Here is a 57,671-nt window from a genome sequence, read left to right on the forward strand (position 1 = left end):
GCTCAAGCCGAACGATTCCATCGAAACGATCGTTTGGGTCTGCATGGACAAGCAGCATCCTTTCCTTTATGGTAACTTTTACTATCTGTGCTTCCGGCTTCCCGGCATAATTTCATTGTAAAAGAACCGCAATCATACGCACATAGCCTCGTTTTGATAAAGCATATCCTTAATTTCCTATATCCTGAGTCGAGAGCAAAGTCTGGCGCTGCGCAGCAATCGGGGGTCGCTCGGAAGGCAGCGAGGTACCGAATCGTCAACCGGTATCTTTGAAGCTTCGACCGTTTATTACATTTGCAATGGGACGAGCGAGGTGCTAAGCTTGTGTAGGAATAATGAGGAAAATAATCGCTTCGCCCATCAAATCACCGATCGAGCATCCGACACAGTTGACATCCCTGTTATCAACCGTCCAATCATTTGGAAACGAGGAGAACGAGATGAAACAATACCAAATCATGATCAACGGCATACCGTTCAGTTCAGCTCTTAATGAAATAGATGCATTCAGAATATATGAAGCCAACAAATATTGCGTCAAAAATATCGAGCTCATCGAGCTTTGTCCGGAAACGACGTCGCCCTCCCCGCCTCCTGCGAAAGCGGAGCCCATTCAAATCGCTTGTTCGGACAATGAAAAATGAGTATCTTCCTGCACACGTCCCGTGTCCAGGTGGGTTACGGAGTCCTTCAAAGGCAGACAGACCGTTTATAGCAGCAGTTTTCGTTCAAAAAAACAGGTCATCGAGGAGCATTCGCACCTCAATGACCTGTTTTTGCGCTATTGTTCTTCTGGATTCTCGTCTACTCGTATAAGCGAATTTCTACGAGCTCCGCACGCGGGCAGCCGTTCGTCGCCTCGACCACCAACCGGAATTTGGAAGCGGTGACTGCGGAATCGAAGCGGTGTACCCGCTTCCTCTTGTGATTGTCCTTATGTCTGCTAAGTACCGTCCAGGCATCTCCGACGAACGCTTCCAGACGGTAGTCGCGAATGAGCTCCGGAATCATCTCGAAGGAGGTGCGGTGATGGTGAAGATTGATCAGATCCTCGTTCACGTCGTCGTTAAACACGATATGCGCCTCACGGAATGCGACGTTACGGTCCCAAGCCAGTTCCACCCAAGCCTCTTCCCCCGCGGCAAGCGTCTCTGAAGCCCATAGATGCGGGCCGCCATACGGGCGCAAGTATCCGTCGGTTACATGGGAAGGAGCGAATGCATTCGTCTCCGGAAATGCCCGGAAACAGAACGGTTTGCGTACAAACTTTCTCATGCCCCACTGCACGACCGGCTGATCGTGCCGGTGATCTTCCAATGTTTTCACGGCACGAGCGGCGGCGCCGCGTTCGAAAGCGAGCACACCCGATTGCGGTGTGTGCGACATATGCAGCGACACCTGCGCGTTCGCTTTCACGATGACGAACGCATTTTGCGCTTGTTCCGGCTTCCATGCCAGCGGAACGGCCACCCACTGCCGCTCGCCTGCGCTCACATGAGCGGAGCCGCCGGCAACATAGGTGTGCGGGACATAATTTTCAGCGCGACCTGTGCTCCACAGCTCCACTTCCAATGTCGTCTCCGCTGCCGCATCGATCAGCAGTTCGATGCGGCTTAGTTCCGGATCGACGGGAAGCAGTATGCCGGCGTCGCTCTTCAGCGCATACGCCTCGGCCGGCTGTTCCACGGCAAGCCGCGTCAACGCGCCGGATGCGCTGACGGATGCGGCGCGAGCCAAATCAGCGTCGTCCCGATTCGCGATACCAAGCACCGACGCATCCTGGCGCAGCAGCGTTTGCAGCAGCTCCGATAGATGCTCCCGATATACGCCGCGCGGCGTCGTGCCGTGTTTCACCGCCAGCGCCGCGCCTGTGCCAGCCGCTTCTCCGATGACGGCGCACGTCGCCATGACGCGGGTCGTTCCGAACGCGACATGCGTCGCGCTGATGTTGCGGCCGGCGAACAGCAGGTTCGAGACGTTCACCGAGTACAGGCTGCGGAACGGGATATGATAGCTTCCGTCCATATGCATATGTTTGGAGCCGCTTTCCGTGGAGTACATGCCTTGCGGCGGATGAAGGTCGATCGACCAGCCGCCGAACGCCACGCGGTCCTCGAACTCGCGCTGCGCGATAATATCGTTCTGATGGAGCACGTAATCTCCGATAAAACGGCGAAATTCCCGTTTGCCGGGAAGCGAGCCTACCCATTCGAGCGTCATGTTGTCCGCATCGAAGTTCCCAGAATTTTTAATATAATCCCATATCCCGTAAATGACGGACCACAGTTCGTCGCGGATCCGCTCGTTCTCGTGCACCGTATCGAGCTCGCCGCCCCATTCGATCCACCAATAATGGCAGCCGGAGTCGCCGCTGCGGATGACGCGCTTCATCGGAATCGACGTTTGCGTAATGTCCTTGGCGAAGCTCGGCGGCACATACTTGACCGGACGCCCGGCATCTTTGCTGTAAAACAGAATCGTACTGCCGAGCGTAATGTCGTCCGCCACTTCCGGCGCCCATTCCTCGTTATACTCGTGACGCGCTTCCCTTCCTATCCGGTACTTCGCTCCGGCCAAAAAGCCGACCAGCCCGTCTCCGGTACAATCGAGGAACATCTCGCTCACAAAGCGGATTCGGCGTTCCGATCCCATCATCCAGCCCGTTACCGATACGATCCGGCGATCCGACTCGCCGCCTTCCGCTTCCACTTCGTGCACATCCGTATTCAAGAATAGTTGGATGTTGCTTTCCGCTCTAACGGTTTCCAGGACGACCGTATCCCAGAAATAAGGATTCCCGTCCGGATTGCGGAACTGATTTTCCACGAACATTTCGCCCATGATGCCCGTTTCGCGCGCATACCTGTGCGTGCCGTGTGCGGTAGCTCCACATACCCATACCCGCACTTCGCTGCTCGAATTTCCGCCAAGCACGGGACGGTTTTGCACCAATGCCACCGTGCGTCCGAGACGGGCGGCGGCTACCGCCGCATTGACGCCGGCAAGACCTCCGCCGATGATCGTAATGTCTGTTTGTACCGTTTCGAATCTCATGCTTTCCTCACCCCTGAATAATGTGCATGTCTGATGATCGTCATCTTATGACTCACAATAATTTCATTATAATGAAACGCTTTCCGTGTTGACATGCACAGAATTTGTCGGAGTATATACGTATTTTCCAAACGGGAACGAATGTTCCAGCCCAAGCTGCCTGTAAATCCGCCGCATCTCATTGGGAATCGCGGGTAACTTTTTACAGCGGATCGAGCTGAACCGCCGCCTGCTTGCCGCTAACCTGGATGCCGTTTTTTTTACGGCCGGACGCATGCAAATCTTTGACGAGCGTTTCGAGCAGCGCTTTCGCCCGCTCGCCTTCTTTGCCTTGGATGCGCACAACGAGCAGCACTGCATCGCCGCCGCTTAATATGCGCTCCGCCTGCTGTTTTTTTGTATCGTAATCGTGGTCTTCGATATGAGGCGTCAGCCGAATTTCTTTCAGCTTCGGCTCTTTCTCTCGCTTCCGGGACTGCTGCGCTTCCTGCCTCGCTTCCCCAGCGCGAATAAGCCGGCATGGAGGCGGACTGCTCATCAGCGTAGTGCATACGAGGTCGACCTTGTGCTTTTTCGCCAGACTCAGCGCTTCTTTCGTCGGCATGATGCCGAGATCCTCGCCGTTCAGCCCGGTCAGCCAGACTTCGGACACTTTAATATTTTCATTCGTAATCATTGTCGATGCACCTGGACTTTCGTTATAATGATTCATAGTATCGCCTGGAAGGAGATTTTTCAAATGAACCGCAAAGAGCTCGATGAGCAAATTATACGCAACTACCAGCGGGACGAGCATATAATGATTCTCGTATTCGCGCAGTGGTGCGTCAACCACGGCCTCGATCCGGTACAGTTGTACAACCGCGCCTATCCGCAGCAGACGGACAACGAAGCGCTGCTGCATGCGATCGAGCTGACCGTTCCGAAAGAAGAAGCCGGCGAAGTGCACGACGATACAGTGCTTGGCGTGCTGTCGCTGTTCGGCAACGACGAGCTGGCTTTTATCGTCACGGAAGAAATCGCCAGGCGCCGCAAAACGTAATCGCTCGGCCACGCTTATGACGTGCAATCCCCTTCATCCCTTCTTTGGCGGGGGATTGTGCGCTTTCGGCCGTTGGCTTAGACAACTATCCTTTTCTTTCCCATCTGCCTACATATTTCCATATCCATCCTGCATCTGTCCATATATTTCAATTGCAATTCCCGTCATAATATAATGTAAGCGCTTAACCTAGCGGTTTATGTTGCTTTTTCCGCGTTTTTCTGTCTATCCGTTTGACTTTTGAGGAGGTGAGGAAGAACTTGTTTCGCACAGCGCGATTAAGGGGATTATTTCAAAGAAATACGATCTAAGGAGTCGGGATCCATGAAAAAACTTTCATTATTAACCGTGTTCACGCTTATCTCGGTCGCAGCAGCCGGGTGCGGCAGTCAGCAACCCTCCCCGCAGACAGCCAAAGAAGCCGAAGCTCCGAAACAACCGGTAACGTTAAAAATGTATACGAACCAGTCGATGACGAAGGAAGACTTGGATAAACTGATCAACGAACCGCTTCAAAAAAAATATCCTTACATTACCGTAGAGATCATTCCGACATCCAACAACAATTTGACGCAACAAGTCGCTTCCGGCGAACAGCTCGATCTGATTACGATTTATAACGGTCACATTCCTACCTTCAAAGAATTGAACATCTTCCAGGATATTACCCCGCTGACGCAGAAGCATAAATTCGATCTGGGACGATTCGATCCGAAATCGCTGGATACGTTGAGGGCGATTGCCGATAAAGGCGAGCTCTACGGTCTGCCGTATAACCTACAACTGAATGCGTTGTATTACAATAAAGATATTTTCGACCGGTTCGGGGTGGAATACCCGAAGGACGGAATGACGTGGGACGATGCCATCGAATTGGCGAAAAAATTGACCCGTCAGGTGGACGGGGTTCAATATCGGGGATTGGACCCGGAAGGCATTATTCGGCTCATGTATCCGCTCTCCTTAAACATCGTCGATGCCAAGACGAATAAGCCGATGGTGAACAGCGAGCCTTATAAAAAGCTGTATGAAATGGGCAATCGCATTTATTCCATTCCCGGCAATAAACCTCCGAAAGGCGCCAACGCGAACAATGCCTTCATGAAAGATAAGCAGGTCGCCATGTACGCCGTCATCAACCTGTTCGACAAACTCGCCCAAGTGCCGGAATTCAATTGGGATATTGCACAATACCCAAGCTACAAGGAAAATCCGAACGTCTACGGCATGTATGATCTTCACGTCATGACGATCAGCAAAACGAGCAAGTATCAGGATGAAGCCATGAAGGTGCTGGAAGTTTTATTTTCGGACGAAGTCCAGTCGCTCAGCGCCCGATCAACCGGGCGAGTTTCCCCGCTCAAGGATCCGAAATTCAAAAATGAATTCGGCGCGGATATGCCGATTCTGAAAGGCAAAAACGTCAAAAGCATATTTAAAAGCTCGCCCGCAAGCGCTCCGCCTTTCTCCATCTACTACACCAAAGCCAGAGACATCTTCAGCGGCAAATTCACGGAATACTTGGACGGTAAAAAAGACGTGAACACCGCGCTTCGCGAAGCGGAAGAACAGATTACGCAGTATATCAGGGAAAATGCGAAGTAAGAAAAGCTATTGATCGAAGCATTTTCGATGATGATACATTCGTGTAACTCCATCAAATAAGCTCGCCGTACCCGCAAAATGTCGGGCGCAGCGAGCTTATTGCTTGTTACTTCTTCACTTTTTGGTACAGCTCGTTGATTTCCTTCACGTAGTCGTCGCCACCGCTCTTCTTCCAGAGCTCCACCGCCGCCTTGAAGCCGGCTTCATCGATTTGGCCGACGATAAATTTCGTTCGCGCATCGCTGATGATCGTATCGAGCTGGGCGCCTTTTTGCGAATACACACTGGATACGAGCGGCTCAGCCGGATTCGCAACGACGATCGCCTCGTTTGCTTTAATCACCTCATCCGCTTTTTTCCGCAGCGGTGTCGGCTTGACGGCCAGGCTGCGCGTCTCCGGTATGAAGGCGACGAACTGGTTTAACCCTTCCACTTCGCCTTCCAGCAATGCCGCATCTTTGCTCGGCTCGATGCCGCCCTCGACTTTCTTGTAATGCTTTCCTTCGAGCCCGCGTTCGGCTAGCGTCTGCGCTTCGGCATCGTTCATTTTGTCGAGGAACGCCAGCACTTTGCGCAGCTCCTGCTCATTCTTCACGCCGGTTTTGGAGATGGAAAGCATGCCCGCGTAGCCCGAGGTCGGCAAGTTCTTTTGCCCTTTGGGCCCGCTCACCGTGCCGATCAAATCCATGATCTGCTTGTTCGGGTCATCCTTGCCGTCTTTTTGCAGCGCCGCATGAATTTTATCTTCCAACCGCGCGCCATTGTCCAGCACGTCTACGATCACGCCGGCATGCCCGTTAATGACGGGATCGTTCCATTTGGCCGTATCCATGACGGCAAAGTCGGGATTGATCAGCTTCTCGTCGTACAGCTTTTTGAAGAAGCGAAGCGCATCCATATATTCCGTCGTCAGATGAACGGGCACCAGCTTGCCGGAAGCGTCCTGCCCCCATTTATTCGGAGCGCCGAACCACGTTTGCATAATGTCGAACGGGCCGGTAAATTTGGAGATGACCATGCCGTACGTATCGTTTTTGCCGTTTCGATCCGGATCTTTATCCCGGAACGCTTTTAGCATATTGTAGAACTCGTCAATCGTCTTCGGCGGCTGCAGCCCTACGTTGTCGAGCCAATCTTTGCGGTACACGATCCCGTTGCGCCCAAGCGGTCGCGAGCGATAAATGCCGTAGATTTTGCCGTCGATGGAGATGTTGTTCTGCACGATCGGATTCGCTTTGCTCAAGTTCGGATAATCCTTCATGTAAGGGCCAAGCTCCCAGAATGCGCCGGAACGGGCCGCGTTAATGAATGAAGGCGATTTATCCTGAACGACCATGACGGCCGGCAGCTTGCCGGAAGCGAGTACGATGTTGAATTTATCGGGATACGAATTGTTCGGCACCCATTCGAAATGCAGATTGGTGTTCGTATATTTCTCGATTTCCAGCGCCACCGGACTGTCGTCCTTGACCGTGGTCGCCTTGAATGCCGGCAGCATGATGCTGATATCCGCCGGTCCTTGCGCTTTTCCGCCTCCGTCTCCGCCGGAGCCTGGCTGGCCCCCGTTTCCCCCCGTGGAACAACCGACTACGGCCGTCATCGATATCGATGTCAGCATGAGCGCCGACGCCCATTTGCGCTTCGCAAACGCTTTCTTTTTCACGTAAGAAGCCTCCCTGTTATATTGATTATATAAATGCTTATTATGCTGCTGTCCGTTACCCCTTGATCGAACCGATCATTACGCCTTTGGCAAAATGCTTCTGCAAAAACGGATACACGAGTAAAATCGGGATGGTACCGACGACGATGACGGCCATCTTGACCGTTTGCTCGGGGGGCTTGACGAAGTTCGGGTCGAGCTGGGACAAATCGCCCGCGCTTTGCGATAGCATGACGATTTGACGAAGCAATACTTGCAGCGGCCATTTGGCTGCATCGTTCATATACAGCAGCGCCGAAAAGAAGTTGTTCCAATGTCCTACCGCATAAAACAACGCAAACGTCGCGAGCACCGGCTTGGATAACGGCAGCACGATTTTCCATAAGATCCCGATCTCGCTGCAGCCGTCGATTTTGGCCGATTCCTCCAGCCCCGGAGGCAGCTCTTGAAAAAAGTTTTTCACCACAATCAGATTGAAGGCGCTGATCGCTCCGGGTAAAATAAGCGCCCAGTACGAATCGAGCAAGTTTAACCCTTTTACGACGAGATACGTCGGGATCAGTCCTCCGGAGAACAGCATGGAAAATACGATTAAATTGAGCACCGTATTCCGCCCCATCATCTCGCGGCGCGCGAGCGGGTACGCCATGGAGACGGTGAATGCCAAATTGACCAGCGTACCGACGATCGTTACGCCGATGGATACGCCGATGCTGCGAAATAAGGTAGAGGACGATAAGATGTATTCGTACCCTGTTAAGGAAAACGACTGCGGGATGATAAAAAATGCGCGCTGGGTCAGCTCGGCATCCGTAGCAAAGGAGCCGGCGACCACATACAAAAAAGGCAGCACGGTAAGACAGGCAAATACGGCAAGCAGCGTGTAGTTGCATACGTCGAAGATCGTTCCGCCGACGCTCCGGTACGATTTGCCCACAGCTCTGTTCCCTCCCTCGTCATGATTAATAGATTCCGGACTGGCCGAATTTTTTGGCGATATAGTTGCTGGAGAATACGAGAATGACGCCGACGATCGATTTGAACAAACCGACAGCCGTACTGTAGCTGAAGGCGCCTTGCGTAATGCCCATGATATACACGTACGTATCGAAAACATCGGCTTTTTCGCGATTGAGCGCGTTCGTCATCAAGTAAATTTGCTCGAAGCCGTTCTCAAGCACGTCGCCCATACGCAGGATCAGCAAAATAATGATCGTGCTTCGGATGGATGGCAGCGTAATGTGCCATATTTGCCGCCAACGGTTCGCACCGTCCATGACGGCCGCTTCATACTGTTCCGCATCCACGCCTGCCAGCGCCGCCAAGAAGATGATCGTGCCCCAGCCGCACTCCTTCCATATCGTCTGAAGAATGATGAGCGGCCTGAACCAGTCGGGGTCGGCCAAGAAATTGATTTTTTGCCCGGTGTATTGAAACAGCAGTTCGTTCACGATGCCGCCTTCGGTTGTCAGCAACACGTAGCTGATGCTGGCCACTATGACGATCGAAATAAAGTGCGGCACGTATATGAGCGTCTGAATGGTTCGCTTGTAGATCGAGATGCGAACCTCATTGAGCATCAATGCGAGCACGATTGGCGCGGGAAAGAAGAACAACAAGTTGTACAGCGACAGCAGCAGCGTGTTGCGCAGCAGCCGGAAAAAATCGGGGTTTTGAAAAAAGTTGTGAAAGTGCTCGAGTCCCACCCATTCGCTTTTCCAAAATCCGGTGAACGGCTGATAATTTTTGAAGGCGAGCAGCACGCCCCACATCGGGACATATTTGAAAAGCAAAAAGTACAGCAAGCCGGGCAGGAGCAGGACGTACAGCCATTTATCGCGTTTCAGACGCCTCAGCACTCTGCTTTCCGATGCCAGAGCTATCGATTGTCCGGATGGTTTCGTTTCCCCGCGATCTGTCGGTGTCGTTACCGGACCCACGGTCCCCCACCTCCATTTTTTATCATTGCGTTGCGAACGGACCGGTCGACTCGGAGCCGCAGATCTATTGTGCAGCAATCACGGTTTGATTGGTATCGTACATTTTTGATTCGTCGGCTATTGACGAAGCTTCTCTTCTATTGCAGCCTTTGCACTTTATTGAACGCCTGCGGCGAAAGCGGCGTTTTGCCTTATACGTTGCGCACGCGCTCCCGGTATTGCGTAGGTGTGACGCCTTCGAATTTTTTGAACAATCGGTTGAAATAGCTGTGCTGGTATCCGACTCGCTCCGCGATGTCGTTAATTTTGTGCTCCGTGTCGCGAAGCAGCGTCTTCGCTTTTCCAATCCGCAAATCAGTCAAGTAATCGATGAAATTTTGGCCCGTCACTCTCTTGAACGAACGGCTTAAGACGAATACATTGGCTCCGCAAACTTCCGCGCACTCGTCAAGCGACAGATCTCTCATATAATGCGCATCCATATATTGCATCGCCAGCTCGACCATTTTCCGCAGCTTGTCGTCGGAGCGGTGTTCCATCTCCTCCATGAACGGGCGGATGACCCGCGCCATAAACCAACGAAGGATTTGCTCCGATTCGCGCAGCCCGGACAGTTGACCGTACCGGTCGGCTGGCGACAACAGCTCGTTCGGATTCAATCCCGAATGCAGCATTTCGCGCTCCAATACGCAGAGCAAATTCATGACGCCTTGCCGCACATCCAGATCGGTTGCCCCTTCTTGCGCCAACGATTCGAGAAAAGCATGCACTTGCCGCTCCGCTTCCTCCGGCTGACCCGTGCGCATCGCCTGGATCAGCTCTCTTTCCGAGTCGAACGGATAAGCGATCCCCTGCTTCTTCTGCGGTTCTCCGACCAGCTCCGCGTCGATGATTTGGTTGTCCGCATCCCATTTGCGGTAGTTAAGCGCCAGCCGCGCCTGGTTGAACGCGACCGGAATGTCCCGTATATTCTCGCAGCCGCCTCCGATGGAAACGGTCGCTTGCAGCTTCAATATGCGGTTCAGCGTCAGGATGAGATTTTGCGCCCATGCATGGATGCCGCTTCTGTCATCGCCACATTCCTGTGGTTCAAGCTCCAGCACGATACCGACCGTCAAATCGTGAAAATTGATTACCTGGCATTCGCCAAACCGCTCCTCCGCCATTTCGTGCGCGATATTCGCGGCGGCGAAGCTGACTAGCCCCTCATCGTCCAGCGAATAACGGCCCGTACGGCTCGCCTGCGTCATCCCGAGACGGATGAACAGCACCGTGTATCGGCATTGTTCCGCTTTCCAGCCGTGCTGCCGCATTCTTTCTCGCAACTCTTCCTCCGTGTAGGAAGACAAGTATCCTTGAATGAGCTGCAGCAAAAATACTTGCCGCACTTGAGGCAGTTGGCTCTCCAGCTTGCTCTGCATCGCCATGCTTTGGCGGGTGAGCTGCAGCCACTGCTCTTCGATCAGTTGAAACTCGTCATGCGACCGAACCGCTTGCGGCAGCTTCCCGTACCCGAACCGGTTCAGCAGCCGGGCCATCGGCGAATAGATGCGCCTGGAAGCGAACCAGGCGAGCATGAGCGCCAGCAGCAGCCCTGCGCCGCTAACCTGCATTACGAGCTTGGATAAAAACACGACCGGTCTCGTTATCGCATCGATCGGTGCGGCGGACACATAGAGCCAGTTCGAGCCGATCCGCTCGAGCTGGCCGAAAGTGACGGAATATTTGTTATCCTTCCATTTCCATAGAAATGACGAGACATCCCCTTTGTGGCGCATCACTTCCGTTCGCAGCGACAGCCGCTGAGCCGACGATTCCTCCGCCGATCCGGTTAAAGCGGTCGAAGCGAGGATCGTGCCGTCTTCATGCAGCAGCAGTGCCTCACCCTCATCATAAGGTGTGAGCGTTTTCAAAACATTCCGCAGATCAGCGGGACTGAGGCGAGCGCTCAATATGCCATAAGGCTCCAGCGTTCCGCCGGGCATTTTCTGGACAAGAACCAGATCGGATGGCTCCCCCTCCGACTTGGACGGCAGCTGCGTCCAATAAATCGGCGCGCCTTGCTTCAGCAGCGACTGCACTTGCCGCAGTTCGGCGGAATTCGCAGGGAACGTATCGAACTGCGGGAAAAAACGGACCGGCATGGCGCCGCCGGTGATGTCGAGTTCGAGCTTCGTCTTGAGGGCCATCGATCCTTCCAGCACCATGAGCGTCTTCGTAATGTCCCGGGCCACGTCGAACCGGCGGAAAAAGTCGGTTTCCAGCAGACGGTAGTCAAACAGCGGTTCGTAGGACAGGTGGGACATCGTCAGCTCCAGATGGGCGAACTGCCCTCCCATCGTTTCCGCGCGCTTCGCGATCTGGTTCTTATGAAGCTGCACCAATTCATCCTCGACGCGCCCGCCGGCAAACCAGTACATGAGCACACCCGTAATGAGACCGGGAATCGAAGTGATGAGCAGAATGAGTACGAGGCTTTTTTTGTAAAAGATGCCTTTGCCCTTGTGAGCTCCTGGCTTCCATAACGAACGCAGAAGTCGGAATGTACCGAACATGGAATTTCGCCTCCCAAAGCGATCTCTAATAAAACAAAGACCCCGTATGCTTGTACGGAGTGTTGGATTCGTTCAACATATACGCCTTACACAAGTTCCCCGCCGGGATACAGTGTGGAGCTGTAAAGTCGTTTCGTTTGCGGCAGCGGTTTGCCGGAAGAAGCGGCGGTCAAGTCGTATGCGGAACTGCCGAATATGGCAGCCGTTTCGTTGCCGTAGATGACGACCTGCTCCCGGTCGGTTCCGAACAAATCCCCGTGGGCGACATACCCGTCTTCGGGGAATGTAACGACGGCATTCATATAGCCGTCGTACAACGCGGGGAACAACCCGCCGCCTCGCCGATAAGCCAAAATGTAGTCCAGTGAACCGGCATCCCAGCCGCGGATCGTCTCGATAATCGTCAGCCAGCCGTCGGTCGTGCGGTCTTCCTTCCATACAAGCCGCCCCTGATGATCAAGCAGGAACAACGCATCCTTTCCTTTGCGGGTTCCTCCCGCATCCCCGCGGACGATCCGGTCAAGGCCGGCGATTTGCAGCCCCGGAAGATCGCTGCGGAAGCGGCCTAGCGCCACGTGCTGCGACTCGATGGAGCCGTCGTAGCGCCACAGCTCCCGTCCGTGTCGGTCGTACATCACCGTCACGCTGCCGCCGATGACAAGCTCCGGGGCGCCGTCGCCATTCACGTCGCCGACCCATATGCAGTCGGCATGGTCGTCCAGATCGCTGCAGCTCCACAGCTTTCGGCCTTGATGATCAAGCAGGTCGTATCCGGCCATCACTTCATCCCGGCCGTCGCCGTCCAAATCGTACACCCAAGGATAATGGCCTACATTGCCTTCATGCTTCCACAACAGACGAAAGCTGTTATCAAGCGCCCACATGCGGCGATAACGGTCTTTCAAAAGCAAATCCGTCGGCCGGCCGCTGCCGCTTAAATTCGCAATCACAATACAATCATGCGCCTCCGGATCGGGGAGTTCGCACTCGGATTTCGCTTTGCCCGTCGCCCCGTCCAAAACGCACAAGCGACCGTTCATGACGCACAAAACTTCAAGTGCGCCGTCGCCGTCCCAATCATAGATTTGCGCCGGATAATCCGAACCCGGTCCGCCCGCATCGGGATGCGGCTTCCCGGTCTGCCACAGCATCGCGCCATCCAGACGGTATGCCGTTACACACTGCACCTGATGCGGAATGTAACGTACATCCTTCCTATTGTCGGGCTGCACCATCACAATCTCCATACGGCCGTCGCCGTTGATATCGCCCAGCAGCATTTTACAGCGCGGTCCGGCCGAACGAATGTCCACTTTTCCTATAAGCACAGACTCCAATGCCCCTACGATCATAACCGCTCTCCTCCTTCACATAACAGCCGCCTACAATGCGGCTCACAAACGGTATTGCGAATTTTACGTCAATATATTAACGTAGAAGAAAAGCTTCTGAACGAAGCCTTCCGATGAAGATACATTCGTGTTTAAATGAAGCTTTCTTGTGAACAGAAGTTTCATTTGCGCGCTCGCGCTTTAAAAGGATTAAATTTTCTATACTCTTAAGATAACAAGACCTAACGCTGTAAAACTCCATAATTTCCTTAAAGCATAAGTCTTTTCGGCTTCGACCCGCAATCAAAAAATATGAACCGATATGAATAATTGAAACCGGGGTACATACGATGAAAAAATTCATATTGCCTCTGCTTCAAAGCGAGGTCCATCTTCCGTTTTATGTATACTGCGTCGGGGGAACGGCGGATCAGCCGCCGATTCGCCGTCTAAGCGGCTACCCATATTACATTTGGCTTCATACCATCACGGGCAAAGGAAAGCTTTACCTCGAAGATTCGGAACACACGTTACGTGAAAATACCGGCGTCCTCATTTATCCGGAAACGGCCCATGAATACTATAGTTTGGAATCTCCCTGGGAAACGCACTGGGTCGCTTTTCAAGGGTACGGGGTTGCTCCATTGCTTAAGCAAATCGGACTCGAACGCTCCTCCGTCTACCATCTCAGCAACATGCAGCTGCTCGATCGGCGATTGAACGATATTTATATGTCGTCCAAAGTGAGCGGTCCCGACAGCGGAACGAAAAGCTCCGGGAAACTGTACAACTTCCTGATCGATCTGAAAAACGCGCTGTATCCCGACCGCGCCCGTTCCCAAGCTACCGCCCACAGCCGGCTGCAGCCCGTCTTCGCCCATATGGAAGCGAATTACCGGGACGATCTGTCACTCGATCGGCTGGCCGCGATGATCGGCGCATCGCCTCAATATTTATGCCGCATCTTCAAGCAAACGGTGCAAATGAGCCCGGTCATTTATTTAACCCGCCTACGATTGCAAAAAGCAAAGGAGCTGCTTGTCGAAAACGATCAAATCACGGTCGGTGAAACGGCGGCCAAAGTAGGATTTCACGATACGAGCTATTTTTGCTCCGTGTTCAAGCAGTATGAAGGTATGACGCCGCTTGAATTCCGCAAATCGTATATGCAAGGCTATGCGCATGACCATAGCAAATAACCCGGCAGCCGAGCTGCCGGGTTATTTGCCAATTGCCGTATATATTTTGCGGCTCTTTATCGGAGGCAGGGTGTGGTGCTTTCCCCGTTACCGATGGCCGATCCTACCAGTGAAACTGAAGATAGGTTTTCTTCCAGTCACGATGCGCTGCCGCTTCGTCCATGGCCGCTACGAAATCTTTCACCTCGTGAATTTGCTTGTAGTGATCCGGCAGCAACCGTCCGAGCGTTTGCTGGCACTGCGGGTCCCGCATCGCTTTCAGCACCGGATGGTAATCCACCGAGTAGCTTCGGCTGCTACCGATCAGCGTGATTCCCTTTTCCAGCACATCCCGCGTATTAATCGGCACGCGCTCCTCGGTAACGCCCATCAGGATCAAGCTGCCGCCGCGGTTCATAATATCGATTGCCTGATTAATCGCGCTTTCGCTGAATTTTCCGCCGGTACATTCGACGGCCACATCGAAGCCTTCAATTGATGAAAAGTCGAAGTCCTGCACGAGATGGCGCGTTGCAAACTGGAACTCGTTCAGCTTCTCCGGAATCGCGCCGAACACATGAAGCCGGTCTGCGCCCAGACCGAATACGTGATGCAGCATCGCAGCGGATAAGTATCCTACCGGTCCGTCTCCGAATACGACTACGCGCGCTTCGCCATCGCTCAGCCGGTCTTGAATGCGGCTCAGCGCCTGATGCGAAACGGAGCACAGCTCGGACAGCACGGCGATCTCGTCCGGTACGTCGTCTGGAACCGGAATCGCGCACGACACGGGAACGACGAGTCGATCTTGCGCGAGACCGTCGAAGCCGCTGGACAAAAATCTTCCGTTCGTGCAGTAATTGGCACCCGCCACGCCACGGCAGTAAGGGCAGCATTCGTCCGGCGACGTTCCGTTTATCAAGTAGCCGGGAATGTTCGGAACGATGACGACGCGCGTTCCTTCCTTCAAGCTCGTATTGTTGCTATCGACGACATGGCCGATCCCTTCATGTATAAGCGCCATCGGCAATTTGCGCGCAAGCGCTTCCGGACGCCGGTTGCCCATGTAGTAACGCATATCGGCGTGACAAATGCTGGCCAAAGCGGGCTTCACGACAACGAAGTCTTTTGGAATCGGATGCTCAAGCACCGTTTCCACTACTTCGCCGGGCTTCGTAAGACGAAAAGCTCTGGATTTCGTTGACAATGCATTGTTCGTAATCATGAATAAGTCCACTTCCTTCAGTATGAATTCGTTGCTGCAATAAACTATTCATACGATGCTCATTTGTGTATGTATATAGTTTATTTGTGCGCGATTTAATTCATATTATAAACAATACTTGGGGTGTGTCAAGCAATTTTTACTATAAATAAGCATCCGTAAACACTTATCGCGCATGAACGCAAAAAAACAGCCTCTTGCTTGCGCAAGAGGCTGTCGGTTGGCCTGCTCAATCTCTGACGGCGAACCTTTATTTATTTTCTTGAATGTATTTATTCGCTTTTTCGTCCGCCGTTCTAAGTACCGTATTGACGTCCGTTTTGTCGTAAGCCATACTTTTCGCGGCATCGCTCAGGAACGGATACAGCTTCACGTCATACTTTGTCGCTTTCGGCAGACCCGCAGGTTTTACTTTGAAAATGCCTTGCAGGTTTTTGCCTTCGTACAGTTTCGTGTCCACCGCGACGTCTTTCTTGAGGGCAGGATCTTTCAGAACGGTCATCCGCGTTCCTCTGTTCATTGCTTTTTGCGCTTCTTCGCTTACGATGGTTTTGATTGCAGCATACGCCGCCTTCTTGTTCTTGCTCGTCGGCGTGACCATTGCCAGGTGGAAGTCGATTTCCCGGCCGATACCCGGTTTATCGTCAAATGATGGGAACGAAACGACATCCCAATTGAAGCCTTTGCCTGGTTCCTGGAGCTGTGGCAAACGCGCCGTCGTCGCCGCTAACCAGTAAGGGAACATCGCGGTTTTTTGATCTTTAAGGAAATAATCGATACCGTATGAATACTTTTTCTGAGGTTCTACGCTGCCGGGAATCGCATAGTTTTGCTCATAAAGGCCAAGCACTTTCTTAAATCCGTCCGTTTGCAGAACCGATTTCTCCTGCTTGTCGTCGACCACGCCCAGACCGTAAGGTCTGATCAAAATGCTTGGGCTTTGAAGATCAAGCCCTACATATTGGGTTCCCCCGTCCATTCTCGTCACTTTGCGCGACAAATCGATCACTTGGTTCCAAGTCATGCCGTCTTTCGGGTGCGGAACCGCAAATTTGTCGAAAATGTCCTTATTATACAACATGAGTCCATAGTTCATTGCGTAAGGAATACCGAACGTTTCCCCTTTATCGCTAAAGGTTTTCATCGTATTGACGGTTTCCGGCTCGAATTTACTCATGTCGATCTTTTCTTGCTTGATAAATTCGTTCAGATCGGAGCCCAGTCCCAGTTGCAGCAGGTCAAGCAAATAATAGTTGCTCGTCAAGATGACATCCGGCACTTCGCCGGCGGCAATTAACGCGTCCAGCTTCCCTGTGACGAGCTGGGGCGTAATATTCGGATATTTCGCCTGGATCGGTTTCGTGATCAGCGCTTCCAAATCCGGGCCCGCCAAAACCCCTGCGTTGTGGGAGTAAAACGTCAGCGTTACCGGCTCGTTATTGTATGCGTTTGGATTGGGCGCGTCCGGTTTGTTTCCTCCGCTTGCAGCTTCCTTAGCGCCGCCGGCGCAGCCGGTCAGGGCTAACGCTCCGAGCATGGACATGCTGAGCAGCAGTGGTATCGCTTTCTTTCTCTTCATTTCATAACCCCTCCGTTTTGGTAAAACGATTTATCCTTTGTTTCATTAGGACCGCTGCAAAGCTTGCCACGATTGCACGCTTTTCACAAATTTGCCCGGTTCGTCCGTAGCATACCAACGAATGCCCAAATCAAGCAGCCCGTGCATGGATGGCTCGTCGATCTGGAAAGGCAGCACTTCCAGGTCAATTCCGGCGGCTGCCGACTCCGCAAGCGCATATTTCAAAAACTCAGGTTCGATATCGTAATGCCAGCCCGGCTGCGGCTGCTGCGATTTCAAATGCAATTGCACCTGATCCAGTCCTTGAAAACCGGATTCCCGCACTTGATTGAACGTCGCTTTAATCTTGTCCGCGGAACCGCCGACCCACAGCATGCTTTTTACGCCTTTGGCGATCGTTTTCATGCGTGCGCAATTTTCCTGCTTGTTATGGGTGAAAATAACCTGCTCGTTAACGCCGTATTGATCGATAAGTCGTCCAAGCTGTTCCAGATCGACGTTTTTCAAATCAAGATACACGAGCCGCTCCGGCTTGCCTTGCATCTCGATGAACATCTCTTCGACGGAAGGGATTCGCTCCCCTGCAAACTTCTCGTCGAATTTGACTCCGGCGTCCCACGCGCGCGTTTCTTCAAACGTAAATTGAGCGATCGACATGTCCTTTACTTCGTCCGGCGCCGTTGTTGTCCTGGCTGGCGTATCGTCGTGCAGGCAAACAATGATACCGTCCTTCGTCGTCCGGATGTCTGCTTCCGGAATTCCCCCCAAGCCCCAAGCATACCGATTGGCAACCATCGTATTATCCGGAGCTTCATACGCTCCTCCCCCGCGATGTGCTTGCCAATACACTTGAAATGCGCTCATTTCCCCTGGCTCCCTTTATTTTCATATGTAAATCTTCCAGAATCGTGCGCGAACTTGTATGTTTGCGCGCGTTTGTTTACATATTACAAACTATTCCTTTTGACTGTCAAGTATATATTTTGTAAAGTATCACTTGACTGAGCGGCATTATTAAAATAGTCTAACATTATGTGTAATAACGGTGAAATAAACACAAGCGCGCAAATGAAAACATATTTTCGTGGTATAATGAAAGTATAGACGAGTTGAAGGGGGATTGTGATGCTAGCAGCAGAAAGGAAATTGCGAATCGTAGAACTAGTCAAACAAAAACATGTAGCTACCGTCAGTGCCCTCGCGAAAGAATTTCACGTACATGAGGCAACCATCCGGCGGGACTTGGCCGAAATCGAGCAGGAAGGCTTGCTGCGCAGGACGCACGGCGGCGTTATCGTCGACAAGGGTGCGAACATCGAGCCGTCGTTTACCGAGCGCGTCAGCGATCAGTTGGATCAGAAGATGCGGATCGGCAAGAAGGCCGCTTCGCTCATCGAGGATGGCGATCATGTCATTCTGGATTCGGGAACGACAACGATGCATATCGCGCAAAACCTCGTGAACCGTTCAAATATTACCGTGATTACGAACGACATGAACGTAGCTGCGGAGCTTCGCGATTCGTCCGGCATTACCGTCATTGTGACCGGCGGAACGCTGTACCATTCCAGCTTTATGCTCAACGGGATGTATACCGATTCTATTTTGAAGTCGCTTCACGTGAACAAGGCATTTATCGGGATTCCGGCCATCCATCCGAAGTTCGGGCTGACTCATCCGGAAGCGGAGCTGGTCCCGACCAAAAAAGGAATGATCCAGGCTTCTCAAGAAGTTATCGTCGTCGCAGACGACACGAAGATCGGAAAAGTATCGCTGCATACCGTCGCACAGGTAACAGACGTGCACACGTTCATTACCGGCACGGAAGCGTCGGAGGCGCAGATCAAGTTTTTCAAAGAAACGGGCATCAACGTCATTACTGTTTAGTTCGGCATCGAAACCGATCGAGATCCATATAAGGAGCAGAACAACCGCTAGGTTGCGCTGCTCTTTTTTTACGCAGCTTTGTCCGCCCTTTCCCGGTACGCGCGAACGAGCTCATGCCTTTCTTGCTTTCCTGAAACATGGTATGCTTTTGAAAGCGAAGACAACGCAGGCCTGAGCAATGTAACTTAATAACTTAATAATGAATATGTACAATTTCGAATTTTTCGTTTGAATTGAGGTGAACCGTTCCTTATGAACATTATAAAAGTGAAGGATCGCCATGAGCTGGAAAAAAAGCTTCCGGCGATGCCGTGGTACGTCGAAAAATTTATCAATTATAAATTGCCAGACCTCTCCCCTTCGTCTTTGCTCGAGTATGTGCGCGATTATGAAACGTTCTTTTCCTGGCTGCTGGCCGAAGGATTGACCTCCGCTGCGGCGATACGCGAGATCCCGCTGACGGACCTGGAAAAGCTGCATATGGAAAGCATCGATCATTTCAAAATGTTTTTGTCGACTCGCAAAGAAAACGCGAACGTCCGGACGACGATTTCCCGCAAGCTCTCTTCTTTGCGCTCACTTTTCCACTATTTGAGCCAAATTGCCGAAGACGACGATTTTTATCCGTTGCTCAAAAGGAATGTAATGGCGAAGGTGGAAATCAAGCGTACGCACAAGCCCAAAGATTCCGCGGCAAAGCTGGAGGGAAAACTGCTGCAGGAAGCGGAAATTATCGAGTTCATCGATTATGTCAAGAACGGTTACGCCGAGGACGTGGCCCGCAATAAGCAGGCACTTTATTCGTACGAGCTTAACAAAACGCGGGATACGTGCATCGTCAGCCTGATCCTTCACTCCGGATTGCGCGTTTCCGAAGTGTTCAATTTAAATCTGGACGACATCGACCTGAAGAAAAAGCTCGCTTATGTTTACCGAAAAGGGAAGAACGACGATACGTTCAAGACGCCCGTCTATTTTCGGCAGGAAGCGGTTGAAGATTTAAGTCTGTACTTGGAGCTGCGCCAGCCGCAATATAAACCCGCCAAAAAAGAAAAAGCGCTCTTCCTCGCTATTGCCAACGGCAAAAAGGAAGGCGAGCGCATGACCAAGCGGGCGATTCAGGAAATGGTCATCAAATACGCGAAGCGGTTCGGAAAGCCGTACTTATCGGTTCACAAGCTGAGACATTCATTCGCGACCGACTATTATTTGCGCAACGATCTGTACAAAACCCAGGAGCAGCTTGGACACGCCTCCCCCGAGACGACGCAAATATATGCTCACTTGACCGATAAGACGATGGCTGAAGCGATAGATAAATTAAAAGAATAAGGAGCGTCGGTGGTGTTAGGCCGAGGAGCCATAATCTATTGCGATCTTCTTGACCTTGACACTAGTGTTATAGTTTACAATTTACAGTGGACTATACGACAGGGGGTTATCACTTGAAAATCAGTCAATTGGCGAAATCGACCGGCGTCAGCGCCCGTTCCATACGGCATTACGAGAAAAAAAAGCTGCTTACTTCCACGCGTCTTGACAATGATTACCGGGAATTCGACGAATCTGCGGTGGAACGGGTGAAAACGATCCAACTTTATTTGGGTCTAGGCTTAACTACGGAAGACATCGAGCAAGTGTTGAATTGCGGCGATGAATATCCCGATTATAAAATGGACGAATACTGCGACGAAATGCTGGAAGTATACGAACAAAAATTAAGCGAAATCAATAAACAAATGCTTTCGCTGGTCGTTGTGCAGCAGCGGATTGAACAGCAAATCCGTCAAATGAAGCAAAGACGCGTCCTGCAGGGCAGCGATCGCTAAGGTAATGAAGCCTATGTCTGTGACGATTACGCGGACGGCTTCCTCAGCATCTCGGTCAAGCGCGAGAAAGAGTCGCCGCCATGGCCCTCGTCAATCGCCCGTTGTACGAAAGCTTTAGCTGCGTTCAATACATTGACGTCAATCCCCCGGGCCTGCGATGCGTGAATAATATGATCCATTGCCGCCGCGGCCGAAAAAAGATTGGATTGGTCGCCCGGGTATCGACCTTCATCAACCTGACGCGCGAGATCGACCATGATGGCGGGCATGATTGCCGCAATCCCTTGTGCATGCACGGCGAAGTCGCTTGCCGCGATATGTTCCGCGCCGGCCAGCGCGACCGCATGCGCATATCCGCTCATCGTGGTCCAAAACAGATCGAGCAGCGCGATATCGTACGCCGCGGCTCTCCCGGGGTCCGTACCGAGATGCGTGGCGGTACCGCCAATGCTCGCCAGCGTCCCCCGGTGGGCCTCGAACACCGCCTCCGGCCCGCTGTATAGTACGACGGCGGCAGGCGACCCGATGGTGACGGTCGGGGTCATAATCGCGCCGTCGAGGTAATCCACGCCCCGCGCCGCTGCCCATGCAGCCGCCTCACGCGCGCGCTCCGGCGTATCGGCGGTCAGACACACGACGGTGCGTCCTTTCAGAGCGGCGCCTGCGGATTCTAAGATCGTTTGTACGGCGTTATAGTCGAGCACGCAAACAATGACGAGCGGACTGGCCGCTGCCGCCTCGGCAGCCGTAGCGGCGTTTACAGCCCCCTGCGCGGCAAGGCGATCGGCTTTCCCAGGTGTACGGTTCCATACCGTCGTAGGATGGCCGTTCTTCAGAAAGGCGCCGGCGAGCGCCCTCCCCATCGGCCCCATTCCGAGCACAGTTACCGGAAAGCGGTCATTCGAGCCTCGGTTAGCGTCATCCTCCGCCTTCTCCTTTGCTATGTTTTCATTCCTCAACATGTTCGGATCATTTTTCTCCATTGTAATACATCTCCTCTCTATTGGGTTCGGAGTTATTGTAAAGTATGACACTAGTGATAATGTCAATCACCCTTTCCAAATATTGCTCCGATTAGCGGCAATCCGAAATCAACACAAAAATCCCCCGGCTCCTAGCCGGGAGATGCAAACGAGCAAATGACGACGGACGCCGCTCAGCGGCTTGCCTGTTTCGGTTGAATGGCGAATAACGACGTAAGCACCCCGAGCAAGCTTACCGCTGCGAGCGAATAAAATAATGACGGCGCCGTCCACGTCAAGGCTAGAGAAACCAAGGGCGGGCCCGCGGCAACCCCGACAAAACGCATACTGCTGTAGATGGAGCTAACCGTCCCACGCTGCTCTTTCTCAATCCCTTCCGTAATGAAGGCATCCAGACACGGAAGCGCTATGCCGATCCCCAGTCCTCCCGCTGCGATGAAAATAAAAAAGCCCCATAAACCGCGCACATGTAACCAGGCGAGCCCGACCAAAGCGAGACACAGCAGCAGCAGACCGATTACGGTGAGCCATTTCATGAGCCGCTTGTTTTCCCCGATCGTCTTACCGGTAATGTATGAAGCCAGACAAAGCACCGACAGCGGTACGGCCAGCAGGCTTCCTTTAACGATTCCGTCAAAACCGTACCGTTCCTCAAGCGTCTCCGAAAGATAGAACAATAATCCGAACAGCTCGAACATCCCGATCGCGCCGACCAGAAAAATGGCGGAGAGCCAGCGGCCCTTTTGTTTGAAAATAAGCTTAACCGAACCGTAAAATTCGTGAAAGGTGCCGCTCTCTCCTTGCTGCTTCGGCGCTTTCAGCAGAAATGCAAGCAACAGCACGGACAACGCGCAGAAGACGGGAATCGCCAAAAAGACGGCGTACCAGGCAAGCAGCGTTAGCAGCGATCCGATGATCGGGCTAAGCACCTTGCCGAAGGTGTTGGACGTTTCGACAATGCCGAGTGCGCTGCTGACATCGCTTTCCTTGTTGTACATATCCCCTACGAGCGGGAGCACGATCGGAGCAGCGCCCGCCGCCCCGACGCCTTGCAGCAATCGTCCGGCCAAAATAAGCGTATACGCATTATCTCCAAGCAGCAGCGCCGCAAGTCCGGAGACAATCCCTCCCGCTCCGGCAATGATCAGACTCGGAATCATTATTTTTTTCCGCCCGAACCGGTCGGATAAATAACCGGCGATCGGAATCAAAATGATGGCGACGACCGAATAAACCGTAATGAGCAGACTGCTCTGAAACGGGCTCACATGAAGCATTTTGCTCATGGTTGGCAATACGGGAATGAACATGGAATTGCCGAGCGTCATAATTAACGGTACGGTACATACTGCTACGAGCTCCCAATGTTTCTTTCGTTGCATATGCGACCACCTTGCAGCTAGTAATGTGCTAGCTCTAGTTTTTGGAGGTCTCCGGTTGTCCGGTCAACAATCGATTGTTATTTTCTCCTATATATGTAAGTTCATACATTGGAATTCCGTTGCGCAGCCGTTGGTGCGGCCAGCCATTTTACAAGAAAGGGGCGTCTCCTGCGCCTATACAAGGCACAGGGACACCCCTTGACAAGTTCACATCGCGCGTATACAGGAGATGCACGATGCGGTGCGGCATCACAAAATTGCGGATCGTTCCGCGCTATGCGATGGAAGTTGGTGAGCCGAACGGACTCTCGTAAGGGGCGGCCAGCTTCAATAGCTGCTCGGCTTCCTCCCGTTTCCCCGGCTCGAATCGATTGACGGCGTCCACGATTTTCGGCAGCAACCGAATATCCCCGGCGCTTGCGAAGCCGGCAATGCCATCGAAGGAGAGCACAAAGTTCACGCAGGCGTCAATTACCCGCTGCTCGTCGAACGGTTCGTACCAGGTGGCGTATCGCCTCTCCTGCCCTTCCTCCCAAGGCTTTCTGGCGATCGCCTTGATGACCCGAAGCGGGACGTCCCGCTTCTTCGTTTCTTCAAGCAATGCATCGAATGCTTCGCGGTATTCGGGTATTGCGTACAAGCGGTAATTGAGCGGCGTCAGCACCGTCTCGAACGGAAAACGGCGCAGCGCCTCCAGATGCGTGCTCGGCGCTAGATGCCCGTGACCGGTAATGCCGATCGCCTTCACAATGCCTTCCTCCTTGGCTTCGATGGCGGCTTCGATCGCCCCGCCTTTGCCAAGCGCTTTATCCAGCTCGGCCAGGTCGCCGACGGCATGAAGCTGCAGCAAATCGAGCGTATCGACCTGCAGCCGTTCGAGCGAGCGGTAAATTTGCTCCTTCGCTTTCGCCTTCGTCCGTTCCCCGGTCTTTGTAGCCAAAAACACGCGTTCGCGATACTTGCTCATCCAAGGGGCCATACGCAGCTCCGCATCGCCGTAACTGGCAGCCGTATCGAAATGGTTGATCCCGTGATCCAAGGCGAACTGGACCGATTCGTCGGCTTCCTCCTGCGTCACGTTGCCAAGCTTGGCGGCCCCGAACATCACGACAGAGCTCATATAGCCCAGTCGGCCCATCTGACGCTGCAGCATCCTCATACGCCTCCTTTAATTGCTAACGGAATTGGAGAAACCGAAACCGTTGAACGAAGCGATCGGCTCTTTGTCCGCCCGAAGTCCGCTGCCGTGCCGGTTCAGGGCGATGTCAACGAGCCACTCAGTGAAAGTCGCGACCTTCATCTGCTTCATTTCCTCCGGACTGAAAAATCCGGCTCCGTCGGACTCGAATCCATCCGGCTCCGGTTCTCCTTCCAAGTATTCCATACTGAATGCGATATAAACGTTATGTACGTCTCTCGGCTGATCGCGGAGCGCGACAATTTCCTTAACTTTCGCGCGTACCCCGCTCTCCTCGTACACTTCACGCACAATGGTTTCCTCTATCGGCTCATGCTGCTCGATATAGCCGCCGGGATTGGTCCAGTTGCCTTTGCCCGGTTCAATCGCCCGGCGCACAAGCAGCACTTTGCCGTCCCGGACGACAAGCGCCCCTACGCCGATACTGTAATTGCCCCAATGAACGAACGTGCAGCTCGTGCAAGCCAGCCGGTCCGTGCCGCCGATGTCCTTCATTGCCATAAGCTGTCCGCATTCCATACAAAACTTCGCTGTCATCTGGCATCCTTCTCTCTATTAGCTGTTCAATTGCGGCGAACCGGGATTCAACTTCATGAATTCAATCCGGTTGCCGTCCGGATCTTTCACCCAGCATTGATCGTTCCCATCCTTGCCGCGTTTGGGCTCTACGTCGAGCGTAATGCCGTTCTTTTTCAAATGTGCCGCGATCGCATGAATATCGTCGACTTCCAGGCACAGATGGTTGAAGCCGATGGGTCTTGGTACCGCTTCCGGCTTGTTCTCGCCTCCATAGAACAGCTCAATGAACTGCCCCTCGCACACTTTGATGTAGACGATCCAAGGTTCACCCTTGTCGTTATGGAGTTCGAACGCTTTCTTGCATCCTAGCACGCCGCAATAAAACTGCAGGGAACGTTCCATATCCTGCACGGTTAGCGCCAAATGCCCAATCCGTTTGATCACCCGGCCACCTCCTCGAATCTTTGAGACTTCACCCTACACGTCCATCATACAAAATATAGCTACGAAATAGAAGATTTATATGCGCCGAAATGCGCTCTATGATTCCTGTTTTTTTTGACCTCAATGATCGGATACGGTTTTCGCATCCAAGCAAAGCCGAAGCAAGTACGGCTGTTGGGCGACCTTGCTTCGGGATGGCACAAACTATTGACTTAGATCCGGTTTCCTTCGTATAGGAAACGACTGCTCGAACCCATAAGCAAGCCGGATTAACGTCGGTTCGCTGTAAGCCGAGCCGGTGAAGCACAGGCCAAACGGCTTGCCGTCCGCCGTGTAACCGCCGGGTACGGCAATGGAAGGATACCCCGCCTTCGCCGCAATGCTGGCGCCCGCCGTGGACGGGAACAGCTATGCATCGAGCCGGTGCTCGGCCAATACGGCATCGATCCCTTCCGTACGAGAAAGTCGCAAATCACTGAGCCTATCTTCCAAATAGCCAAGCTCCGTCAAAGTGCCTGACGTTTCTTCCGAGGCCATCAACGTGACTTGTCCGTATCGCAGCGCCTGCTCAAAATGCTGCGCATTGTATGCGTGGCGCACATCAAAAAGCCCGTATCGTCGTTACCAGCGAACGGGCTTCGTTTCCATGACATGAAACATGGCGCATTGAACGTAAAATCATAAAAACTTGACGCGAGGGAATTTAACCAGTAAACGCGCATATCCACGGAATATCATGCCTAAATTTAATATCGGCTTATTTGAGCACCGCATATTTGGCCGGGAGCGCTTCAATATCATCTTTCGGCTCGATCGTGAGGCCGTTTGTTTTGACACGAACGGGAAAGGCGCGCATAAGTTCGGGATGATACGGCTTCAACAATGTTTGCAAGTAATCCGTGTCCTGATTCCGGTCCGAATCCAGCCAGGATTCCATTTCGTCATCGCGCAGTATCGCCGGCATGGCGTGAGAATACTCATAAATCAAGCGGTTGGCGCGTGTTGTCAGCAACGTGCACTTTCCTTCTTCGTTTCCCCTCGAGTCTCTCCATAGCTCATACAGCCCTGCTATACCGAACAGCTTCTTATCCCGGAGCGTAATCCGCATGGACTGCTTGTCCTTTCCTTCCCCTTGCCGGACATCAAAGCTTGTGCACGGGATAATGCACCGCTGCTTGGCGACGATGCGCCGATAAGCTCGTTTTTCCATCACAAACTCGCTGTCCGCGTTGACGGCATCCTTTGCCCAGAACGGCATCAGGCCCCAGCGAAACTCTTGAAGTCGTTTTTCTCCTTTGACATGGCAAATCACCGGTATTTGCTGCATTGGCGTATAATACGCAGACGGCTTATAAGCTATTGGACTGTCGGCAACGCGAAAGTAGTCGATCAGCTCCGATATGTCGGCGGTTAGCGAGTAACGATTATACATGATGTGCACCTCTTGATGGTTTGTTACTTCCAGTATCTTCAAGGACGAAAATATTATGCATGCAGCCGCACGCACACTTCCTGCCTGGCCAGATGCGCATAAGAAAACTCCAAGCCAATTACAAAGCAGCTTGGAGTCCTTGGAGTTTCGTTTAACCTTTGAAAGGTTGCGTGTTGTGAATCCCTTTCAACCGGAACGAGTAACAATAAGCACGGTTGGCGTACAGCGTATACTCCGGATGCGTCCGGGCTCCCCAACTGTCGTCGCCTCCGATGCCCATCTGCTGGGCGTTCACGCGAAGCACCGTTTTATCACTGACCGGGAGCTTATAGCCGTGATCGCTTGCCTCCAGCTCCGATGGCGTGTATGGAAGTGCGTTCAGCTCGAATACGGGCTCTCCGGTAATGCGCAAGCCGATACCTTGGCCGTCGGTCAGCTCGGCATAGCGTACCTCCGTTTTGTTGCCGCACTCCTGCGGCCGCAAGTACGGCACATATTGGTCGGCCACCCGGCCTTCGTACCGGCCGATTCGGCCGCTCGCTTGGCGATCCCAGTACGTTTCATGCGGACCGTTGCCAACCCATGTCAAGTTCGCCAAGGAGCCGTCCAGCACGAATAAGGTACCGATCTCCGGTATTTCCGGAAGTCCGGCGCCCGGCTGCAAATCTTGACGTACGGTTACTTCTCCGTCGGGGCGTACCGTATATGTGACGGCGCACAACGAAGCGGCTTCCGCAAGCTCGAACTGCGTGCGCACGACGATTTGACCCGGCAGCTCCTCGATCTGGAACCGTGTCAACCGGCGATTCGCTCCGGCGTTTCTCCAGACCGCACAGCGCTCCTGCAGCTTGTTCCCTTTGTCGTTATCCGTGAAAGCTCTCCAGAAGTTCGGCGCCGGTGCTTCCCTGAACAGTTCCGCCTCACCGATCCGGTACGAGACGAGCGAACCGGTACGGCGGTCGAACGTAACGGCAAATCCGTCGCCCTGCACCTTCAGTCGGTCGTCCTGCTGCTGCATGCGCAAACCGGATGCAAGCAAGTCGGATGAAGAAGCGGCCTGCACAGTTGAAACGACCGGCAGCGCAAATTGCGCGTAGGCGACCTCGTGCCCCTGTCTCGCCCAAGCCGTATCCGTTTTTAACAACAAGCTGACATTGAGCATGTATTCGTCCCCGAATTCCGCTTGCTCCGGCAAACGGTAGGGCAGTCGGACGATCTCTTTGCTCAAAGGCGCGATATCAACTTCGATTCGGCCGTCGCTCACGACGTTCCCGTTGTTCAACAGCTGCCATGCCAGATCGTACTCGTTCAAATTCGTGAACAAGTTTTGGTTTGTGATCTCGATCGTCCCGTTCCGCAAATCTTCCGCGCGAAAGCGGGCATTTTGATAGCAATATTTCACTTCATAAATTTTCGGCGTAACGGAACCGTCGGCAAAAATCAACCCGTTGCCGCTAAAATTGCCGTCGTTCGGCGTATCTCCGAAATCACCGCCATAGGCCAAATACGATACGCCTTCCGGTGTTCGGGTACGAATCGCCTGATCGATCCAATCCCATATAAAACCGCCCTGCAGAACGGGGTACCGGTCGAACAGCTCCCAGTACTTATGCAGATTGCCGCAGGAGCTGCCCATCGCGTGGCTGTATTCGCACAAAATAAACGGTTTTTTCGGATTTCGGAGCGCGTATTCTTTCACTTTGTCCGGCTTCGTGTACATTTGGCTCTCGATATCGGAGGCGGCTTCGGAAGCACGGTAATGGAATACGCCTTCGTAATGAACGAGCCGGGTCGGATCGGACGCCTTCAGGAAATCATGCATCTTGATAAAATTATCGCCACCGAACGATTCGTTCCCAAGCGACCAAATGATAACGGACGGATGATTTTTATCGCGCTGCAGCATTGAGTTGCAACGATCCAGCACCGCACCGGTCCATTCCGGCTTGCTTCCCGGCACGGTATCGCCCTCATCCTTTTGCCCGTATTTCCACGAACCATGGGTCTCCAGATTCGTTTCGTCGATCACATAAAGCCCATACTCGTCGCACAAGTCGTACCACAGAGGATGATTCGGGTAATGGGAGGTGCGGACGCTATTGATGTTGTGCGATTTCATCAGCTTAATATCGCGCGCCATATCTTCATAAGTGACGGCACGTCCGGAGTCGCATGAAAACTCATGACGGTTAACGCCCTTAAATACGATGCGTTTGCCGTTGATTTGCATCAAGCCGTCCTTGAGCTCGAACCGACGGAAACCGATTCGACAGCTAACGGTTTCGACCAGCCGGCCGTCGGCATTTTTCAAGCTCAAAACGAGCGTATACAGATTCGGATGTTCCGCGCTCCATAGACGGGGCCGCTTGACGGCACCAGCCACGTGAAGTTCCATATTTCCTTCCTTCACGGGCGTACCCGCAGCCTTCAAAGGCGCATCCCAGAGCGGCTGCCAACCTGACGGCCCGCCGTCATAGAGCATCGCCTCCACGGTAACCGGCCCGCTCCCGCTCTCGTAGTAATCGACGATTTTTGCCCGCACCGCAAGATCACCCTGCACCAGCTCATCATCTAGCCGTGGATCCGCAGCAAAATCGTATATACTCACCGACGGGGGCGCAAACAAATAAACCTCGCGAAAAATGCCGCTTAACCGCCAAAAATCTTGATCCTCCAGCCAGCTTGCGTCACACCAGCGGTACACCTCAACAGCCAGCTTGTTGTCGCCTTCTTGCAAATAAGGCGTCAGGTCGAATTCAGCCGGTGTAAACGTATCTTCACTGTATCCGACAAAATCGCCGTTAAGCCATACATAGAAAGCGGACTCCACGCCCTGGAACGAAATATGTACCGGTCGTCCCGCCCATTCGGAAGGAACCTCGAAGCTGCGAACGTACGAACCTACGGGGTTATATTTTACCGGAGCGAAGGGCGGCCGGATGTCTTCCTTCCCTTCCCATGGATAACGGACATTCGTATATTGCGGATAATCATAGCCCTGCAGCTGCCAATGGGACGGCACCTCGATATCCGCCCAACCGCTCGTATCGAAATCCTGCTCATAGAAGCGGACAGCCCGATTCTCTGCCGTTTCGGCAAAGCTGAACTTCCATCTGCCGTTCAGCGACAAATAGTATCGCGATGCCGAGCGATCGCCTTTCAACGCTTCCTCTACCGTATCGAACGGCATGAACGTCGCATGGGCAGGCAATCGGTTCAACTCGAAAATATCCGGATTGTTGTTCCATTCGGGGTAACCGTTTTTCGGGGGGATGTACTGAAATTTTTTCAACATGGCTCCGCACCTCGTTCATTGTAAGCTTTTTCCACAACAGGCCTCATCCTTTTAATTTTATATAAATCGCCGCCACTTGGATATCGAAACATATGAAAGCAAAATATAACAATTTTAAGAAAACGGCATTGAAAGCAATAATATGCGTTGCGAACAAGCGGTCAGAGCAAAGCGAATTCGATTGTGGTATGATGACAAATGGAAATGAAAGGAGAATCGCCATGTCCAATTATTCAATTCAAACGTTCACGGACCGATACGATATTTATGAAGCAACCGAGCAGAGCACGAATTCATGGTTCCGGCTCTGTCCTGAACGCGGCGGCATCGTCATTAGCTACGGAAATAAAGGTACGGAACTGCTCTATCTCGACAAAGAAACGTTCTATGATCCGGATGCGAATATACGCGGAGGCATTCCGGTACTGTTCCCGATTTCCGGGCAATTGTCCGGAGGAACATACGAATGGCAAGGGAAATCGTATGCAATGAAAAATCACGGGGTTGCGAGGAATGCTTCGTGGAAAGTGGTAGAAACGGATACTTCGGACGGGGCCGCCATTACGTTAGGCTTGTCCAGCGACGAAAGCACGATCGCATCGTTCCCGTTCGCATTCGAACTTCGTTTTACTTATCGGTTGAAAGAAGGCCGGCTTACGGTCGAACAACAATATTGGAACCGTTCGGATGCCGAAGCGATGCCGATGTATCCCGGCTTTCATCCGTATTTTGCGGCGGAGCATACCGATGTTGCATATAAAACCGATGCCTCGTCTTACTACGATTACAACGACGGGGAAGTCAAACCGTATGATGGAGGCCCGCTGGAAATGAGCGCCAAAGTGGAATCCGTCGTTTTCCTCGATGCAAGCCGTAGCGAAATCGCTTTTTCGCCAGCTACGGGCTATTCCATTCGCATGACTTACGGGAAGGACTTTCGGTATGTCGTTTTATGGGGAGTCAAAGGCAAACCTTTTCTGTGCGTAGAGCCGTGGATGGCGCGTACGGACGAGCTAAATCGCAAGGAAGAGCTCGTTTATGTACAGCCGGGCGGAGTCATGAAGACGTTTTTGACGATCGATGTCGAATCTCGTTAATGATAAACGAAATTAATTATTAATGAAGCTAATTTATTTTGTAAGTTTCTTTTTGACGTAAGCGGAACTGCCCGGGCAAACGGCATAATTCGGCAGCTTTCAACGGGAATGGTTCCTTTGCTCGTCAGGGAAGCGCTTGATGTGCCTGGATGCATAGCGACAAGCCAGTCTCCATTCGCTGATACCGTCGCATTCGTCCATCACTTCAGACATTTTGTCGGAATTGTCGAAAAACTCTAATAATTGTGAAAATGAAGTCGAGTCCTGCGCTTGCCCGGGAAATGATACGGCTATTTCCGCACTCATTTCCCTCTTCCATTTCCCGGTTGGATTTCTCGTTCCAATTGGTTCATCCAGCTTCGCCTCGGCGCTTCTCAATCGCCCGCAAAATCAGCTCGTAGTAATCGCGCTTATGCGGAACGAAATCGGAGGCGCCCACCGTCTTCTCCGATGAATGCAGCATGCCGTCCGCATGGAGAGAGACGCCGCTCAGCCGCCAGGTTAACGGCTGTCCTTCCGCCATACGGTGCACCTCTTCAAGCGGCATCCAAAACAGACCGGTTACTTCATCCGGCTGCAGCTTGTAATCGTAAAGTGACAGGCGGCTCTCCAATACAAATACATGGCAAAACTCACGGTCGATGAGTCCGTTGCTCAAAAATTTTTCATACTTGTATATACCGCATGGGATCAATTGATCGAGAGACACTTTGAGCCCCAATTCTTCCTCCAGTTCGCGAACTCCGTCCTCAACCCCCTCCCCTACCGTCAAATGGCCGGCGCTGGAAATGTCGAGCAACCCGGGAAATGTATCTTTTTCCATATGCCGCTCTTGAAACAGCAAGGCAGGTTGTTCACTCGTGCCGTCCCAGATCCAGCATTGAAACGTACGATGCCAATAACCGCGGGCATGCGTCTCCGAACGGGTTGCAGTGCCAATGGGCTTCATCTCTTCATCGTAAATTTCAAACCGTTCTTGCGCTTTCGTCATCATTTCTCCCCCTAGTGAATGTTCGTTTTCATCGCCAAAACTCGATCGTAAGAACATGTTCCAGCCAGCTTACGCTCAACTTCTAACAAGTTACCGATTGTCACTATTCTTTATTTTGTAGTATGATTTCAATATTTGGATCGTTATTGATGAAGGAGCTGCAAACAATGAGTGTACACGAAGCCATCACGGCCCACACGCGCAAACAACATTCTCATCTGGAACAATTTCTCGAACTTGAAGAAGCGAGGGAACATGCCATCGATCATGCGGTAGCTCGGTGTGCCGCCGGACAACCGTTCCATGTCGACGCGATCAACGAATGGACGATACGCATTAACAAGCATGCGCAAAACGGCATTTCCCCCACCCGGGCGCTCGTCACCGAACAAATGGTGCGTGATTTTGTTCCCGCGCCAAGAAATAAAACCGCAGCCAACGACAAAGACTGCCGGATGCACCTGGGCAACCTGGCAGTCTACGGGCGGTGAATCGTTCTTAGATTAGCACAGTAATCGTGGAAATGAAAGTGTTTGCCAAACCCGGCAAGCCATTCGTCTTCTACCGGCGCCAGTTCATCCTTCTCGGTATCGAGAATGACCAGCCACCCAGGCTCGATCGCGCTACTCGCATTATCCCTGCGAAGGTTCATGATTACGTTGAGGCCAAGGTACGTAGTGTTTCCGTACTTGCGCGGCCCGATCACATGATGGTAATGGCCCGCGATCAAATATTTGGGCTGAAGCCGTTCCACGAGCGCAGTAATTTGATTCGAGCCCTGCGTTTCTCCATAATAATTCGTACCGACGCCGTAAGGCGTGTCATGCGTAATCAGGATGTCGATTTCTTGCGGCGGGACAGTGAATAGGCGCTTATACTGCCGTTGGTCAATCTCCCGTTCATCCTCCGGATTGACCGTTTCGATTCCGCCCAAAAAACCGATCGTCGTACCGCCGACCTGCAAAACGGTGCCATCTTGTACGTAACGAAACAGATCATACGGATCTATGCTGCTCACACCGCCGCTTCCGCTTGCCGCTTGTCGATCCAGCCATGCAAAATCTTCATGATTGCCTCTTATAAAATAGATCGGATTCGACAACATGTTTCTGATCAAACGTAAATCCTCGGGAAGCCCCTTCTCCGCTTCGGCATGAATGAGACGACTGAAATCGAGCTGCGATGGATCTTGCCTGTAGAACCGATGGTTGCGCAGCGATTCATCCGGCTCCGGATAAGCCCCCAGATCTCCCACCTGAATCAACAAATCCAGTCGCACGTTATGATGCATCTGCCATGCGGTCACGACCGCGAGCGTGTGGAACACCCTGCCGTGTATATCTCCGATAAGTCCGATTTTCAAACGAGGTCCTCCTTTTTTTGTTATTTGTATCCGCCCCCGTAATATTCGCCGGCTTTGCGGAAAGTCCTGTTCCCGATCCCGATTTGATCGTTTCCGGGAGCAGCGCACGAAAAACGACCCTATGCTGAAGGCATAGGGCTGCTTATCAATAACGGCTGTATTGTGTCGCGTTCAATTCGCTTCTTGTTTGAACGCTTCGATCTTAACGGCGCAAAGCTTGAATTCCGGCATTCGGCTAACCGGATCCAGCGCATCAATCGTCAAACGGTTCACGCTAAGCTCCCCGCCCCAGTGAAAAGGAACGAACACGGTCCGAGGCTGAATGCCTTCGGTCACCTTGACGGAAAACACAAGCGATGCGCGCCGGCTCGTTATGCGAATAAAATCGCCGACACCAAGGCCGATACGCTTGGCGAGCCAAGGATGTATTTCCGCGACCGGCACCGGAGTTTTCTTCATTAACGCCGAAGTGCGCCGGGTTTGCGCTCCGCTTAAATAATGACTGCCCACTCGGCCCGTTGTCAATATATACGGATACTCTTCGTCGATGGGCTCCGCCGGCATTTTCGGCTGAATGCCGAACAATCTGGCTTTACCGTCCGGATGCGCGAACCGGTCGGCGAACAACAACGGCGATCCCGGATGATTGTCAGCCGGACAAGGCCAGAAAACCCCTTGTTCTTCTTTCAAGCGCCGGTAAGTGATCCCGCTGTAATCGGCTTTGCCTCCGGCTGTGGCGCGCCTCATTTCCTCGAAAATATGCTCGGCGGAAGCGTACCGGAAATAGGCGCCTTCGCCCAGCTGTTCGGCCAGCTCGCAAATAAGGCAGTAGTCCGGCTTGCATTCACCAGGCGGTTCCATCGCCTGAGCTCGGTGGAACACGCGTCCCTCCAGATTGGTCAGCGTCCCCTCGGCTTCCAAAAACGACGATCCCGGTAACAACCAGTGCGCATAGCGAGCGGTTTCCGTCTCGAACAGGTCGACAACAATGAGCAGCTCCAGCTTGCCCAGCGCCCGCTCGACCATTCGGTTGTTCGGGCTGGAGACGACAGGATTCGACCCGATGACGATCATCGCTTTAATTTCGCCTTCGTCTATTTTTTGCAGCATTTCATAAGCCGAGACGCCTTTACCCGGAAGCTCCGCCGGATCGATGCCCCATACGTTCCCGATATGCTCCCGCGCAGCCGGGTCCTCGATCGACCGATAGCCGGGGAGCTGATCCGCTTTTTGGCCGTGCTCTCGTCCGCCTTGCCCGTTCGCTTGCCCGGTCACGGCACCGTATCCGCAGCCCGGCCGGCCGATTTTCCCCGTCAACAGCGCCAAATTAATGTAGTTTTTCGTGTTCTCCACGCCGTTGGACTGCTGTTCAAGCCCTCGGGCCGTAAGCACGATCCCGGTTTCCGCTTTGGCAAAGCCCCGGGCGATGGTACGCGTCACGCTTTCCAGGATGCCGGTCCATTCCTCGACTTTTGCCGGTGTGAACGTTTCGACGGCTGCGGCAAGCTCCGCGAAACCGTGAGTACGTTCGTTCACGAACGTACGATCGTACAAATTCTCGTGGATCATGACGTGCAGCAGTCCGTTCACGAAGACGGAGTCGAATCCGGGCTGCAGCCGCACATGGATATCAGCCGACTTGGAGGTCATCGTATTACGCGGATCGATGGTCACAATGATGGCGCCGTTCTTTTTCGCTTCGAGCAAATACGGCATCATCGTCGGCTGGCATTCGGCAATGTTCGTGCCCGCGAGCAGTATATATTTGGCGTTTTTGATTTCGGACAGCGGCATCGTCATGCCGCGATCCAGTCCGAACGATTGTCCGGCCGCCGCCGCGGCTGATGACATACAATAGCGGCCGTTATAATCGATGTAGCGGGTTTTGAGCGCGACGCGCGCAAATTTGCCGAGCAAATAGCAGACTTCGTTCGTCAGCGATCCACCGCCATACACACTTACGGCGTCTTTGCCATAGCGGTGCTGAATATCGCGAATGCGTTCAGCTATCTCGGGCAGCGCCTCGTCCCAGGCAGCAGGCTCCCAAGCGGAATTTGGGTCCACGCTGCCACGTTTGCCTTCCGCTGCATTCGTAACGACAGGCCTGCGGAGCGGCGTCATAATCCGTTCTTCATGGATGACATGATCCAGCGCGTTCAAACCTTTCTGACATAACCGGTTCGTCGCTACCGGGAAGATCGGGCTCGGCCGAATCGTTAGTCCCGGCTTGTCGTCCCCCGGCACCAGCTCCATACCGCACTGCATGCTGCAAAAGCAGCAGTGCGAAGTTTGCTTGACCGTCATCGGCGCTGCCGTCTGTATGCTCATATGCCGCCCCCCCTCTCTATAATCTTAGTCAGGCCCAACCTTGCAATAGCGGCACGGTCTCACCGACCGAACCGCATGGAAATGTGTCGGATCAAACCGCGACTTCGCGTTCCTCAGGCAGTGCAATGTATACTTGGCCGTTCTCAATTTTCGTTTCATAAGTTTGTACGCAGCCCGTATCCGGCTTTTGGACGTTACCGGAAGGGATATGGATTTTTCTCTCGTGCATCGGACAATATACGTGCTCATCGCAGACAAGCCCCTCCGCAAGCACGCCGTTCTTGTGCGGACAACGGTTCTGTACGGCATGCACCTTCCCGCTAGTGAAACGGAATAAAGCAATTTCCAAGCCGTGATAGCGGACTGTTTTCCCGGACTGTACCGGCAATTCGTCAAATAATGCCACCGCTATCCAATTCGGTGCAGAATCCATATGCACTTTGATTTCCATATGTCATTTTTCGCTCCTCTCGATTTAGGTACTCCGGATTACAGACGGGACGGTCGCGCGCGGTAAAGCATCCGATTTCGCTACCGCACGCATTCCCAGCGTTATTTCAACTCAACGACTTCGTACAGCTGCTTCTGTATCGTCTCGCTGCGCACCGCTTCCTTCCAAGGGTCTTGCGTAACGGACAATGCAACGTCGATTCGTTCTCTCAGCGCGTTCCGCTGCGATTCGTCTGCGAGCACGCTGCGAACGTGCTCCAACCCTACTCGGACAATCCATTCCGAGGTGCGCTCCCCGTAATTTCCCGTTTCGCGGTAATATTGGAGATACGCTTCCGCATATTCGATCACGTCGTCTTCGGTTTTGACGGTGGCCAGCAGGTCGCCTACGCGAACCTTGACTCCGCCGTTGCCGCCGGCATACAGCTCCCAACCGCCGTCCACGGACACGACGCCCAAATCTTTGATGCCCGACTCGGCGCAGTTACGCGGGCAGCCGGAGACCGCCATTTTCACTTTCGCCGGGGTGTTAAGCCGTTCGAAGCGCTTCTCGATCTTAATGCCGAGCCCCATTGCATCCCCTGTGCCGAATCGGCAGTAATCTTCCCCGACGCACGTCTTTACCGTCCGGATCGCTTTACCGTAAGCGTAGCCCGAAGGCATATCGAGATCCTGCCACATCGCGGTTAAATCTTCTTTCTTTACGCCGAGCAGATCGATCCGCTGACCTCCGGTCAGTTTCACCGTAGGAACGTTGTATTTCACCGCCACATCGGCGATTTTTTTCAAATCGGCAGGAGTCGTTACGCCGCCGTACATTCGGGGGACGACCGAATACGTTCCGTCCTTCTGAATATTTGCATGCATGCGCTCGTTAACAAGTCTCGATTTGCTTTCATCTTTATAGGTGGTCGGATAGATCATGCCCAAGTAATAGTTCAGCGCAGGACGGCACTTCGTACAGCCCTCGTCGTTTTTCCAACCGAGCACGTTCATGACTTCCCGAATATGGGTCAACCCTTTGTCCCGGATCCCGATGACCACTTCATCGCGCGATAAATCGGTGCATCCGCATATCGTCTCTTTTACCGCATCATGCTCAAAGCTTTCGCCTAAAGTCAGCGCGAGCAAATCTTTCACAAGCGGCTTACAGCCGCCGCATGACCTGGAAGCGTTGGTGCAATTTTTGACTTCCTCCACGCTCGTTAGGCCTTGTTCTTTGATCGCGGAACAGATCGTTCCTTTGCTTACGCCGTTGCAGCCGCAAATGATCGCATCGTCGCTCATGCTTGCTACCCCGGCGCCATCGGCAGAAGCGCCGTCCGCCCCGGCTTCTCGCAAAATCGCCGTTTTCTCCATGCCGCTAATATCCGCACCGGCGCGTATCATCTGCATTAGCCTGGAGCCTTCGCTCGTATCGCCGAACAAGACAGCACCGATAATTTTGTTGTCGCGGATAACTACTTTTTTATAAATGCCGGAGAAGTCGTCATGAATTCGGATCGCTTTCGTATCCGGAGCATCGGCGAATTCGCCGCCGGAAAACACATCGACGCCGGACACTTTCAACTTGGTATAAAGCAGCGAACCTTCGTACGGTGCAGTGTCCGCGCCGGCCAGTACTTTAGCGAGAACCGCGCCTTGTTCATAGAGCGGAGCGACCAGTCCGTAGGTAATTCCCCGATGCGTAGCGCACTCGCCTACGGCGTAAATATCCGGTATGCTCGTTTCCATGTAGTCGCTCACGACGATGCCCGGAGCCGTCTCGATTCCCGTCTTCTTCGCCAGCTCGACATTCGGGCGTATGCCTACCGCCATGACGATCAGATCCGCGTCGGTGGACGTGCCGTCTTTGAACTTCAATCCGGTTACACGCGCGTCCCCGATGATTTCCTCCGATTGTTTGCCCAGCAGGAAATTCATCCCTTGCTCTTCCAACGCATTCTTCAGCATCTCGGACGCCGTCCGATCAAGCTGCCTTTCCATAATCGCATCCATCAAATGGACGACGTCCACCTTCATGCCGAGATTCAAAAATCCGCGGGCCGCCTCCAGACCGAGCAATCCGCCGCCGATGACGACCGCCTTCTTGTAGGTTCGAGATGCCTCGATCATTTTCTCGCAATCCTGAATTGTACGGTACGCCATCACGCCTTCCTTATCCGCGCCTTGAAGAGGAAGCATGAACGGGTTCGAGCCGGTCGCGAGAACCAGTTTGTCGTACGGCACCGTCACGCCTTGATCCGTCGTTACGGTTCTGGCCTCCGCGTCGATATCCGTAACCGTATGTCCCGTATACAGCCGTATTCCGTTGTCCGAATACCACTCATACGTATTGAGGTATATATCTTGGGCGGTCGCTTCTCCTGCCAAAACATAGGACAGCATAATGCGATTGTAGTTCGGATACGGTTCCGATCCGAACACCGTAATGTCATATTTTTGCGGCGAAAGCTTCAGCAAATGTTCTATCGTATTTACCCCCGCCATGCCGTTGCCGATAAGTACTAGTCGTTGTTTCATGTCGCATCACTCTCCTGGTTTGGTATAAATCGTTAATCCCGTTAAGCTTCGTCCTAGGATATCGGTACTTAACGATGCAGCCGTGTCCGCTTGAAGCGACCATGACTTCCGGACCGCTAGACCGCTTTGTGCCCGGCGGCCGGGGATACTTTTCCGCCTTGACCGATCCAGCTTCGCTTCCAATTTTGCTGGGCTGCCATAATGGTCAAAGCGCAAACGACAGCGACTCCGCTGAAGATTAGAAAACCTGGCGAGAACGATCCGCTAGACAGTTTTAGATTGCCGAGCAGTTTCGGCAAGAAATATCCGCCGAGCCCTCCGGCCGCGCCGACGATGCCGGTAATGATGCCGACTTCCTCATTGAATCGTTGCGGCACGAGCTGGAACACCGCTCCGTTGCCCATCCCCAAACACATCATCGCGATAAACAAAAAGCAAGTCGTCCAGCCCAGCGCGGGAAGCGTGGAGATGATCACCATCATGACGGCGACCATGCCATACAATCCGATCAACATCCGAATCCCGCCGAGTTTGTCGGACAGCCAGCCTCCGAACGGGCGGAATAGACTCCCGGCAATGATGCAGATGGTGGCAAAGTCCGATGCGGTTACGGGCTTCAGCCCATACTGCGTATTGAAGAAAATCGTCAAGTAATTGGCCAAGCCGGAAAAACCGCCGAAGGTGACCATGTAGAACAAGCAAAACAGCCAAGTATCCTTTTGCTTCAGCACCTTGCCATAGTCGGCAAGCTTTTTCGGGGCGGGTTGATCCGGACTGTCTTTGGCAAACAGAATGAATACAAGGAAAGAAACGCAAAGCGGGATCAGCGCAAAGCCGAATACGACATGCCACGTACCGTAATACTCGGCGATCCGGTTGGCGAACAGCGTAGCGAATATCGTCCCGCTGTTGCCGGCGCCGGCAATCCCCATCGCCAGCCCCTGATGTTCCGGAGGATACCACCGGCTCGCTAGCGGCAGCGCTGCGGCGAAGCTTGCGCCGGCAATGCCGAGCAGTAAAGCGACGGTGTACAAGCTTCCGAGCGAATCGGCAATCTTCCAGCCGATGATGAGCGGAAGGAAAGTCAGGATCATACCGATCAGTCCCGTTTTCTTAGGCCCGATCCGATCCGTCAAGTAACCTAACACAAGGCGTAAAACCGATCCGCCGAGCGCAGGCAAAGCAACGAGATTCGCTTTTTGCGCCGCATCGAGCTGGAGATCGGCCGAAATCAGCACCGCCAGCGGCCCAAGCATGACCCAAATCATAAAACTGACGTCAAAATACAGAAAAGATGAAAACAATGTCCCCTTGTGCCCTGATTTCCAGAACGATTTTTGCTCCATACCGCTTCTCCACTCCTTATTTTTTTCTATAGGTTAATGCAACAAGCGCAAAACGCAGAAAAAGCCTATTCGCCGACAAAATGTCGAAAATAGGCTTCATTGCCGAGTTGACACAACGCTGTGTCAAAAAATGATATCCATCAAAGTTCACGTCATTGTGAGCTTTAATTCGCTAGGGTGCATTCGTCTCTGATGTCACTTGCATATACCGCGGTCCCTCAACATTGAAGAACCGGATCATGCGGATCTGTCATTTATTATATGAATCCCGCAATGAGATGTCAATATAGATTACATATAATTTTTCGATTTTTAATTAATAACATAAACTTCGTCGACACCCCGTGATGTTCATGTTATAATACATAACACAATTAATTTTTACATGAATAGGGCTGGAGGTTATCGTATGTTGCAGTCTTTCCTGCTGATTGACGAATTTGCAGCCAGCCGTTCCCGAGCCTCTTCTTTCTATATGGAAGCGGAGCATCCGACCGACATGTATCCGGAAGAATCTCCTGTGGAATCCAAACTTCGGGAAATGGGCATGCGCGTTTACCGGGCATCGAGTCCCTCCACCCAACTGCAAACGTTAATCGGATATTCGGATGCAGCCTTGCTATCCGTCCCGGTCGAACAGCTTGGCGAGTGGTGCATGAAATTGACATCATTGCGTCATATCCCCATCCTCTTCTGGTGCGATAAGCTTACGTTCCCTCAACATTCCTGCAAATTGGAAGCGGAGATCGACGGAATGCTTTCTCCCGGTATGACGCCGACGGAAATCCACTGTTCGTTAATGCTAAGCTTCCAGCGGTTTATGGAGCGGCACGATTGGAGACAAGAGCGGGAACAGCTATTATCCAAATTAGAGGAGCGCAAGTGGGTCGATCAGGCCAAACGAATCTTATGCGAAATCAAGCAGATTTCGGAGGCGGAGGCGTACGACTTTCTGCGCAAACAAGCGATGAATGAACGAAAGCGGATGGTCGATGTAGCCACTTCCATCGTCAAAGTGTATCAACTGTTGAAGGATCAGAAGCATAAAGGAGGTCGTAACAGATGAAGGACTTGTTAAAAGAAGTCGGGCGCGGCAAACGCGGAGCCCGCGATTTGTCTTACGAGGAAGCGCGGCAGGCCGCGGAGTGGATTGTCAGTAGAAAAGCGACGGACGCGCAGATCGGCGCTTTTTTGCTGGCGGAGCGAATCAAGATGGAGTCGGCGGAAGAGCTGCGCGCATTCATCGACGTCCTCCGCAGCCGCTCCCGCATTCACCCGGTGCGGGACAGCATCGATTGCGCAGGTCCCTATGACGGCCGCACGCGCAGTTTTATGGCCACCTTTCCGTCCGCATTCGTGCTTGCATCCTGCGGCTTGCCGGTTACGCTTCATTCGAGTCCTGCTCTGCCTCCCAAGCGCGGAGTTACGGTCGCCGATGTCATCAAGGAGCTCGGCATACCTTTCGACGTGCAGACGGAACGGTGGGTGGAAGCAGCGAAAGCCGGCGGCGTACTGTTTGTACCAACGGAGCAGTGGTGCCCCCCGCTCGGATCATTGCGTCGTCTTCGTGAAGAGCTGGATTTGCGGACCGTCTTCAATACGGCGGAGAAGCTGCTGCGGTTTTCCGATTGCGCGTACATGGCGGTGGGCGTTTTTCACGGAACCGCGTTTGAGAAAATGGCGCGCCTCGTGATGAGTTTAGGCGTTCGCCGCAGTCTCATCATCCAAGGCGTAGAAGGCTCCGAAGATTTGCCGATCGATAAACGGTCGCGCGCCTATGTGATCGATTCCGGGCGAACCGAATTGATGCTGCTCAATCCCGAGCTGTATGAAATGCAGGTGGAAACTGCCGATGCGGAATGGACCGCTGCGAATCAGGCCGAAGCGGCGATTGGCGTGCTTCGCGGCGAAGCGGAGCTGCCGTGTCTGAATGCCGTGCTGTTCAACAGCGCCATCCGGTTATGGATCGGCGAGAAGGTCGACTCGATCGAAGAAGGAATATACCGGGCGCGGAATGCGATTGACAGCGGCGCGGCAAAACGCAAGTTTGACGCGTGGAAACGGGCCGTCAGCCCGGCGGTCGTCTAGATGGATTTCAATTCAACAAATAATACCAGTAAACCGCAGTCTCCCTGCTATTGGGATCAAGTCCTTTGTATACATTGAAATCGAAACCGCCGATGACAAAGCCGCAGCTCTCATAAAATTTACACGCTTTCACGTTATTGTTTTGCGTTTCCAGCATGATGCCCGGCATTTGTCCGGCTGCCGCCCATTGTTTGGCATGTTCGATCAGGCGGCGCCCGATGCCGTGCCTTCTGCACGCATGATCCACTTTTATATCTTCCACCAGAGCATAGTTGTTCCAATGTTTTTTCAATTGAATGAGACCGGCGAACCGATGATCCGCAAAGGCCAAATAGATCACTCGATCCGGGCGATGCAAATATTCGCTATAATCCGAATCTTCCTCGGCACGATCTGGATCGTCGGCATAACGCTTCTCATAGCTTGGGATTTGTTCGATCGTATACGATATCCGATCATTTTCAACGGATAATACAAGCCTACAATCGACAATGAAACCGTCGTCGATCGGTTGAATTTCCTTCACGTTATCCGCGTTTAGTTCCGTTATGACAATGTCCATTGTCACCTCCTGGTCTGCGACCGATTCTTCCTGCCTATTTCAACGCTTCCTCGATGGTCTTCAAGCTGGCAACAAGATGTTCCGCCAGCGGCCCCAGCTCTTCCATATGGCTCTCGTCCATTTTATGACGGAAGCGGACGGTGAACCGTAACGTTCGGTTCGGTTCGGATCCGCCGCCATAACGTTGAATCCGTTCGTGCGACAGATCGGCGTCCTCACTCCCCCACAGATTCGCCATACGCTCGATCATCGCTTCGGCTAGATCATCCGACGCATTTCCCGGCATTCCATATACGATTTCCAATTCTGCGCCCGGCCGTTGACCGGCTAAGCGGATGCCGCGCAACTCGGCGGCAAAATCCGGAAGAGCGGAGGACAGCTGTACGACCGCACTGACCGAGCTTCCCGGCAACCGGATCTCCATACGGAACGTTCGGCCCATCCCCGCCAAATCGAGCAAATCCTCGCGCCGCGTTACGGCAATTTCACCCTCGGCATCCTGGTCGTATAAACACCCTTCAAGCACGACTTTCAAATTATCGAATATCGTCGGATCAAACATACGCCACCCCTTAATGATCGGTAAAACACATAGCTAGGACGATTGCGGTCGTCGCCTTTCGATAGTATTCTTCACCCGCCGCCGTCTTTCTGCTTTCTAAACGTCCAACTGCCTCACATCCAGCACATCGCCTTGCGTAAACCGTCCGCTGGCCAACAGCCGAACGATCCGCTCCGCCGCTTCTTCCGGCGTGTACATCGATGCCGTCTGCTTCAAGCCGATGAACCGGTCGACTTCGGGAAACTTTTCCTTCGGTGTGCTTCGGATCGTCTCCTGCATCCCCGTGTCAACTACGCCCGGCGCTACGGAAATGAGCTTCACCGCATGCTCGACTTCGCCTTGCTCCGCCCCGACACTGCGCGTCAGCATATCCAGCCCTGCCTTCGTCGCGCAATAAGCGCTCCAACCGGCGTAAGGCTTCTTCCCGGCGCCGGACGATATATTGACGACGGTCCGCGGTATCGTCCAGCCCGCCGTGAGACGGATCATCGCCGATACGAGAATCATCGGAGCAAGCAGATTGACCTGCACATGCTCGGCCAACAGCCCGCTGCTTGCATCTTGTATCGGACCGATAGGCTCCAGCATCCCCGCATTGTTGATAAGCGTTATCGAAGCCGCCTGCTCCGGTTCGATCGAACCGAAAATGCGCTCCATGACGCCTTCTGCCGCTTCCGCCCGCTTCAGGTCGCAAGGGTAAAACGCGTATGCTCCCCCGGCTTGTCCAGCGATACGGGCTAGTTCGGGATGGTCCGTCCGCCCGATGCCGATCACCGTGCGGCCCGGTTCAACCAGCCGCTTGGCAAGCGCTTCCCCTATTCCGCGCGAGATGCCTGTAATGATCGTGATATGCATGTTGCCGCTCCTCCTGCTGTATTTGCGATTACGAAACGAAGCCTCTCCCCGGCATCGCTGCATTCAGCGGGCCGTGCAGAGGCTGTACCACTTGCGTTTGCGATTCCTTTACGGAGAAATCCAATCGTCGGCTGATATGCCCTGCTCTACGGCAAAGTCAAAATCGTACACATCGTACACTTGCACCGGCACTTCCGCTTGAATGATTTTTTCCATAAGCTCAAGCTGGTCTGTCAATATAGGCGCTTGTTCTTTTAATGATGTGAGAATAAGCTCCGTCTCGATCGGATCCATCATTTCGCCATACTGCGCATTTTCCACCGCATTCACTATAATGAACGTCACGTTCTCGTTGATCGGCAGCGGCGGACTCATGCGCCAAGGAATCTGAATCGCTTTTTCCAGCTTCTTCTTGTTGAAAGACTCGTCGAAGAAAGCAATCATCTCCGCGATCTTCTGCTTCACATGGGCGTCGTCATCCGGTTCCGGCATAACCGGTTCCGGACTTTCCATCATCTCATATAATTCCATAATTGTCGTATATGGGATCAAATAATCGACAGGATGCGCCGGAGCCATCAATTCGCCGTAAATGGCCACCATCACCGCTTCGATTACAAAACGCCGGGACATGGCTTGCACCCCCTAATTGCTGCAATTACTGCATTGTAACCCGGTCACTCTCTTTCATATCATATAATGGGTAAAAAGTCCATGCTCATTCGAGATTCCGGATCCGTTCGGGACGTGTATCGACCGCATCCCGCTCCATCATCATATCATAATTCACAACCCACCTACCATGGATTGTCGTCCCGACACGCCCAGGAGTTAGCCTTAGAAAAAGAAAAAGTACCCGGCATCTGGACATGCACGGATACTTCTTTCAATCCAGCTCAATTTACCTGATTTCCCGTCGGGTTAAAATGTCGTCTTCGGCGTTGTCGTGCTGCACCAGCGGGACGTTCTGAGAAATTTCAACAGCGCATTTTTCGCCTGCTCTGTGCCGATATAGTACAATGCTTCCGCCGCATTGGCGCGGACGTAACGGTTGTCGTCATCGAGCGCCTTGACGATCGCGGGGACCGCTTTATCCGCCTGCGCTCCGAGCCGGGACAGTGACAAGCCCGCCATAAAACGTACCTGGTCGTCGGCGTCCTGCAGCGCTTGCTCCAAAGCGGCGACAACGGCATCCTCGGTCGCGCCGATCATGCCGAGCGTCTCGATGACGGTGCGGCGTACTTTCGCATCCGCGTCGGCATTGCGCAGCCGCTCGATCAGCGCGGGTACAGCCGGTGCCGCGGCACGGCCGAGCTCGCCGAGGGCAAAAGCGGCGTAGGAGGCTGCATCCGCCGAGCCCGAGCGCACGATCGCCGTCAAGCCGTCGATAGCGGCCGGGCCGGCGATGTAAGCGCCGTATGCGGCGGATCTCGCGGCAATGCCGCTGCCGTTCTCGACGGTCCCGAGCAGATGGCGAAGGCCCTGCTCGCCCATGCGTCCGAGCGAATAGGCGGCATTCAAAGCAACCGGCTCGAATGCATCGTTCAACGTTGCGGCCAACGCCGGCACCGCTTGTGCCGCTGCGGCTTCGCCGATGAGCCCCAGCTCATCAGCTGCCTTGGCGCGAAGCGAGCGGTCGTCGCTCTGCAGTTGTGCGATCCATTCATCCGCAGCCGAGACGCTGCGGTCGCCGATGGAAGCGCTCGCATCCTGCTGCTGACCGGTCAGCCAGTTCCATGTGTCGCGCCAAATCAGCTCATGCTGCACGATCGGCTTCGTAAACCCAGCCGGCGTAATCCATTCGCTGGACGCGTTGTTCCAGGTCGGCTTAGTTGGAGCGTTCGTGCGAACAAATTGAAACTTCAGCATATAACGGTCTTTGCCTGATATGTTGGCCGTCGCCCGATGCCAAATATCGTATTGAACAAGCGCAAATGTACCCGCTTTGCCGTGTGAGGTCACTTCCAATTCGGTATCGTCCGATTCGAACGTTCTCGTCTGGTAGCAGCCCGTCCCGGGAACAACGCCGGTCGGACCCATGTCAATCGTCACATCCTGCGGAAAATAAAAGATCATCGCCCACCACGGGCGGTGGTTGCGGACGCGTTGATGTCCCCAGTAGCTGTCTTTATGCCAGCCGCCGGCTGTCGCCTTTTTGTTGAAATGACCGTGCCGGTGCGGGTGCATCATGTAGTTCTCGCCGAGCACGCTCGTCAATGCGCCCTGAATAACGGGATGGTCGAACACTTTTTGCAGCTCGGGAATGCGCGGTAATATGTTGTTGCCCGGATTCCCTTCTTCGCCGTACACTTCGTTAAGCTGATTGAAAAGCGAAGCATGGAACGATTCCGGAAAATCGGTGTTCAAAATAAGAAAGCCTTCGCTAATAAACTTTCTCATCTGTTCGTCGTTAAGCAAAAACGATTCGGACATTGGAGTTCCTCCCTTGGTCATTCATTGGAATTTATCCTCATTATAGGACTGGCGAACCATCATGGAAATGGAAAATACCAATACAAACTTGCACAATCCTAAGGTGATCCCATCCAAACAAGAATCAGTTCACCGATTCATTGGCCGCTAAGCGGAGAAAGAGGTGAGGTCGAGTCGATTTTCTTGCGCTCCCACACCACGGCCCACATTTTGATCGTTCGTATATTTACACATCCATCCTAACATTGATATAATCAAAGCTTATGATGAATGCGTCGCGATCAAGCGGATTGCGACCTTAGCTTATCGACACAGTTGAGTTTGTGCATATATAAGGAGAGTTCTAATGAATAACGATCATCGTTCGCCTGTTCCGTTATGGCTGCCGCTGTTGATCGGCGTCATAGCGATATCTTTTTCGTCTATATTTGTCCGTTGGTCAAATGCGCCGGTATCCGTAATCGCGATGTACCGCCTTCTTTTAACAACAATCTTGATGCTTCCATTTTTACTAATGAATCATCGTCAAACAATGCGCCGCTTGAGCCGCAAAGATTGGATGCTGCTTTTCTGGTCTGGATTCGCTTTAGGACTTCACTTTTTGCTATGGATGGGTTCGCTTCGCTTCACCACGGTAGCAAGTTCAACCGCGCTGCTGACGCTTGAGCCCATCTTTGTGCTGATCGGCGCGTGCATCGTATTCCGCCAGCGGACGCATCCACTCGCCGTCGCGAGTATGATTACAGCCATCGCCGGTGCGATCATGATCGGTTGGGGCGACTGGGGTTGGGGCGGCCGTGCACTGCTCGGCGACCTGTTGTCGCTGCTCGGGGCTTTGGCCGTCGCGTTTCATATGCTGATCGGCAAAAACCTGGTTCAGCGGATTCCCGCATTTCTTTACAGCTTTTTCGTGTTCGGCTTCGCCGCGGTCGTGCTCGCGGCATACAACATCGGGATGGGGTACGCATTGGTAGGCTATGAGGCCAAAGAATGGGGAATATTCTTGCTGCTTGCCATCGTACCGACGCTGTTCGGCCATTACTTGTTCAATTGGCTGCTCAAGTACATGAAGCCCGAATCGGTGTCGATGAGCGTACTCGGAGAGCCGCTTGGCGCAGCGCTGCTTGCCTATTGGCTGCTCGGCGAGTCGGTCACTTGGCTGCAGGCAGCCGCAGGCGCTGTTTTGTTGTTCGGTGTCTGGATGTTTCTTCGCGTCGGAAAAAAAGAGCCGGAGGCTGCCGCAGCAACGGCAACTGCGATACCGCCTGCCTGATCAATCCAAATCCACCGGCTGCCACCATACCAGAGCGTCCGGACAGCATGCACGGTAAACGCACATGCAAAACGGGCACTCCATCGCTTCTACGTTCAAGCGCATGGAGTGCCCGTTATTTTTTTGCTTAGTGATCGGATTCGTCCGGTTACAGCACGCGGCGAGCGGTATTATAATGTTTGCTCCACCACGCGTTATTCATATTCGAGATCGTTACACCGGGCTTCCCGTACGTGTGCAAAATTTTGCCGTTGCCGATATAGATGGCGACATGATGGATCGGAGAGTAGAAAAATACAAGATCGCCCGGCTTCAGCTGGCTTTTCGGCACGTAGCGACCGACTTTGGATTGCTTAATGGACGATGTCGGGAGTGTGATGCCATACTGTTTATATACATGGTAAATAAACGAAGAGCAATCGAAATATCTAGTTGAGTTGCGGTCTGCGGCAAATTTATATGGGGTATGCATAAAGCTTTTCCCCGTCGCGATAATGCGGCTTGCCTTGGATGACGAAGCTGCGGCTTGTGCGGTTTGGGCAGGAACGGCAATCGTACCGGTCATGGCCAGCGCCGTGCTTAGGCTGAGTGCAATCATGATTTTTCCCCAGCGCTTCAAAATCAGGTTTTTCATCGTTGCATCCTCCTAGTGTGCAAAGTTGTGTTTCGCATGACCACACTATAGCACACCATCCGATGGAATGATTATCCTAAACATTGGGTAAACGTACACGACGCATGGATTTACGTACAATTATTAGAATTCGATGAGAATTTGCTCAACGTTTGCTATTATATCGCTTTCATTGCTCTGTTTGCGCTTTCCACGGAAGCAAAATCGTCACCGTCGTTCCTTCCCCCACCTCGCTTTCGAACCGAATGGTCCCCTGATGCAAATCAATAATTTGCTTGGCGATAGCAAGTCCCAAACCCGTCCCTCCGGTTTCCCGATTGCGCGTTTGATCGACCCGGTAAAATCGCTCGAACAAATGAGGAAGATCCTCCTGCGATATGCCAACGCCCTTATCGGCAATTTTCAACTCGGCAAAGCCGGAAACGTCTGCAAGCGTTACGTCGATCGGTTCTCTGCTGTATTTGATCGCATTGTCAAGAATGATGATGAGCAATTGCTTTATTTTTTTCGCATCGGCCAACAATCGTCGATGTTTGCTTACCTCAGAAGCCGTAAACCGGATTTCACGGTTAAACGCTTGTTCCAGCTGCTCCTTTGTTTCCTGGACGAGCGGCACAAGCGCCGTTTCATCCAGTTTCACTTGCTCTTCGCGCTCGAATTCCGCCAGCTTGAGCAGCGATTCGATCAAGTTCTTGAGCCTTCTCGTTTCGGATTGGACGGCATCTAACGCCTCCCGCCGAATCGCAGGGTCATTTCCGCCCCAACGTTTGAGCATGGAAGTATAGCTCTCAATGACGGTCAGCGGCGTGCGCAGCTCGTGAGAAGCATCGGCGACGAACTGCTTTTGCTTTCGGTCATGTTCCTGCAAATGCGAAATCATATCGTTGAACGTCTGACCGAGCCGTCCGATTTCGTCTTTACGGGACGTATATTTCGGGCCTAGCATCAGAAAATCGCCTTTGCTGCGAATCATCCGCATCGTTTCGAGCATTTGGCGCAGCGGCCGAATGATGATCCGCGTATAAAAAATGCCTCCCAAGATCGAAAATAACATTACGCTGATGCTTGTAATCATAAGCCCTTGTCCCAAGATTTCCATCAAGCTTCCGATCACATTAAGCGCCTTTCCGAGCTCGAGCTGCCCAATTTGCTTGCCATTTTCAAGAATTGGTACCTGAATGAACAACATGCGGGCTTCGATGCTATTCTCCACCTCGGAATAATAATCGGTCCGATACACGGCGGGGTATTCCGTCAGCTGCTCGTTCGTTGAAATTTGCGCCATCACGGCATTGTCCGGCGAAATGATGCGAATCATCGTGTCATCGGCGATAAATTCCCAAAGAAGCCGCGAATTTTCCCAATTTTCCGGCCGATGGACGAGTGGGTTGCGCAATATAATTTGCGCCTTATTCCACAGCATCCGATTTTCCGCATCCGTCGTTCTTTTGAAAATATAATTATAAATAAACATATTGAAAAATAATAAAATCAGCAGTATCCAGCTGCCGGTCAAAAGGATCAATCGGGTACGCAGACTCATGGTTCCGACTCCGATAATTCGTAACCTACGCCGCGGGCTGTACGAATCAGCTTCGGTTTATAACCTTTGTCGATCTTCTGGCGCAAGTAGCGTATATAAACGTCGACAATATTAGTATCTCCGACAAAATTGTAGCCCCATACATCGGAGATGATCTGTTCCCGCGAGAGCACGTGATTTTTATGCTGAATCAAATATTGCAGAAGCTCGAATTCTTTAGGCGTCAGCTCGATCGGCGTTCCGCCGCGGGTTACTTTTCTCGCTTTCAGGTCCACGGTCAAGTCGGCTGCCTTTACCGTCTCGCCGGCAACCTTGGGTCGGCTGGTGAGCGCGATTAGATTGCGAATCCGGGCAAGCAGTTCTTCAATGACAAAAGGCTTGGTGACATAATCGTTCGCACCCTGTTCAAAGCCGCCGACAACATCGGGTGTCGTACCCCGTGCCGTAAGCATAATGACGGGCAGCGTCTCATGTTCTTGCCGGATACGCCTCAGCACTTCGATACCGTCGAGCCCCGGAAGCATGACATCGAGCAATACCAAGTCCCAATGTTCGCATAAAGCGAGACGCACGCCTTCCTTGCCGTCAGCCGCTCTTCCAACCGTGTACCCTTCATGCTCCAGCTCCAGCTGCAGTACGCGGGCTATCGCATCTTCATCTTCGATAATTAAAATTTGTGCAGTCATTCGTGTCTCCGGTTCGATGGCATCATACCTTGTGCTTACAGGATTTCCACTTCGACTAACGGCTATACGCCGGTTTGCGAAAACACGTCTTCGATCCGCCAATTGGAATTTTATTGCTGTGCGTTCCGGCAAGGTTCTTGTTATAATAATTCAGCTCGGGTATTTTACTTTTATTTGCAGTCGTTTTCGCTAAAGGAGAAAGGGGAAGCATGGCAGTGATCGTTGTCGGGGGTATGATCGGCTTAGGTAAAACATCGGTAGCCACTTTGCTCGGAAAGGCGATCGGATCGGACGTTTTTTATGAAAGCGTGGACGAAAATCCGATATTACCGTTATTTTATACTTCTACGCCGGAGGAAATCGAACAAAAAAGGTATCCGTTTTTGCTTCAATTGTACTTTCTGGATACGCGGTTTAAAGCGATTAAACAAGCTTTAATACATAGACATAATGTATTGGATCGAAGCATTTATGAAGATTGGTATTTCGCAAAAGTAAACCGGGAGCTCGGACGGATCAGCGACCTGGAGTTTACGATTTATGAAAGTTTGGCAAACAACATGCTTGCCGAGCTGGAGGAGCTGCCCAAGAAAGCCCCCGATCTAATGGTATATTTGAAAGGCTCGTTCGATACGGTTATGCACCGGATTGGACTCAGGGGCCGATCCTTCGAGCAAGATCCGGCGCTGATCGATTATTATCGCACGCTCTGGAGCGGTTACGACGATTGGGTGATGAATCACTACCACGCATCCCAAGTGTTGATCATCGACATGGATACGACCGATATCGTGAGTCGCGAATCCGACGCGACCAGTGTGGTGGCGCAAGTGAAGGACAAGCTCCAGTTGATTCAGCAGGTATGTTGAGACGGCCGTATAACACAAAAAAGCTACCCTATGAGGCGTTTGCGAAGCTGCAATCGTGTCCATAAAGACGAAGAGCAAAGACTTTATTGGTCTTTGCTCTTCTCCGTTATGACGGCGCCTTCGCTGCCGAACGCCATGATCACGTTCTGAATTTTTTGCAGGCGAATGTATTCGTTTTGCTTCAAGTCCGTTCGGAAATAAGCGTACATGTAAGCCCCCTCGATGAAAGACAGGGACGGATAACAGACGATATCCGTATTGGTAAACGGGTTGTCAATTAAGATTTGCCATTCGCCGTCTCTTTCCTCAGCCTGAACGGCATCGAGCACCATTATTTTGTAGCCGATGATCCGCTCGAACTCGTCCCATACCTTCGCCCAGGAAGGGCTGAATTGTACGGGAGCGGGAAACAGCTTCTTGGCGCAAGCCAGCAATGCGGAAGTCGATTCCGCTTCCGTTTCGTCAAACCGTTTGAGCCGGTCGCGGAAGCCTTCCAAAAGCTTACGGAAGCCGCTGAAGCCTTCCTCAATAATCGATTGCCGGAACTGCTCCAGATCCTGCTCCGAAACGGCCTGCTCAAAAACCGTAAAAGGGTTCGTTTTCATTCGCATTCACTCCACTCTACTTTCGTTCCTCGCGGGCCTATGTCAGGCACGGGTTTGTACGGACAAATTCCCCTCGGAATCCATCAGCAATCGGCGGGACGGGTCGTTTTTGAGCTTCACATTGAATACCTTCACGCGGTTTTCGTCCGCATGGGTCGGTACCCACAGTCCGGGATCCTCCTCACCGATCGCTTCCAGAAAATGATGCTTTTCCTGCTCGGCGACAGGTTCCTGATCCCATTGTTTAACGCCGAAATAGTCCAGGTTGTAATTGTTGCGCTGCACGCAAGCGGCTATTTCACCGGTTTGCGTATGTCTAAGCACATATGGCATGGTCTTGTACCTCATTATCGTTAATGAAAAGAAAAGGCGCAAGCTCTCATAAAGAGTTTGCGCCTGAATGAACGACCTTACTACTTCTTACAAGTAAGGATTTTCGTGCTTCGCCTTAAGACGGCTCCAACGGCGCTCGACTTCCGTCTCAAACGCTTGAAGCGCTTCGGCGTATTCCGGCTTCGTCAGGTGCTTCGTTTTCCCCATGTTTTTAAGCCAATCCCCGACCGGAATCCGTTTGTTCTTCTCTTCCGGGTTGAAGGTAATGGTCGTTACCCCGTTCTCGATTTCGTAGAGCGGGAAGAAACAGGAGTTCACCGCCTGATCGATCAACGTTTGTCCGATTTCTTCTTCGGACAGCCAATTGAGCGGACAGGTGATCAAGATTTTACCGTAAACCAAACCTTCATTCTGTGCGTAATATTGCGCTTTGGCCGCTTTCTTCAGCATGTCCTGAGGCGCTGCTTCCGAGCCGGTAAATACGTACGGAATGTTGGTTGCCGCCATAATTTGCGGCGTATCTTTATGATGGAACAGTTTGCCGCCTTGATGCTTGCCGACGTTGGACGTGGAAGTCCGGTGGCCGAGCGGCGTCGAGTAGGACAACTGCGCACCTGTATTCATATAGCCTTCGTTATCGTACTCGAGAATAATCATCTTATGGTTACGAAGTGCGGCCCCGATTGCCGGCCCCATCCCGATATCCATCCCGCCGTCGCCGGTAATCATCACGAACGTGAAGTCATCCGGCAAGTTCAGGTGATCGAGCTCGCCGCGGCGCTTACGCTCCCAGAACATTTCCACGACACCGGACAGCGTGGCCGCCCCGCTTTGGAACAAGTTATGGATGTACGTCGCTTTGTGCGAAGAGTACGGATAGCCCGTCGTTACGACCATCGCGCAGCCGGTATGGAACAATGCGACGATATCGCCTTCGATCCCTTTGAAGAACAGCTCAAGACCGGAAAAAATACCGCAGCCCGGACATGCGCCGTGACCCGGAGCAAGACGTTTTGGTTTTTTCGTCAGCTGACGAATTGGAGGTACTTTCACTTTCAATTGGCCGGTCGTTTCGTCTTTATCCACTGTAATCAGACCGGTTTTCAAATCTTCATATTTCATCGGCTCGATGACGCGCTGAGGCAACTTGTTCGGGTCCCCAGGCGTATGGCCGTAGTAATCAAATGGAACTTCCACTTTACCTTTGTTGGCCGCTTCGATGGCAAACTCGAAAAATTGATGACCGTCTTCCGCGTAGAAGTCTTTACCGCCAAGGCCGTACACCCGGCTAACCACTTGTGTGGTATGATTGCCTTCGGTAAACAAGGCCGCTTTGATTTCCAGCGTCATATTGCCGCCGTGCGCGCCGTAAGAGTCCGCACGGTCGCCGATCGTTACCGCTTTAACGTTTTTGAGCGCTTCGGCGATTTGTTTCGCCGGGAACGGACGAATCATGTTCGGCGCGATCGAACCGGCTTTAATGCCCTTCTCGCGAAGCTGGTCGACGACGTCCTTAATAATTTCCGAAGCAGAGTTCATCAAGAATACGGCCACTTCGGCGTCTTCCATGCGGTACAGGTCGAGAATCGGGTAATCGCGTCCGGTAAGCGCCTTGTATTCTTGCTGGATACGGTCGAATACTTCGCCCGCTTTGTACATGGCAACCGACTGCTGGTAACAGTTGTTGATGTAATCCGGCTCGTTCATGTAAGGTCCTACGGTAATAGGGTTGTTCCGGTCGAGCACGTGCGGGAATTGCTTCGGCTGCTCGCCGATGAATTTATGCACATCTTCCTTGTGCGCAAACGTCTGCACGCGGCGCTTCTGGTGCGAAGTGAAGTAGCCGTCGGAAGCAACGATGACCGGCAGGCGCACTTCGGGATCCTCGGCCAGCTTGATCGCCATAATGTTCATATCGTATACAGCCTGCGGGTCGCGGCACATCAAGATCGGCCAGCCCGTGTTGAGCGCGTAATACAAGTCGGAATGGTCTCCGTGAATGTTGAGCGGCCCGGATACGGAACGGCAGACCAGGTTCATGACCATCGGGAAACGCGTTCCCGACTGAACCGGCATTTGCTCCAGCATATACAAGTAACCGTTGGCGCTGGTCGCGTTAAATACGCGTCCGCCCGCGGTGGAGGCGCCGTAACAAATACCCGCCGAACCGTGCTCACCGTCCGCCGGAATCAGCTTGATGTCATGCTGACCGTTCGCTTTCATCAGATCGAGGAATTGCGCGACCTCCGTGGAAGGAGAGATCGGGAAATACCCCATGACATGATAATTGATCTGATGGGCTGCATAGGCGGCCATCTCGTTGCCGGACTCGTATACCATCCGCTGCTCAACCGTTCCTTGGCCGACCTCTTTATTGATTTCAATTGCCATTTATGATTTCACCTCTCCCGATTGTTTGTCCTTATTTCGAAGTCAGAGCGAAACGATGCGGCGTACGGTGCTGTTCGCCGTAACCTTCCGTCTCTCTGTTTGCGGAAAGCGCTTCGGTCGGGCAAGCAACGACGCATTTCAGACAGCCTTTGCAATATTGGTAATCGATCCCTTGCAGGAACATTTGCGGACGGCCCTTCTTGTCCGGCTGCTCATCCCATACGAAACAAAAGTCGGGACAGGCAGTATCGCAAGCTGCGCAATGAATGCACTTGTCGTCGTCGAAATGCGGCATCATCCCGTTGCGGGAAATGCTCAAATCTTTCAAAATGCTGTTGCCCGGATTGGTTACCGTTCCGCCGATCGGCTGCGTCTCGTAGCCGTACACCGGAATATCCCAACGCTTCGGCTGCGGCATCTCTACGCCTTCCGGCAGCGCGAACGTTTGGAATTTCACTTCGTCGTAGCCGCGTTGGAACGTACGGAGCGCCGGTTCCACCGCTTGCGGATATTTTTTCTCGAGCGATTTGCGGATAATGCCCTTCATATGCTCGAAGTCGAGGAAATCGCACAGACGGAACAGGCCGCCGAGCATCGCCATGTTCACGCGGTTTTTCTCTTCCAGCGCAATGCCGGTTGCGTCAACGACGGCGACGGTGCCGCCGATCAGCTTCATCTTTTCCTTCAATTCTTCCGGGCTTTTCGCCGAATTCACCAGTACGACGCTGTCTTCGGATATACCGCTTACAACGTTGACCGTTTTGGATAAGTTTTCATGAAAGACGCCCACGACGTGAGGTCTTTCCACCGGCGTGGTGTCACGAATATTCGTATTCAGATCGCAAAAGCGGATATGCGCTTTCACCGGCGATCCTTTTTTCTCGGAACCATAGGAAGAAAAGCTGACACCGTTAAAGCCGCTGCCTACAACGCCAGCTTCCGCTAGCATTTTTCCTGCCAGGTTGGCACCCAGACCGCCGATGGATTCGAGCCGAATTTCAAAGAAGCCGAGTTCGTTCGTTTTCGGTAGAACCCTCATGAGTTCAACTCCCCTCTAATATTTGAAAGGTATATAATTCCTATGAAACAGTATAACAGTTTATATTCCACTCGCATAGAGTATTCCGCCATGTTTTACGCTTTAAATCGGCAAGGTAATACAATATAATGAATTTTTATGCGTCTTCGATACGGAATGCTAAGAATCTCTTACATTGTATGTGAGAGATTCTTGTAAACTCTATTCTAGTAGTCGATCTGGCCGCCGCATTCAGCCTTGAACCGCTGCACAAACTCCCTGTGAAACGAATGTTTCCGGTTGAATATTTGCCGGGATAGCTCGAAATTGAGCGCGTTTCGGGAACCGGCCACGTATTTTTCATGCTCGTCGCTTTCCCACATGCGCACGGCGTCGAACACATTCTCATCCTTGTGCGCCCCATACATGAATTTCAGCCACACTTCCTGGGAACCGAAATGATCCAGGATATCCGCATCCTGCACTATCCGGACGTAGAACGGCTGATCCTCCCGATTCCGGGTGTTATGCAGCCTGACAATCTCCGAGACGCATTGTATTTCTTCATTAGAAGCGTAATCCTGAAGCAACTGCGGCACCAGATATGCGCCTGTAGCCGCATGCGGCTCGATCCCTTTCGTCACGTCGTGAAACAACGCTCCGGCAAAGATAACGTCGTCTTTTGAACTGTCTCCCGGGAACAAGGCTTCCCTTAGATGAATCGCGATTTTGGCTACACGTTCGCAGTGGTAAAAAATATAACCCTTTTCCCGCTGCAAATGCGATTTCCGTTTCCCCATCGTTTTGAAAGCCAGCTCCGTCAACCGATCCCGATCCATACCTTCTCGCTCCCCGCTGTGGATTTTATCGTTTCAAGGATGAATAATTTACCATAATTATGGGTTGCGAGTCTACGGATAAAATCATTTTAATCGACTATCGGCTGTACTAGCGCTCTGTCCGAATAGGTTCCTCGCGGTTGGGATCATTTGGATAGAAACAACAATGATTACACGGCGCCCTCGGTGGCATGATCAGCCCGCGCCATCATCTCCTGATGCCAATTCATGATCACACTGCGATACTGCGACGTGATATGGGGCAATACGTCGACCAGATTTACCAATTCATATGGATCTTGTTCCAGATCGTACAGATGGGTCGGCTGAAAAGCCGTTTGTTCGACGACCAGCTTGTATTTCCCTTCCCTTACCATAAACCAGTTGTAAGGCGACATCGGCCTGCCTTTGTTTTCGGCAAAAACCTGTTTCTTCCAGTCCTGCTCAAGCCCGAGCGTCATCGGGACAAAGTTGCTTCCCTCTACGTCGTCCGCCGGCATCAATCCGCAATACTCCATAATGGATGGGTAGAAGTCAACGGTAGAGATGCATTCGTCGAACACCTCTCCTCTTGCTCCTTTCGGCACTCTTACAATCAAAGGCACTCTCGTCGACTCTTCCCAGAACAGTTGTTTGTTCTTTACTCCGTGACTCCCTTGCATATCGCCATGATCCGATGTGAAAATAATGACCGTGTTGTCGTATAGCCCGGTTTCGATCAGTTTATCGACGATTCGTCCG

52 protein-coding genes (2 of these 52 running past the window's edge) are annotated in these 57,671 nt (G+C 52.6%); 13 read left to right on the forward strand and 39 right to left on the reverse strand.

What is annotated here, in order from left to right:
* Positions 1 to 45, reverse strand: partial view of a right-handed parallel beta-helix repeat-containing protein gene (locus tag ACFQI7_RS15050; protein ID WP_218097734.1) — the start only. The gene continues 1,701 nt to the left of window position 1, outside the view; 45 of the gene's 1,746 nt are visible here — the first part of the coding sequence; it begins with the start codon at positions 43 to 45; the stop codon falls past the left edge of the window.
* A gap of 395 nt (positions 46 to 440) precedes the next feature.
* Between ACFQI7_RS15050 and ACFQI7_RS15055 the strand changes: the two genes are divergently transcribed.
* Entirely contained in the window at positions 441 to 644 is a 204-nt protein-coding gene (locus ACFQI7_RS15055) for a hypothetical protein (RefSeq protein ID WP_218097735.1), read from the forward strand.
* A gap of 160 nt (positions 645 to 804) precedes the next feature.
* Here the strand turns inward: ACFQI7_RS15055 and ACFQI7_RS15060 are convergent, their stop codons facing one another.
* Both ACFQI7_RS15060 and infC read right to left on the reverse strand, forming a co-directional pair.
* Positions 805 to 3,054 (reverse strand): FAD-dependent oxidoreductase, encoded by a 2,250-nt coding sequence (locus tag ACFQI7_RS15060; protein WP_218097736.1) that lies wholly within the window; start codon positions 3,052 to 3,054, stop codon positions 805 to 807.
* Between the two features lie 202 nt (positions 3,055 to 3,256).
* Entirely contained in the window at positions 3,257 to 3,730 is a 474-nt protein-coding gene (gene infC / locus ACFQI7_RS15065) for a translation initiation factor IF-3 (protein ID WP_218097737.1), read from the reverse strand.
* 63 nt (positions 3,731 to 3,793) lie between these two features.
* On the opposite strand from infC, the gene ACFQI7_RS15070 reads away from it, so the two are divergent.
* Positions 3,794 to 4,096 (forward strand): hypothetical protein, encoded by a 303-nt coding sequence (locus ACFQI7_RS15070; RefSeq protein ID WP_218097738.1) that lies wholly within the window; start codon positions 3,794 to 3,796, stop codon positions 4,094 to 4,096.
* Between the two features lie 324 nt (positions 4,097 to 4,420).
* Positions 4,421 to 5,701 (forward strand): ABC transporter substrate-binding protein, encoded by a 1,281-nt coding sequence (locus ACFQI7_RS15075; RefSeq protein WP_218097739.1) that lies wholly within the window; start codon positions 4,421 to 4,423, stop codon positions 5,699 to 5,701.
* 106 nt (positions 5,702 to 5,807) lie between these two features.
* Here the strand turns inward: ACFQI7_RS15075 and ACFQI7_RS15080 are convergent, their stop codons facing one another.
* The 5 genes from ACFQI7_RS15080 to ACFQI7_RS15100 all read right to left on the reverse strand — a co-directional run bounded on the left by ACFQI7_RS15080 (position 5,808) and on the right by ACFQI7_RS15100 (position 13,211).
* The gene (locus ACFQI7_RS15080) at positions 5,808 to 7,364 is read right to left on the reverse strand and encodes an extracellular solute-binding protein (protein WP_230414676.1); all 1,557 of its coding nucleotides are present in this window, start codon (positions 7,362 to 7,364) and stop codon (positions 5,808 to 5,810) included.
* A 55-nt stretch (positions 7,365 to 7,419) separates the two neighbouring features.
* Complete coding sequence (locus ACFQI7_RS15085) at positions 7,420 to 8,301, reverse strand: carbohydrate ABC transporter permease (protein WP_218097740.1); 882 nt, start codon at positions 8,299 to 8,301, stop codon at positions 7,420 to 7,422.
* A gap of 25 nt (positions 8,302 to 8,326) precedes the next feature.
* Entirely contained in the window at positions 8,327 to 9,247 is a 921-nt protein-coding gene (locus ACFQI7_RS15090; RefSeq protein ID WP_218097958.1) for an ABC transporter permease, read from the reverse strand.
* Between the two features lie 248 nt (positions 9,248 to 9,495).
* Positions 9,496 to 11,859 carry a helix-turn-helix domain-containing protein gene (locus tag ACFQI7_RS15095; RefSeq protein ID WP_218097741.1) on the reverse strand — a complete coding sequence of 788 codons (2,364 nt, stop codon included), beginning with the start codon at positions 11,857 to 11,859 and terminating at the stop codon, positions 9,496 to 9,498.
* Positions 11,860 to 11,945: 86 nt separating this feature from the next.
* Positions 11,946 to 13,211, reverse strand: coding sequence for a rhamnogalacturonan lyase family protein (locus ACFQI7_RS15100; RefSeq protein WP_230414678.1), 1,266 nt, complete (start codon positions 13,209 to 13,211; stop codon positions 11,946 to 11,948).
* A gap of 329 nt (positions 13,212 to 13,540) precedes the next feature.
* On the opposite strand from ACFQI7_RS15100, the gene ACFQI7_RS15105 reads away from it, so the two are divergent.
* Complete coding sequence (locus tag ACFQI7_RS15105) at positions 13,541 to 14,389, forward strand: helix-turn-helix transcriptional regulator (protein WP_218097742.1); 849 nt, start codon at positions 13,541 to 13,543, stop codon at positions 14,387 to 14,389.
* 103 nt (positions 14,390 to 14,492) lie between these two features.
* Here ACFQI7_RS15105 and ACFQI7_RS15110 read toward each other — a convergent pair whose 3' ends face one another.
* The 3 genes from ACFQI7_RS15110 to ACFQI7_RS15120 all read right to left on the reverse strand — a co-directional run bounded on the left by ACFQI7_RS15110 (position 14,493) and on the right by ACFQI7_RS15120 (position 18,036).
* Positions 14,493 to 15,593 (reverse strand): alcohol dehydrogenase catalytic domain-containing protein, encoded by a 1,101-nt coding sequence (locus ACFQI7_RS15110; protein ID WP_230414680.1) that lies wholly within the window; start codon positions 15,591 to 15,593, stop codon positions 14,493 to 14,495.
* A 250-nt stretch (positions 15,594 to 15,843) separates the two neighbouring features.
* Complete coding sequence (locus tag ACFQI7_RS15115) at positions 15,844 to 17,172, reverse strand: ABC transporter substrate-binding protein (protein ID WP_218097743.1); 1,329 nt, start codon at positions 17,170 to 17,172, stop codon at positions 15,844 to 15,846.
* A 45-nt stretch (positions 17,173 to 17,217) separates the two neighbouring features.
* On the reverse strand, positions 17,218 to 18,036 hold the full coding sequence (locus ACFQI7_RS15120; protein WP_218097744.1) for a glycerophosphodiester phosphodiesterase: 819 nt from the start codon (positions 18,034 to 18,036) through the stop codon (positions 17,218 to 17,220).
* 261 nt (positions 18,037 to 18,297) lie between these two features.
* Between ACFQI7_RS15120 and ACFQI7_RS15125 the strand changes: the two genes are divergently transcribed.
* The 3 genes from ACFQI7_RS15125 to ACFQI7_RS15135 all read left to right on the forward strand — a co-directional run bounded on the left by ACFQI7_RS15125 (position 18,298) and on the right by ACFQI7_RS15135 (position 20,888).
* Positions 18,298 to 19,059 carry a DeoR/GlpR family DNA-binding transcription regulator gene (locus ACFQI7_RS15125; RefSeq protein ID WP_218097745.1) on the forward strand — a complete coding sequence of 254 codons (762 nt, stop codon included), beginning with the start codon at positions 18,298 to 18,300 and terminating at the stop codon, positions 19,057 to 19,059.
* 252 nt (positions 19,060 to 19,311) lie between these two features.
* Positions 19,312 to 20,391, forward strand: coding sequence for a tyrosine recombinase XerS (gene xerS, locus ACFQI7_RS15130; RefSeq protein ID WP_218097746.1), 1,080 nt, complete (start codon positions 19,312 to 19,314; stop codon positions 20,389 to 20,391).
* 113 nt (positions 20,392 to 20,504) lie between these two features.
* Entirely contained in the window at positions 20,505 to 20,888 is a 384-nt protein-coding gene (locus ACFQI7_RS15135; protein ID WP_218097747.1) for a MerR family transcriptional regulator, read from the forward strand.
* Between the two features lie 26 nt (positions 20,889 to 20,914).
* Here ACFQI7_RS15135 and ACFQI7_RS15140 read toward each other — a convergent pair whose 3' ends face one another.
* The 8 genes from ACFQI7_RS15140 to ACFQI7_RS15175 all read right to left on the reverse strand — a co-directional run bounded on the left by ACFQI7_RS15140 (position 20,915) and on the right by ACFQI7_RS15175 (position 30,141).
* Entirely contained in the window at positions 20,915 to 21,871 is a 957-nt protein-coding gene (locus tag ACFQI7_RS15140; RefSeq protein WP_218097748.1) for an NAD(P)-dependent oxidoreductase, read from the reverse strand.
* A 173-nt stretch (positions 21,872 to 22,044) separates the two neighbouring features.
* Positions 22,045 to 23,253 carry an MFS transporter gene (locus ACFQI7_RS15145; RefSeq protein WP_230414682.1) on the reverse strand — a complete coding sequence of 403 codons (1,209 nt, stop codon included), beginning with the start codon at positions 23,251 to 23,253 and terminating at the stop codon, positions 22,045 to 22,047.
* Between the two features lie 274 nt (positions 23,254 to 23,527).
* A complete protein-coding gene (locus tag ACFQI7_RS15150; protein WP_218097749.1) occupies positions 23,528 to 24,406 on the reverse strand; it encodes an aldo/keto reductase in 879 nt (292 codons plus the stop codon).
* 15 nt (positions 24,407 to 24,421) lie between these two features.
* Positions 24,422 to 24,988: an NUDIX domain-containing protein gene (locus tag ACFQI7_RS15155; RefSeq protein ID WP_218097750.1), complete on the reverse strand. Its 567-nt coding sequence runs from the start codon at positions 24,986 to 24,988 to the stop codon at positions 24,422 to 24,424.
* An 18-nt stretch (positions 24,989 to 25,006) separates the two neighbouring features.
* Positions 25,007 to 25,414, reverse strand: coding sequence for a VOC family protein (locus ACFQI7_RS15160; RefSeq protein WP_218097751.1), 408 nt, complete (start codon positions 25,412 to 25,414; stop codon positions 25,007 to 25,009).
* A 408-nt stretch (positions 25,415 to 25,822) separates the two neighbouring features.
* A complete protein-coding gene (locus ACFQI7_RS15165) occupies positions 25,823 to 26,014 on the reverse strand; it encodes a hypothetical protein (protein ID WP_218097752.1) in 192 nt (63 codons plus the stop codon).
* A gap of 157 nt (positions 26,015 to 26,171) precedes the next feature.
* Entirely contained in the window at positions 26,172 to 26,846 is a 675-nt protein-coding gene (locus ACFQI7_RS15170) for an SOS response-associated peptidase (RefSeq protein ID WP_218097753.1), read from the reverse strand.
* Between the two features lie 151 nt (positions 26,847 to 26,997).
* Positions 26,998 to 30,141 (reverse strand): glycoside hydrolase family 2 TIM barrel-domain containing protein, encoded by a 3,144-nt coding sequence (locus ACFQI7_RS15175; protein WP_218097754.1) that lies wholly within the window; start codon positions 30,139 to 30,141, stop codon positions 26,998 to 27,000.
* Between the two features lie 221 nt (positions 30,142 to 30,362).
* Here ACFQI7_RS15175 and ACFQI7_RS15180 point away from each other — a divergent pair, with 221 nt between their 5' ends.
* The gene (locus ACFQI7_RS15180) at positions 30,363 to 31,238 is read left to right on the forward strand and encodes an aldose epimerase family protein (protein WP_218097755.1); all 876 of its coding nucleotides are present in this window, start codon (positions 30,363 to 30,365) and stop codon (positions 31,236 to 31,238) included.
* A gap of 349 nt (positions 31,239 to 31,587) precedes the next feature.
* Here ACFQI7_RS15180 and ACFQI7_RS15185 read toward each other — a convergent pair whose 3' ends face one another.
* The gene (locus ACFQI7_RS15185; RefSeq protein WP_230414684.1) at positions 31,588 to 32,232 is read right to left on the reverse strand and encodes an NUDIX hydrolase; all 645 of its coding nucleotides are present in this window, start codon (positions 32,230 to 32,232) and stop codon (positions 31,588 to 31,590) included.
* A 164-nt stretch (positions 32,233 to 32,396) separates the two neighbouring features.
* On the opposite strand from ACFQI7_RS15185, the gene ACFQI7_RS15190 reads away from it, so the two are divergent.
* Positions 32,397 to 32,720: a YpbS family protein gene (locus ACFQI7_RS15190; RefSeq protein ID WP_218097756.1), complete on the forward strand. Its 324-nt coding sequence runs from the start codon at positions 32,397 to 32,399 to the stop codon at positions 32,718 to 32,720.
* Here the strand turns inward: ACFQI7_RS15190 and ACFQI7_RS15195 are convergent.
* From ACFQI7_RS15195 to ACFQI7_RS15215, 5 genes are all read right to left on the reverse strand, one after another.
* Positions 32,708 to 33,592, reverse strand: a complete 885-nt coding sequence (locus ACFQI7_RS15195; protein ID WP_218097757.1) for a metallophosphoesterase family protein — start codon at positions 33,590 to 33,592, stop codon at positions 32,708 to 32,710. The genes ACFQI7_RS15190 and ACFQI7_RS15195 overlap by 13 nt on opposite strands.
* 171 nt (positions 33,593 to 33,763) lie before the next feature.
* Complete coding sequence (locus tag ACFQI7_RS15200) at positions 33,764 to 35,920, reverse strand: molybdopterin oxidoreductase family protein (protein WP_218097758.1); 2,157 nt, start codon at positions 35,918 to 35,920, stop codon at positions 33,764 to 33,766.
* Positions 35,921 to 36,011: 91 nt separating this feature from the next.
* Positions 36,012 to 36,371, reverse strand: coding sequence for a nitrite reductase small subunit NirD (gene nirD / locus ACFQI7_RS15205; protein ID WP_230414686.1), 360 nt, complete (start codon positions 36,369 to 36,371; stop codon positions 36,012 to 36,014).
* Positions 36,372 to 36,472: 101 nt separating this feature from the next.
* Positions 36,473 to 38,893, reverse strand: a complete 2,421-nt coding sequence (gene nirB, locus ACFQI7_RS15210) for a nitrite reductase large subunit NirB (RefSeq protein WP_218097759.1) — start codon at positions 38,891 to 38,893, stop codon at positions 36,473 to 36,475.
* Between the two features lie 116 nt (positions 38,894 to 39,009).
* On the reverse strand, positions 39,010 to 40,239 hold the full coding sequence (locus ACFQI7_RS15215) for a nitrate/nitrite transporter (RefSeq protein WP_218097760.1): 1,230 nt from the start codon (positions 40,237 to 40,239) through the stop codon (positions 39,010 to 39,012).
* Between the two features lie 409 nt (positions 40,240 to 40,648).
* On the opposite strand from ACFQI7_RS15215, the gene ACFQI7_RS15220 reads away from it, so the two are divergent.
* Entirely contained in the window at positions 40,649 to 41,305 is a 657-nt protein-coding gene (locus ACFQI7_RS15220; RefSeq protein WP_230414688.1) for an ANTAR domain-containing response regulator, read from the forward strand.
* Positions 41,302 to 42,327, forward strand: a complete 1,026-nt coding sequence (locus tag ACFQI7_RS15225; protein WP_218097761.1) for an anthranilate phosphoribosyltransferase — start codon at positions 41,302 to 41,304, stop codon at positions 42,325 to 42,327. The genes ACFQI7_RS15220 and ACFQI7_RS15225 overlap by 4 nt, the downstream gene beginning before the upstream one ends.
* A 7-nt stretch (positions 42,328 to 42,334) precedes the next feature.
* On the opposite strand, the gene ACFQI7_RS15230 is transcribed toward ACFQI7_RS15225, so the two are convergent.
* The 5 genes from ACFQI7_RS15230 to ACFQI7_RS15250 form a co-directional block, all read right to left on the reverse strand.
* Complete coding sequence (locus ACFQI7_RS15230) at positions 42,335 to 42,889, reverse strand: GNAT family N-acetyltransferase (RefSeq protein ID WP_218097762.1); 555 nt, start codon at positions 42,887 to 42,889, stop codon at positions 42,335 to 42,337.
* A gap of 34 nt (positions 42,890 to 42,923) precedes the next feature.
* The gene (locus ACFQI7_RS15235) at positions 42,924 to 43,451 is read right to left on the reverse strand and encodes a hypothetical protein (RefSeq protein ID WP_218097763.1); all 528 of its coding nucleotides are present in this window, start codon (positions 43,449 to 43,451) and stop codon (positions 42,924 to 42,926) included.
* 96 nt (positions 43,452 to 43,547) lie between these two features.
* Positions 43,548 to 44,306 carry a (S)-benzoin forming benzil reductase gene (locus tag ACFQI7_RS15240; RefSeq protein WP_218097764.1) on the reverse strand — a complete coding sequence of 253 codons (759 nt, stop codon included), beginning with the start codon at positions 44,304 to 44,306 and terminating at the stop codon, positions 43,548 to 43,550.
* A gap of 108 nt (positions 44,307 to 44,414) precedes the next feature.
* Positions 44,415 to 44,939: an ADP-heptose synthase gene (locus tag ACFQI7_RS15245; RefSeq protein ID WP_218097765.1), complete on the reverse strand. Its 525-nt coding sequence runs from the start codon at positions 44,937 to 44,939 to the stop codon at positions 44,415 to 44,417.
* A gap of 288 nt (positions 44,940 to 45,227) precedes the next feature.
* Positions 45,228 to 46,739 carry a HEAT repeat domain-containing protein gene (locus tag ACFQI7_RS15250; RefSeq protein WP_218097766.1) on the reverse strand — a complete coding sequence of 504 codons (1,512 nt, stop codon included), beginning with the start codon at positions 46,737 to 46,739 and terminating at the stop codon, positions 45,228 to 45,230.
* A gap of 346 nt (positions 46,740 to 47,085) precedes the next feature.
* On the opposite strand from ACFQI7_RS15250, the gene ACFQI7_RS15255 reads away from it, so the two are divergent.
* A complete protein-coding gene (locus ACFQI7_RS15255) occupies positions 47,086 to 48,012 on the forward strand; it encodes a DMT family transporter (RefSeq protein WP_218097767.1) in 927 nt (308 codons plus the stop codon).
* A 148-nt stretch (positions 48,013 to 48,160) separates the two neighbouring features.
* Here ACFQI7_RS15255 and ACFQI7_RS15260 read toward each other — a convergent pair whose 3' ends face one another.
* From ACFQI7_RS15260 to ACFQI7_RS15270, 3 genes are all read right to left on the reverse strand, one after another.
* The gene (locus tag ACFQI7_RS15260) at positions 48,161 to 48,646 is read right to left on the reverse strand and encodes a C40 family peptidase (protein ID WP_218097768.1); all 486 of its coding nucleotides are present in this window, start codon (positions 48,644 to 48,646) and stop codon (positions 48,161 to 48,163) included.
* A 169-nt stretch (positions 48,647 to 48,815) separates the two neighbouring features.
* Positions 48,816 to 50,189 carry a sensor histidine kinase gene (locus tag ACFQI7_RS15265; RefSeq protein WP_218097769.1) on the reverse strand — a complete coding sequence of 458 codons (1,374 nt, stop codon included), beginning with the start codon at positions 50,187 to 50,189 and terminating at the stop codon, positions 48,816 to 48,818.
* Positions 50,186 to 50,875, reverse strand: coding sequence for a response regulator transcription factor (locus ACFQI7_RS15270; RefSeq protein ID WP_218097770.1), 690 nt, complete (start codon positions 50,873 to 50,875; stop codon positions 50,186 to 50,188). Before ACFQI7_RS15270 ends, ACFQI7_RS15265 begins: the two co-directional genes overlap by 4 nt.
* Positions 50,876 to 51,084: 209 nt before the next feature.
* Here ACFQI7_RS15270 and ACFQI7_RS15275 point away from each other — a divergent pair, with 209 nt between their 5' ends.
* Complete coding sequence (locus ACFQI7_RS15275; protein ID WP_218097771.1) at positions 51,085 to 51,744, forward strand: deoxynucleoside kinase; 660 nt, start codon at positions 51,085 to 51,087, stop codon at positions 51,742 to 51,744.
* A gap of 83 nt (positions 51,745 to 51,827) precedes the next feature.
* On the opposite strand, the gene ACFQI7_RS15280 is transcribed toward ACFQI7_RS15275, so the two are convergent.
* The 6 genes from ACFQI7_RS15280 to ACFQI7_RS15305 form a co-directional block, all read right to left on the reverse strand.
* Positions 51,828 to 52,349, reverse strand: coding sequence for a hypothetical protein (locus ACFQI7_RS15280; protein ID WP_218097772.1), 522 nt, complete (start codon positions 52,347 to 52,349; stop codon positions 51,828 to 51,830).
* 42 nt (positions 52,350 to 52,391) lie between these two features.
* Positions 52,392 to 52,682: a hypothetical protein gene (locus tag ACFQI7_RS15285; protein WP_218097773.1), complete on the reverse strand. Its 291-nt coding sequence runs from the start codon at positions 52,680 to 52,682 to the stop codon at positions 52,392 to 52,394.
* A gap of 87 nt (positions 52,683 to 52,769) precedes the next feature.
* On the reverse strand, positions 52,770 to 55,073 hold the full coding sequence (locus ACFQI7_RS15290) for a thiamine pyrophosphate-dependent enzyme (RefSeq protein ID WP_218097774.1): 2,304 nt from the start codon (positions 55,071 to 55,073) through the stop codon (positions 52,770 to 52,772).
* A 31-nt stretch (positions 55,074 to 55,104) separates the two neighbouring features.
* Positions 55,105 to 56,112, reverse strand: coding sequence for a 2-oxoacid:acceptor oxidoreductase family protein (locus ACFQI7_RS15295; protein ID WP_218097775.1), 1,008 nt, complete (start codon positions 56,110 to 56,112; stop codon positions 55,105 to 55,107).
* A 206-nt stretch (positions 56,113 to 56,318) separates the two neighbouring features.
* Positions 56,319 to 56,930, reverse strand: a complete 612-nt coding sequence (locus tag ACFQI7_RS15300) for an HD domain-containing protein (RefSeq protein ID WP_218097776.1) — start codon at positions 56,928 to 56,930, stop codon at positions 56,319 to 56,321.
* Positions 56,931 to 57,100: 170 nt separating this feature from the next.
* Positions 57,101 to 57,671, reverse strand: partial view of a sulfatase-like hydrolase/transferase gene (locus ACFQI7_RS15305; protein ID WP_218097777.1) — the final stretch only. It continues 758 nt past the right edge of the window; the window shows 571 of its 1,329 coding nt (coding positions 759-1,329); its start codon lies beyond the right edge, outside the window; the stop codon is at positions 57,101 to 57,103.

The organism is Paenibacillus allorhizosphaerae, assembly GCF_042659105.1.
In the GTDB taxonomy this organism is placed as follows: Bacteria; Bacillota; Bacilli; order Paenibacillales; family NBRC-103111; genus Paenibacillus_G; species Paenibacillus_G allorhizosphaerae.

Coding starts and splice junctions, on each gene's coding strand:
- ACFQI7_RS15055 (WP_218097735.1), top strand. CDS start 441: ATGAAACAATACCAAATCATGATCAACGGCATACCGTTCAGTTCAGCT.
- ACFQI7_RS15060 (WP_218097736.1), bottom strand. CDS start 3,054: ATGAGATTCGAAACGGTACAAACAGACATTACGATCATCGGCGGAGGT.
- infC (WP_218097737.1), bottom strand. CDS start 3,730: ATGATTACGAATGAAAATATTAAAGTGTCCGAAGTCTGGCTGACCGGG.
- ACFQI7_RS15070 (WP_218097738.1), top strand. CDS start 3,794: ATGAACCGCAAAGAGCTCGATGAGCAAATTATACGCAACTACCAGCGG.
- ACFQI7_RS15075 (WP_218097739.1), top strand. CDS start 4,421: ATGAAAAAACTTTCATTATTAACCGTGTTCACGCTTATCTCGGTCGCA.
- ACFQI7_RS15095 (WP_218097741.1), bottom strand. CDS start 11,859: ATGTTCGGTACATTCCGACTTCTGCGTTCGTTATGGAAGCCAGGAGCT.
- ACFQI7_RS15100 (WP_230414678.1), bottom strand. CDS start 13,211: ATGATCGTAGGGGCATTGGAGTCTGTGCTTATAGGAAAAGTGGACATT.
- ACFQI7_RS15105 (WP_218097742.1), top strand. CDS start 13,541: ATGAAAAAATTCATATTGCCTCTGCTTCAAAGCGAGGTCCATCTTCCG.
- ACFQI7_RS15110 (WP_230414680.1), bottom strand. CDS start 15,593: ATGATTACGAACAATGCATTGTCAACGAAATCCAGAGCTTTTCGTCTT.
- ACFQI7_RS15115 (WP_218097743.1), bottom strand. CDS start 17,172: ATGAAGAGAAAGAAAGCGATACCACTGCTGCTCAGCATGTCCATGCTC.
- ACFQI7_RS15120 (WP_218097744.1), bottom strand. CDS start 18,036: ATGAGCGCATTTCAAGTGTATTGGCAAGCACATCGCGGGGGAGGAGCG.
- ACFQI7_RS15125 (WP_218097745.1), top strand. CDS start 18,298: ATGCTAGCAGCAGAAAGGAAATTGCGAATCGTAGAACTAGTCAAACAA.
- xerS (WP_218097746.1), top strand. CDS start 19,312: ATGAACATTATAAAAGTGAAGGATCGCCATGAGCTGGAAAAAAAGCTT.
- ACFQI7_RS15140 (WP_218097748.1), bottom strand. CDS start 21,871: ATGGAGAAAAATGATCCGAACATGTTGAGGAATGAAAACATAGCAAAG.
- ACFQI7_RS15145 (WP_230414682.1), bottom strand. CDS start 23,253: ATGCAACGAAAGAAACATTGGGAGCTCGTAGCAGTATGTACCGTACCG.
- ACFQI7_RS15150 (WP_218097749.1), bottom strand. CDS start 24,406: ATGCTGCAGCGTCAGATGGGCCGACTGGGCTATATGAGCTCTGTCGTG.
- ACFQI7_RS15155 (WP_218097750.1), bottom strand. CDS start 24,988: ATGACAGCGAAGTTTTGTATGGAATGCGGACAGCTTATGGCAATGAAG.
- ACFQI7_RS15170 (WP_218097753.1), bottom strand. CDS start 26,846: ATGTATAATCGTTACTCGCTAACCGCCGACATATCGGAGCTGATCGAC.
- ACFQI7_RS15175 (WP_218097754.1), bottom strand. CDS start 30,141: ATGTTGAAAAAATTTCAGTACATCCCCCCGAAAAACGGTTACCCCGAA.
- ACFQI7_RS15180 (WP_218097755.1), top strand. CDS start 30,363: ATGTCCAATTATTCAATTCAAACGTTCACGGACCGATACGATATTTAT.
- ACFQI7_RS15185 (WP_230414684.1), bottom strand. CDS start 32,232: ATGATGACGAAAGCGCAAGAACGGTTTGAAATTTACGATGAAGAGATG.
- ACFQI7_RS15190 (WP_218097756.1), top strand. CDS start 32,397: ATGAGTGTACACGAAGCCATCACGGCCCACACGCGCAAACAACATTCT.
- ACFQI7_RS15200 (WP_218097758.1), bottom strand. CDS start 35,920: ATGAGCATACAGACGGCAGCGCCGATGACGGTCAAGCAAACTTCGCAC.
- nirD (WP_230414686.1), bottom strand. CDS start 36,371: ATGGAAATCAAAGTGCATATGGATTCTGCACCGAATTGGATAGCGGTG.
- nirB (WP_218097759.1), bottom strand. CDS start 38,893: ATGAAACAACGACTAGTACTTATCGGCAACGGCATGGCGGGGGTAAAT.
- ACFQI7_RS15215 (WP_218097760.1), bottom strand. CDS start 40,239: ATGGAGCAAAAATCGTTCTGGAAATCAGGGCACAAGGGGACATTGTTT.
- ACFQI7_RS15220 (WP_230414688.1), top strand. CDS start 40,649: ATGTTGCAGTCTTTCCTGCTGATTGACGAATTTGCAGCCAGCCGTTCC.
- ACFQI7_RS15225 (WP_218097761.1), top strand. CDS start 41,302: ATGAAGGACTTGTTAAAAGAAGTCGGGCGCGGCAAACGCGGAGCCCGC.
- ACFQI7_RS15230 (WP_218097762.1), bottom strand. CDS start 42,889: ATGGACATTGTCATAACGGAACTAAACGCGGATAACGTGAAGGAAATT.
- ACFQI7_RS15235 (WP_218097763.1), bottom strand. CDS start 43,451: ATGTTTGATCCGACGATATTCGATAATTTGAAAGTCGTGCTTGAAGGG.
- ACFQI7_RS15240 (WP_218097764.1), bottom strand. CDS start 44,306: ATGCATATCACGATCATTACAGGCATCTCGCGCGGAATAGGGGAAGCG.
- ACFQI7_RS15245 (WP_218097765.1), bottom strand. CDS start 44,939: ATGTCCCGGCGTTTTGTAATCGAAGCGGTGATGGTGGCCATTTACGGC.
- ACFQI7_RS15250 (WP_218097766.1), bottom strand. CDS start 46,739: ATGTCCGAATCGTTTTTGCTTAACGACGAACAGATGAGAAAGTTTATT.
- ACFQI7_RS15255 (WP_218097767.1), top strand. CDS start 47,086: ATGAATAACGATCATCGTTCGCCTGTTCCGTTATGGCTGCCGCTGTTG.
- ACFQI7_RS15260 (WP_218097768.1), bottom strand. CDS start 48,646: ATGAAAAACCTGATTTTGAAGCGCTGGGGAAAAATCATGATTGCACTC.
- ACFQI7_RS15265 (WP_218097769.1), bottom strand. CDS start 50,189: ATGAGTCTGCGTACCCGATTGATCCTTTTGACCGGCAGCTGGATACTG.
- ACFQI7_RS15270 (WP_218097770.1), bottom strand. CDS start 50,875: ATGACTGCACAAATTTTAATTATCGAAGATGAAGATGCGATAGCCCGC.
- ACFQI7_RS15275 (WP_218097771.1), top strand. CDS start 51,085: ATGGCAGTGATCGTTGTCGGGGGTATGATCGGCTTAGGTAAAACATCG.
- ACFQI7_RS15280 (WP_218097772.1), bottom strand. CDS start 52,349: ATGAAAACGAACCCTTTTACGGTTTTTGAGCAGGCCGTTTCGGAGCAG.
- ACFQI7_RS15285 (WP_218097773.1), bottom strand. CDS start 52,682: ATGCCATATGTGCTTAGACATACGCAAACCGGTGAAATAGCCGCTTGC.
- ACFQI7_RS15290 (WP_218097774.1), bottom strand. CDS start 55,073: ATGGCAATTGAAATCAATAAAGAGGTCGGCCAAGGAACGGTTGAGCAG.
- ACFQI7_RS15295 (WP_218097775.1), bottom strand. CDS start 56,112: ATGAGGGTTCTACCGAAAACGAACGAACTCGGCTTCTTTGAAATTCGG.
- ACFQI7_RS15300 (WP_218097776.1), bottom strand. CDS start 56,930: ATGGATCGGGATCGGTTGACGGAGCTGGCTTTCAAAACGATGGGGAAA.